We start from the raw sequence: 55,860 nt of genomic DNA, 5'->3' as shown, positions 1-55,860 counted from the left end.
GAGGACACGCTGAACCTTCCGAAGTGGTTTGTCAGGAACTCTGTCCGGACCGGCTGGGTGCAGCCGATCCGGTCAGGCTACACCGAGCAAGGCTAGCAGTTCGGCCGCTACCTGCTCGACGGAGGTGTTGACAAGCGTCGTGTCGAACTCCGCCTCGGCCGCCAGCTCGACCTTCGCGACGGCCAGCCGCTCGTCGATCACGTCCTGCGGCTCGGTGCCGCGGCCGGTGAGCCGGCGCACCAGCTCCTCCCAGCTCGGCGGGGCCAGGAAGACCAGCTGGGCCTCGGGCATCGACTCCTTGACCTGCCGGGCGCCCTGGAGGTCGATCTCCAGCAGCACCGGCTCGCCCTTGTCGAGCTTGTCGAGCACCGCCTGCCGCGGCGTCCCGTACCGGTTCCCGGCGAAGACGGCCCACTCCAGCAGCTCGCCGTTGGCCACCAGCTTGTCGAACTGCTCGTTGTCGACGAAGTGGTACTGCACGCCGTCGCGCTCGCCGGGGCGCGGGTGCCGGGTCGTCGCCGACACCGACAGCCAGACCTCGGGGAACTGCTTCCTCATATGAGCGACGACCGTGCTCTTGCCGACCCCGGAGGGGCCGGAGAGCACGGTCAGCCGCGGACGCTCACTCATGCACCGATTATCCCGGATCGCGGACGTTCCGCCGACACCGGCCTCCGTTCAGGAGGCGGCGCCGCCGAACTCGCGCTCCAGGGAAGCGATCTGGTTCGTACCGAGGCCGCGCACGCGACGGCTCTCGGAGATGCCCAGGCGCTCCATGATCTGCTTGGCGCGCACCTTGCCGACGCCCGGCAGGGACTCCAGCAGGGCGGAGACCTTCATCTTGCCGATGACCTCGTCGTCGGACTTGCCGGCCTTGATGACGTCGTGCAGCGAGGCGCCCGAGTGCTTCAGCCGGTTCTTGACGTCAGCGCGCTTCCGGCGAGCCTCGGCGGCCTTGGCGAGCGCGGCGGTGCGCTGTTCGGGAGTAAGGGGCGGAAGAGCCACGCCGTTCACCTCAGGTGTGGATGGAAGGGATGAGCCATGACTTGGTGGTGCCCGGACGCCACAGGCTCTGACCTGCGGAGGTGGCCGTGACCACCGCCAACTGGCGTCCTACCGCCGGACACTACCCAACTTGGGCCGCCGCGTCAGGAAAAGAACACGAAAAGTCCAGGTCAGCAGGGGCCGACCTGGGAGTTTTCCGGTCAAATCAACCGAGTTGACGGCCCTCCGGTCATGCGTTTGTGACGGCCCTCACATCGTCGACGAACGCCTGCGCGGCCTGCCGGAGCGCCTGCACCGACGGTCCGTGCTTGAGCACGTCCCGGCTCACCGAGGGCACCACGTTGCGCACCTGGTCGCCGAAGACCCGCGGCAGGTCGGCCGCGGTGGCGCCCTGCGCGCCCACTCCGGGGGCCAGCAGCGGGCCGTTGATCGCCAGGTCCGCGCCCGCGTCGGCGAGCGTCGCGCCGACCACCGCGCCGAACGAACCCAGCGGCTCGGCGCCCGCGTTCTCCGCCGCCAGCCGCCGCAGCACCTCCTGCGCCACGCTCCGCCCGTCCGCCCCGACCGCCCGCTGCACCTCGTGCCCCTCCGGGTTCGAGGTCAGCGCCAGCGCGAACAGCCCGCAGCCGTTGGCGTTCGCCAGGTCGACGGCCGGCTGCAGCGAACCGAAGCCCAGGTACGGGCTGACGGTCAGCGCGTCGGAGAACAGCGGGCTGTCCGGCGACAGGAACGCCTCCGCGTACGCGGCCATGGTCGAGCCGATGTCGCCGCGCTTGGCGTCCATCACCACCAGCGCCCCGGCCGCCCGGGCCTCGGCCACCGAGCGCTCCAGGACGGCGACGCCGCGGCTGCCGAAGCGCTCGAAGAACGCGGCCTGCGGCTTGAGCACCGCGACCCGGTCCGCCAGCGCCTCCACCACCGTGCGGGAGAACGTCTCCAGGCCCGCCAGGTCGTCGCCCAGGCCCCAGGCGGTGAGCAGCGAGGCGTGCGGGTCGATGCCGACGCAGAGCTGGCCCCGGGTGTCGAGGGCGGTCCGCAGGCGGGTGCCGAAGGGCGTGGTGTCAGTCATCTACGGTCTTCCGTCTTCCGTCGTGGTGGCGCGGTGGGCCAGTCCCACCGCGTCGGTGTAGGCGGCGAAGCCCCTGGTGGTGAGCTCCGCGCGCAGTTCGTCGAGGATCCGCAGCGGGGCGGTCGGGTCGCGCAGCAGCTCCGAGCCGACCGCGACGCCGGACGCCCCGGCCAGGGTGAACTCCAGGGCATCCCGCCCGGTGCGCACCCCGCCCATCGCGAGGATCGGCACCGCGGGCATCCGCCCGGCCCGCATCGCGGCGTGCACCTGGAACACGCAGTGCACCGCGATCGGGCGCAGCGCGGGCCCGGACAGGCCGCCCGCCCCGGCCGCCAGGGCGGGGCGGCAGGCGTCCAGGTCGATGGCCATCGCGCGGGCGGTGTTGACCATCGACAGGCCGTCGGCCCCGGCCGCCGCGCAGGCGGCCGCGACCTCGGTGACCGTGCCGGTGTCGGGGGCGAGCTTGGCGTAGACCGGCAGGTCGGGGGCGACGGCCTTGACTGCGGCGACCACGTCGTAGCTGACCGCCGGGTTGGCCGCGAACGGCACGCCCCGGTCGGCGGCCCCCGGCACGGACAGGTTCAGCTCCAGGCCGCGCACCCCGTCCCGCCCGGCCAGCCGGGCCGCCAGCTCGGCGAAGTCCTCCAGCCGGTGCCCGCCGATCGACACCACGGTGCGCACCCCGCGCTCCGCCAGCCAGGGCAGCTCCCGCCGCAGGAAGCCCTCCAGCCCGGGGTTCTGCCCGCCGACCGCGTTCAGCACCCCGGCCGGCACCGGCACCACCCGCGGCCCCGGTGCCCCCGCCCCGGCCCGCGGCAGCACCGTCCGGGTGGTCAGCGTCCCCAGCTCGTCCAGGGGCACGAACCGCGCCAGCTCCCGCCCGAACCCGGCGCACCCGGCCGCCGTCGACAGCGGGTTCGGCACCGTCCCGGTCCCCAACGGCGCGGTGAGGTCCACCTCCTGACGCTCCGTCACGCCCCCGTCCCTCCCGCGTCCGCCCCTTCCACGTCCGCCGGTACGGTCTCCAGTCCGCTCCAGCGCACCCGCACGCCGTCGAACACCGGCCCCTCGGCGCAGGCGCGAACCAGGCGGCTGACGCCGTCGGCGTCGCGCACCGGCAGCACGCAGCCCAGGCACAGGCCGGTGCCGCAGGGCGTCTCGGTGGCGACCGCCGTCCAGCTGCGCGCCCCGCGGGCCGTCGCGGCGGCGACCGCGGCGGCGGTGAGTTCGGGGCTCGCGGCGGTGTAGAGCAGGTCGGCGTCGAGCGCGGCGAGGGCCTGGTCGAGGAGGGCGGCGGGGTCGTCGCCGATCGGGAGCCCGGCGCTGCCGTCGGCGGTGAGCAGCAGGACGTCGGCGGTCAGTTCGCGGGCGGCGTCGACCCCGTACAGCCGTCCGGCGCTCCCGGCGGCGAGCACGAAGGCGACCCGGCCGCCCGCCGCGAGCAGCTGTTCGGCGAGGGCGAGCAGCGGTCCGGCCTGGGTGTCCTCGCCCAGCAGCAGGGCGCAGCCGGGGGCGTCGGGCTGCGGGTAGGGGGTGCCGAGGGGGGCGATCAGGTCGAGCAGCGGCGGGGGGTCGGCGGGCAGCAGCAGGTCGAGCGTGTCGCCGTCGGCCCGCAGCAGGGGCACGGCGTGGCGCAGCACGTCGACGCTGCCCGCGGGGGCGGCCAGGGCCGCGAAGTGCCCGGGCCGGAACCGGGCCGCCGCCGTGGCGCACCGCACGGTGACCCGCCGGGCGGGCCCGTCGGCCCGGGTGCCGACCACCTCGGCCCGGGCCACCACCGGATTGGCCATCCCCGCCGTCCCTTCCTCTCCCTCGTCCCGGGGCCCTAGGGCCCGTCTTCAAACCCCCGCCTGCCCCACGACGCCTGGCACGCCCTCTCGCCGCACCGGGCGAAAGACCAAGTACACCCAGTACGAGGCCTTCCACCCGGCACGCCGAGAGCACGCACCAGACGCCGCAGGGCTGCGACGGGGGTTTGAAGACGGACCCTAGCGGTTGCCCTTGCCCACCGCTTCGCCGATCGTCGCGTACCCGGCCGCCCGCAGCCGGGCCGACAGGCCCCGGTGCACCTTGCGCATCCAGAACGGGCCCTCGTAGACGAACGCGGAGTAGCCCTGGACGAGGTCGGCGCCGGCCAGGATCCGCTGCCAGGCGTCCTCCGCGGTCTCGACGCCGCCGACGGAGACGATGGCGAGCCGGCCGTCGGTGCGCTTGCGCAGGCGTTCCAGCACCTGCAGCGAGCGCTCCTTGAGCGGGGCGCCGGAGAGGCCGCCCATGCCGATCTCCTCGATCCGGTCGGCGGGGGTGCGCAGCCCCTCCCGTCCGATGGTGGTGTTGGTGGCGATGATGCCGTCCAGGCCGAGGTGCAGGGCCATGTCGGCGATCTCGTCGATGTCCTCGTCGGCGAGGTCGGGGGCGATCTTCACCAGCAGCGGCACGTGGTGGTTGGTGACCTCGTCGGCGGCCTTGCGGACGTCCCACAGCAGCGGCCCGAGCACCTGCACGGCCTGCAGGTTGCGCAGCCCGGGGGTGTTCGGCGAGGAGACGTTGACGACCAGGTAGTCCGCGTACGGGGCCAGCGCCCTGGCGCTCTTCAGGTAGTCGGCCGTCGCCTCGTCCTCCGGCACGACCTTGGTCTTGCCGATGTTGACGCCGATGACGGGCGTGCTGCTGGTGTGCGGGCGGGCGGCGAGGCGGGCGGCGACCCGGGCGGAGCCCTGGTTGTTGAAGCCCATCCGGTTGATCAGCGCCCGGTCCTCGACCAGGCGGAACAGCCGCGGGGCGGGGTTGCCGGGCTGCGGCTCGCCGGTCACGGTGCCGATCTCGACGAAGTCGAAGCCGAGCATCGACAGGCCGTCGATGCCGATGCCGTCCTTGTCGAAGCCCGCGCCGAGGCCGAACGGCCCGGGCAGGTCGAGGCCGAGCGCGGTGGTGCGCAGCCGGGGGTCGCGCGGGGCGAGCACGGCGCGCACCAGCGAGCGCAGGCCGGGCACCGAGGCGGCCAGTCGGATCCAGAAGAACGCCAGGTGGTGGGCCTTCTCCGGGTCCATCTTCTTGAACACCAGGTTGAACAGGAGCTTGTACATCGCGGGGGTGACCTCCGTCAGCCGGACCGAGCCTGGACATGGACGTGGGGGGCACCCGGCAACCGGACCGGCGTGCCCCCCACGGTTTCGACCTAGTTGCGGCCGGAGTTGATCAGCGCCGCGTGCTCCTGCAGCGACATCACGCCGACCTCGCCGCGCCGCAGCTCGGCGATGCCCTGCACGGCCGCGCCCATCGCCTGCACGGTGGTCAGGCAGGGCACGCCCCGGGAGACCGCGGCGGTGCGGATCTCGTAGCCGTCGAGGCGGCCGCCGGTGCCGTACGGGGTGTTGATGATCAGGTCGACCTCACCCTCGTGGATCAGCTGGACGATGGTCTTCTCGCCGCCCGGGCCCTCGCCGTCGGAGTGCTTGCGCACCACGGTGGCGGGGATGCCGCCGCGCTGCAGCACCTCGGCGGTGCCGGTGGTGGCGAGCAGCTCGAAGCCGAGCTCGACCAGCGCGCGGGCCGGGAAGACCAGGTTGCGCTTGTCGCGGTTGGCGACCGAGACGAACACCTTGCCCTTGGTCGGCAGGGCGCCGTACGCGCCGGTCTGGGACTTGGCGTACGCGGTGCCGAAGACCCGGTCGATGCCCATGACCTCGCCGGTGGAGCGCATCTCGGGGCCGAGCACGGTGTCCACGCCGCGGCCGTGCACGTCGCGGAAGCGCGACCACGGCATCACGGCCTCCTTGACGGAGATCGGCGCGTCGGCGGGCAGGGTGCCGCCGTCGCCCTCGCGCGGCAGCAGGCCCTCGGCGCGCAGCTCGGCGACGGTGGCGCCGAGCGAGATCCGGGCGGCGGCCTTGGCCAGCGGGACGGCGGTGGCCTTGGAGGTGAACGGCACGGTGCGGGAGGCGCGCGGGTTGGCCTCCAGCACGTACAGGATGTCGCCGGAGAGCGCGAACTGGATGTTGATCAGGCCGCGCACGCCGACGCCCTTGGCGATGCCCTCGGTGGCCGAGCGCAGCCGCTTGATGTCGTACCCGCCGAGGGTGATCGGGGGCAGCGCGCAGGCGGAGTCGCCGGAGTGGATGCCGGCCTCCTCGATGTGCTCCATGACGCCGCCGAGGTACAGCTCCTCGCCGTCGTAGAGCGCGTCGACGTCGATCTCGACGGCGTCGTCGAGGAAGCGGTCGATCAGCACGGGGTGCTCGGAGATCAGGCCGGCGTGCCGCTCCAGGTAGGAGGCGAGCGAGGGCTCGTCGTAGACGATCTCCATGCCGCGGCCGCCGAGCACGTAGGACGGGCGGGCCAGCACGGGGTAGCCGATCTCGTCGGCGATCGCCTTGGCCTCCTCGAAGGAGAACGCGGTGCCGTGCTTGGGGGCGGGCAGGCCCGCGTCGCGCAGCACCCGGCCGAACGCGCCGCGCTCCTCGGCGAGGTGGATCGCCTCCGGCGGGGTGCCGACGATCGGCACGCCGTTGTCCTTGAGCGCCTGCGCCAGGCCCAGCGGGGTCTGGCCGCCGAGCTGCACGATCACGCCGGCCAGCGGCCCGGCCTGCTGCTCGGCGTGGACGATCTCCAGCACGTCCTCCAGGGTGAGCGGCTCGAAGTAGAGCCGGTCGGAGGTGTCGTAGTCGGTGGAGACGGTCTCCGGGTTGCAGTTGACCATCACGGTCTCGTACCCGGCGTCGGCGAGCGCGAAGGAGGCGTGCACGCAGGAGTAGTCGAACTCGATGCCCTGGCCGATCCGGTTCGGGCCGGAGCCCAGGATGATCACGGCGGGCTTGGTGCGCGGGGCGACCTCGCTCTCCTCGTCGTAGGACGAGTAGAAGTACGGGGTCTTGGCGGCGAACTCGGCGGCGCAGGTGTCGACGGTCTTGAACACCGGGCGGATGCCCAGCGCGTGCCGCACCTCGCGGACCACGTCGGCCTTCAGGCCGCGGATCTCGCCGATCTGCTGGTCGGAGAAGCCGTGCCGCTTGGCGTGGCGCAGCAGCTCGGGGTCGAGCTCGTCGGCCGCGCCCAGCTCGACGGCGATCTCGTGGATCAGGAAGAGCTGGTCGACGAACCACGGGTCGATCTTCGTGGACTCGAACACCTCCTCGGGGGTGGCGCCGGCCCGGATCGCCTGCATGACGGTGTTGATCCGGCCGTCGGTCGGGACGACGGCCTTCGCCAGCAGCTCGGTCTTGTCGCCCGGGTCGCCGACCCAGCTGAACTGCGAGCCCTTCTTCTCCAGCGAGCGCAGCGCCTTGTTGAGCGCCTCGGGGAAGTTGCGGCCCATCGCCATGGCCTCGCCGACCGACTTCATGGTGGTGGTCAGCGTGGCGTCGGCGGACGGGAACTTCTCGAACGCGAAGCGCGGCACCTTGACGACGACGTAGTCGAGGGTCGGCTCGAAGGAGGCCGGGGTCTGCTCGGTGATGTCGTTGGGGATCTCGTCCAGCGTGTAGCCGACGGCGAGCTTCGCGGCGATCTTGGCGATCGGGAAGCCGGTGGCCTTGGAGGCCAGCGCGGAGGAGCGCGAGACGCGCGGGTTCATCTCGATGACGATGACCCGGCCGTCGGCGGGGTTGACCGCGAACTGGATGTTGCAGCCGCCGGTGTCGACGCCGACCTCGCGGATCACGGCGATGCCGATGTCGCGCAGGATCTGGTACTCGCGGTCGGTCAGCGTCATCGCCGGGGCGACGGTGATCGAGTCGCCGGTGTGCACGCCCATCGGGTCGAAGTTCTCGATGGAGCAGACCACCACGACGTTGTCGTGCTTGTCGCGCATCAGCTCCAGCTCGTACTCCTTCCAGCCGAGGATGGACTCCTCCAGGAGCACCTCGGTGGTCGGCGAGAGGGCCAGGCCCTGCCCGGCGATGCGGCGCAGGTCCTCCTCGTCGTGCGCGAAGCCGGAGCCGGCGCCGCCCATGGTGAAGGAGGGGCGGACCACGACCGGGTAGCCGCCGAGGGTCTCGACGCCCGCGAGGACGTCATCCATCGAGTGGCAGATCACCGAGCGGGCGGACTCGCCGTGGCCGATCTTGGCGTTGACGGCCTCGACGACGCCCTTGAAGAGCTCGCGGTCCTCGCCCTTGTTGATCGCCTCGACGTCGGCGCCGATCAGCTCGACGTCGTACTTCTCCAGCGTGCCGGCCTTGTGCAGGGAGATCGCGGTGTTGAGCGCGGTCTGGCCGCCCAGGGTCGGCAGCAGCGCGTCGGGGCGCTCCTTGGCGATGATCTTCTCGACGAACTCCGGGGTGATCGGCTCGACGTAGGTCGCGTCGGCGATCTCCGGGTCGGTCATGATGGTCGCCGGGTTGGAGTTGACCAGGATGACCCGCAGCCCCTCGGCCTTGAGCACCCGGCAGGCCTGCGTACCCGAGTAGTCGAACTCCGCCGCCTGGCCGATGACGATCGGGCCGGAGCCGATCACCAGGACGGACTTGATGTCGGTGCGCTTAGGCACGCTGGCCCTCCATAAGGCTAACGAAGCGGTCGAAGAGGTACGCGGCGTCGTGCGGGCCGGCGGCCGCTTCGGGGTGGTACTGCACGCTGAAGGCGGGGACGTCGAGCGCCTGCAGGCCCTCGACCACGTCGTCGTTGAGGCAGACGTGGGAGACCTCGACCCGCCCGAAGGGGGTGTCGCTCACCTTGTCCAGCGGCGCGTTCACGGCGAAGCCGTGGTTGTGGGCGGTCACCTCGACCTTGCCGGTGGTGCGGTCCTGCACCGGCTGGTTGATGCCGCGGTGGCCGTACTTGAGCTTGTAGGTGCCGAAGCCGAGGGCCCGGCCCAGGAGTTGGTTGCCGAAGCAGATGCCGAAGAACGGGGTCTTCTTCGCCAGCACGCCGCGCAGCACCTCGACCTGCCGGTCGGCGGTGGCCGGGTCGCCGGGGCCGTTGGAGAAGAACACGCCGTCGGGCTGCACGGCGTAGATGTCCTCGACGGTGGAGTTGGCGGGCAGCACGTGCACCTCGATGCCGCGCTCGGCCATCCGCTGCGGGGTCATGCCCTTGATGCCCAGGTCGAGGGCGGCGACGGTGAACTTCTTCTCACCGATCGCCGGGACGACGTAGGCCTCCTTGGTGGCGACCTCGGCGCACAGGTCGGCGCCCTTCATCTCGGGCGCCTGCTGCACCTTGGCCAGCAGTTCGGCCTGGTCGGCGACGGCCGGGCCGGAGAAGATGCCGACCCGCATCGCGCCGCGCTCGCGCAGGTGGCGGGTGAGCGCGCGGGTGTCGATGCCGCTGATGCCGACGACGCCCTGGCGCTCCAGCTCCTCGTCCAGCGAGCGCTGGGAGCGCCAGTTGGAGGCGACCCGGGAGGGGTCGCGGACCACGTAGCCGGACACCCAGATCTGCTGCGACTCGTCGTCCTCGTCGTTCCAGCCGGTGTTGCCGATCTGCGGGGCGGTCATCACGACCACCTGGCGGTGGTAGGACGGGTCGGTCAGGGTCTCCTGGTAGCCGGACATGCCGGTGTTGAAGACCGCCTCGCCGAAGGTCTCGCCGACCGCGCCGTACGCCTGGCCGCGGAAGGTCCGGCCGTCCTCCAGGACGAGCACGGCGGGCACGCGCTCCCGCCTGGTGCGCTGCGTGGTGGGGGCAGGTGCGGTCATGTGGCGGCCTCTTCCGTCTTCATCGTCTTCGTACGTGTCACTAGTGCCTCGACGGCCTCGACCCAGTCCTCGTGCGCGGCGGCGGCGTCCAGCCGGAAGCCGCTCTCCAGCGCGCGGTCGCCGTGCGTCCAGCCGACCACCAGCAGCCCGCTGGGCACGACCTTCCCGGCGATGCCGGAGTCGGTGCGGGCGCCGGTGAGCGCCGCGGCGGGGATCCACAGGTCGGTGTCGCCGGGGCGGCGGGCCAGCAGGCCCCGCTCGGTGAGGGTCAGTTCGGCGAGGCTGCGGGTGCCCAGGCCGTGCGCGACGACCCGGTCCAGCCAGTTCCCGGCGGTGGTGGAACCGTGGTAGCGGCCGGGCGCCGCGAGCAGCGCCGGGCCCGGGTCCCGCGGCACCGCGGGCAGCTCCGGCAGGTCGGACTGGAGGGTGCGCCGCCAGTTCCAGCCCTGCCGCATCAACCAGTACACCAGCGCGATCAGGACCAGCAGGCCGACCGTCGCGCCGATGTACCCGGGCCAGTCGGTGACCTGACCCTTCTCGGTGGCGAGCATCAGCGCTCGACCAGCTCGCCGGCGAGCACGGTGGCCTCGCCGCGCAGGAAGGTGGCGTGCACCCGTCCGGGCAGGTCCATGCCCTTGTACGGGCTGTTGCGGGAGCGGGTCGCGAAGGTGTCGGGGTTCACCACTCCACGGTACGCGGGATCGAACAGCACCAGGTTGGCAGGCTCGCCCACCGAGACGGGGCGTCCGTGCCCGGCGAGCCGGCCGATCCGGGCCGGGCGGTGCGACATCCGGTCCGCGACGCCCTCCCAGTTCAGCAGGCCGGTGTCGACCATGGTCTGCTGCACGACCGACAGCGCGGTCTCCAGCCCGACCATGCCCATGGCGGCGACCGCCCACTCGCAGTCCTTGTCCTCCGCGGGGTGCGGGGCGTGGTCGGTGGCGACGGCGTCGATGGTGCCGTCGGCCAGCGCCTCGCGCAGCGCCTCGACGTCCGCGGCGGTGCGCAGCGGCGGGTTGACCTTGTACACCGGGTCGTAGCTGCGGACCAGTTCGTCGGTGAGCAGCAGGTGGTGCGGGGTGACCTCGGCGGTGACGTCCCAGCCCTTGGCCTTGGCCCAGCGGACGATCTCGACCGACCCGGCGGTGGACAGGTGGCAGATGTGCACCCGGGAGCCGACGTGCGCGGCGAGCAGCACGTCCCGGGCGATGATCGACTCCTCGGCGACGGCAGGCCAGCCGCCCAGGCCGAGCTCGCCGGAGACCAGGCCCTCGTTCATCTGGGCGCCCGCGGTCAGCCGCGGCTCCTGGGCGTGCTGGGCGACGACGCCGTCGAAGGCCTTCACGTACTCCAGGGCGCGGCGCATGATCACCGCGTCGTCCACGCACTTGCCGTCGTCGGAGAAGACCCGGACCCCGGCGGCGGAGTCGTGCATCGCGCCGAGCTCGGCGAGCTGCTTGCCCTCCAGGCCGACGGTGACGGCGCCGACCGGCTGCACGTCGCAGTAGCCGGACTCGCGGCCCAGCCGCCAGACCTGCTCGACCACGCCCGCGCTGTCGGCGACCGGGAAGGTGTTGGCCATCGCGTGCACCGCGGTGTACCCGCCCATGGCGGCGGCCCGGGTGCCGGTCAGCACGGTCTCGGCGTCCTCGCGGCCGGGCTCGCGCAGGTGGGTGTGCAGGTCGACCAGGCCGGGCAGGGCGACCAGGCCGTGCGCGTCGATGTCGATGTCGGCCCGGACGTCCAGGTCCTCGCCGATCGCGGCGAAGACGCCGTCGACGATGTGGATGTCCCGGGGGGCGCCGCCGAGGATCTGGGCGTTGCGGATCAGGTAGGTGGTCACTGGGCGGCCTCCGGGAGTTCGGTGGTGCGGGGGGCGTCGGCGGGCGCGTCGGCGAAGACCGCGCCGCCGAGCAGCAGGTAGAGCACGGCCATCCGGACGGAGACGCCGTTGGCGACCTGCTCGACCACGGTGCAGCGCGGGGAGTCGGCGACCTCGGCGGTGATCTCCATGCCGCGGACCATCGGGCCGGGGTGCATGACGACGGCGTGCTCGGGCAGCTTGCCGAGCCGGACGCCGTCCAGCCCGTAGCGCCGGGAGTACTCGCGCTCGGTGGGGAAGAACGCCGCGTTCATCCGCTCGCGCTGGACGCGCAGCATCATCACGGCGTCGACCTTGGGCAGCACGCTGTCCAGGTCGTAGGAGACCTCGCAGGGCCAGGTCTCGATGCCGATCGGCAGCAGGGTCGGCGGGGCGACGAAGACGACCTGCGCACCGAGCGTGGTCAGCAGGTGCACGTTGGAGCGGGCGACCCGGCTGTGCAGGACGTCGCCGACGATGGCGACCTTGCGGCCCGCCAGGTCGCGGCCCGCGCCGGGGTTGAGGTGGCGGCGCAGGGTGAAGGCGTCCAGCAGGGCCTGGGTCGGGTGCTCGTGGGTGCCGTCGCCGGCGTTGATCACCGAGCCGTGCAGCCAGTCCGAGTCGGCGAGCCGGGCGGGCGCGCCGGAGGCGTGGTGCCGGATGACCACCGCGTCGGCGCCCATCGCCTGCAGGGTCAGCGCGGTGTCCTTGAGGCTCTCGCCCTTGGAGACCGAGGAGCCCTTGGCGGAGAAGTTGATGACGTCGGCGGAGAGCCGCTTCTCGGCGACCTCGAAGGAGGTCTTGGTGCGGGTGGAGTCCTCGAAGAACAGGTTGACCACGGTGCGGCCGCGCAGCGTGGGCAGCTTCTTGACGGCCCGTCCGGAGAACTGGGAGAGCTCCTCGGCGGTGTCCAGGATCAGCAGGGCGTCGTCGCGGCCGAGGTCGGCGGTGGAGACGAGGTGGCGCTTCACGCGGTTCTACTCCGGGAGTTCGGGGTCGGCGGCCAGGGCCTGGGAGGAGCGGGCGGCGTAGTCGCGGTCGCCCAGCAGGACGGCGTCCAGCCCGTCGGACTCGGCCAGCCGGACCTGCACGGCCTCGCGCAGCGAGGTGGGCAGGTTCTTGCCGACGTAGTCGGCGCGGATGGGGAGTTCGCGGTGGCCGCGGTCGACCAGCACGGCGAGGCGGACGGCGCGCGGGCGGCCGATGTCGCTGAGCGCGTCGAGCGCGGCGCGGATGGTACGGCCGGAGAACAGCACGTCGTCGACCAGGATCACCAGCTTGCCGTCGATGCCCTCGGCGGGGATCTCGGTGTGCTCCAGGGCCCGGGCGGGCTTCAGCCGCAGGTCGTCCCGGTACATGGTGATGTCCAGCGTCCCGAACGGGATGTCCCGGCCGGTGATCTGGGTGAGCCTGGCCTGCAGTCGCCGGGCCAGGTGGACACCGCGGGTGTGGATGCCGAGCAGCACCACGTCCTCCGCGCCCTTGGCGCGTTCCACGATCTCGTGGGCGATCCGGGTGATGACCCGGGCGATGTCGGTGGCGTCCAGCACCTGGTGCGGGGCGCGGGGGGCGGAACTGGGTGTGGTCATGCCGAAGCGGACCTCCTTCCCCGCCTCACGGGACGGGTCTTAAAGGATGTCTGGAATGGTTCCCGGCCGCAGCCGGAGCCTCGCCCATGGTAGCAGCGTGCTGATCGGAGCCCGTTCGCCGCCCGTTCGCACGAGTGCCCCATTCGGCTTGACGCGCAACCCTCACTCTACGTAACCTCACAGTGAGTTACGAAGGTGCTCCGCAGAGACCCTCGTCGCTCCCATTTCAGCGCACGCGAAGCAATCTCGTCCGGGGAGATCCATGTCCAGCGACTACGCGAAGCAGCTCGGGGCCAAGCTCCGGGCGATCCGCACTCAGCAGGGGCTCTCCCTGCACGGCGTCGAGGAGAAGTCCCAGGGTCGCTGGAAGGCTGTGGTCGTCGGCTCCTACGAGCGCGGCGACCGCGCGGTCACCGTCCAGCGCCTCGCCGAGCTGGCCGAGTTCTACGGCGTGCCGGTCCAGGAGCTGCTGCCCGGCGGCACCCCGGGCGGGGCCGCCGAGCCGCCGCCGCGCCTGGTGCTCGACCTGGAGCGCCTGACCCAGGTCCCGTCCGAGAAGGCCGGGCCGCTGCAGCGCTACGCCGCGACCATCCAGTCGCAGCGCGGCGACTACAACGGCAAGGTGCTCTCGATCCGCCAGGACGACCTGCGCACGCTGGCCGTCATCTACGACCAGTCCCCCTCGATCCTCACCGAGCAGCTGATCAGCTGGGGCGTGCTGAACCCGGACGCGCGCCGCGCCGTCCGCGAGGAGGACGCGAGCTGACCTGCGGTCGGCCGCTGCGTTTGAAGAAACGTCACAGCGGGGGGGGGGGGGGGGGGGGGGGGGGGGGGGCCGCCCCGGCCGGCGGCCGCCCCCGGCCGCCGGCCCCCACGGGGGCGCCGCCGGCCCCCCCCGGCCCCCCCGCCCCCCCGCGCCGCCGCCCCGCGGCGCGGCGGCGGCGCGCCGCGGCCGGCGCCCGGGTCGTAATCAACACTCCCCCGGGGGGGGGGCCGGGGCCCCCCCCCCCCCCGCCCCGCTGTCGTCGGTTCACACCACGGTGCCCAGGCTGAACCCGGGGCCCGCCGCCACCCCGGCCACCGCCAGCTCGGCCGGCGACCACTCGTAACCGGTGCTCCGCCAGGCCCAGGCGACCTGCCGGTACTCCCCGCACAGCGCGCCCGAGCCCTGCGTCCCGTGCAGCACCGCGGCGCCCGGCAGCTCGCAGTACAGCCCGGCGCACAGCACCGCGGTGACCAGGTCCAGGTCCTCGTCGTTGATCCGCACCGCGCCGTCCTCCCAGTGCAGCGCCCGGGCCCGGGCCTCCAGCGGCCCGCCCGGCGCGTCCACCACGACCCGGAACTCGTAGGCCCCGCACCCGGCGCCGACCAGCACCCGGCGGAACACCTCGGACGCCTGCTGGTACGTCCACCGCACCCGCGGGTCGGCCGGGGCCGGCTGCTCGGTGCCGCACAGCGCGCCGTCCATCAGCAGGTCGGCGTGGCGCATCACCAGGCCGCCCTCCCGGGCCCGGACCAGTCGCGGCAGGAAGTCGGCGAGGTCCTCGCCGCGGTAGGTCACCAGCTGGGTGCGCAGCGGCGGGTTGACCAGGTACCCGTCGCGCGCGGCCTGCTCGCGCACGTCCAGCCCGTGGAGCAGGCAGTAGTCCGCGAAGTCCTCCGGGTGGAACATCCGCGCCCGGACCGTCCCGTACTCCTCCACCGCCTCGGCCAGCAACTGCCCGGCCTCCCGCAGGTAGGCGGCGTGGTCCGGGGCGTCCGTCACCTGCCAGGCCCGCACCCGCTCGAAGTCCGCCTCGCTGGTCAGGATGCCCGTCACGAACGCCTCCTCGCTCCGCCGCGAGGATTCGGCACTGCAACGGCGCGGCCGGCGGCTGTTCCTGGACATCGGTGGCTCCCGGGGGTCTCGCTCTGGCAACTGCTGACCGAGTCCTCCCCGTCCGCACCCGCCCCACACGCACGGCCTGTCACAACTCTGCAACTGACCGTGAACCGTCCGGAGTGTCAGCGGGGCGCCATGGCCAACTGCCGGGACTGGGCGACCAGTCGGCCGCTCTCGTCCCAGATCTCGCAGTCCTCCTCGAAGTACCCGCCGGCCAGGTTGCGGGTGGCGTGCGAGACGCGCAGCCAGCCGTCGGCGGGCAGGGCCCGGACGTGGACGGCGAGTTGGATGGTGGGGGCCCAGCCGGGGCGGCCGAGGTCGAAGGTGACCGGGGGGAGGGCGTCGGCGGTGAGGAGGAGGGAGAGCGCGTCGGCGGGGCGCTTGTCGGCGAGGCGGAACCAGCCCTGGATGCGGCCCTGCTTCGAGGGCTGGCCCAGCGCCCAGCCGATGGTGGCCGGGTCCAGGCGCAGGTCGAGGCGCTCCAGCAGGGCGGCCTGGTCGAGGAGTTCGCGCGGGGCGTGCTCGACGCCCACGCACTGCTCGGGCGCGGGCAGCTGCGGCGGGAGCGCGGTGGTGGCGACCTCCTCGTCGAGCGCGGCGAGGTCGGTGAGGGCGGCGGTGACCCGCAGCCGCTCCTCGCCGCCCTGGGAGAGGACGGCGCTGCCGGTGGCCAGGCTGCGGCCGCGCCGGACGATCTCGGTGCGGACGGTGGCGGGCCCGGGCCGGGAGGCGGATATGTAGGTGCCGCTGACGGTGAGCGGGTGCGGGTGGCCGGGCCCGGCCTCCAGGGCGAGCGCGTGCGCGGCGAAGGCGAGCAGCAGACCGCCGTTGACGCCTCCGCCGATCTGCCAGCCCTCGCCGAGCTCGCCGTCGTAGCGGCCCGGCTCGGTGGGGTGCGGGGTGAGTGCGACGGCCTGGTCGAACTCGAAGGCGGGGGTGGTCTCCGGCATGGCTTCGCGGCCCTTCTGCGCGGCGGACAGAGAGATTACTTGCCAGTAGCTTAGACCGGCTGGCAGACGGGGGGTAGGAGAAGGAGCGGGTCGAGGGCCGAGTCCTGGCGGTGCCGACGAGGGAGCCGTGGCGGAGCCACGGCGACCGAGGAGAAGCCGTCAAGGGGGCACCTCCCGGCCGAAGGCTGGGGGAGACAGCCATCGGCCCGCGACGCTGCCCCCGTCTGCCGGCCGGTCTTACGCGCGGAGGCCGCCGGACCGACGGGTCCGGCGGCCTCCTGGGGCGTGCGGGCTCAGCGCCGGATGCTCGGCTTGAGCTCCATGAACCGGGCGAGCAGGCCGTTCACGAAGGCCGGCGACTCGTCGGTGGAGAACTCCTTGGCGATCTCCACCGCCTCGTCCAGGACCACCGCGTCGGGCGTCCCGTCCTCCCAGATCAGCTCGTACGCGCCGAGCCGGAGCACGTTGCGGTCGGCGATCGGCATCCGGTCGAGCGTCCAGCCCACCGCGTAGGTGGAGATCAGGTCGTCGATGGTGCGCGCGTGCTGCGCGTACCCCTCGACCAGTTGCATCGTGTACTCCGCGACCTGCGGAATGCCCTCGTCCGGCCGGGGGTCGCGCGCCCGCGCGATCCAGTCGGCGAGCACCCGCTCGGGGGACACACCGCGGTGGTCCGCCTCGAACAGGATCTGGAAGGCCCGGGTGCGGGCCTTGCTACGAGCAGCGGCCACGGTTACTTGACCCGGCCGAGGTAGCTGCCGTCGCGGGTGTCGACCTTGACCTTCTCGCCGGTGGTGACGAACAGCGGCACCTGGATCTCGGCGCCGGTCTCCAGGGTGGCGGGCTTGGTGCCGCCGGTGGAGCGGTCGCCCTGGACACCCGGCTCGGTCTCGGCGATGGTCAGCTCGACCGCGGCCGGGAGCTCGACGTACAGCGGGACGCCCTCGTTCTGCGCGACCAGGGCCTCGAAGCCCTCCAGCAGGTACTTGGCGGCGTCGCCGACGGTGGCGGAGTCGACCGGGACCTGGTCGTAGGTGTCCATGTCCATGAAGATGAACGCGTCGCCGTCGCGGTACGAGTACTGCATGGTCCGCTTGTCGACGTTGGCGGTCTCGACCTTGATGCCCGCGTTGAAGGTCTTCTCGACGACCTTGCCGGTGAGGACCTCCTTCAGCTTGGTGCGCACGAAGGCCGGGCCCTTGCCGGGCTTGACGTGCTGGAACTCGACGACGGACCAGAGCTTGCCGCCGTCCAGCTTGAGGACCATGCCGTTCTTGAGATCGTTCGTGGTAGCCACGGGCGCACTTACTCCTGATATGTCCGCTGTCAAAGAACACCAAGCCGTGCGCCGCCGGGACCGGGCTCGGTCACAGCGCGAGGAGCTCCTTGGTGGTGATGGTGAGCAGCTCGGGCCCGCCCTCCTCGGGAGGCCGCACCACGAGCGTGTCCTCGATCCGGACCCCGCCCCGACCCGGGAGATGGACCCCGGGGCCGACAGTGACCGGCACGCGATTGTCCAGTTTACCCATGTCGGCGGGCCCCAGGCGCGGAGCCTCCCTGATCTCCAGGCCGATGCCGTGTCCCAGGGCGTGGACGGAGTGCTCGGCGTGGCCCGCGGCCTGGAGGATCGAGCGGGCCGCGTCGTCCGGCACGTGCTGCTCGACTCCGGGCCCGAGGGCCTCCCGGCCGGCCCGCTGGGCGCGGAAGACCAGCCGGTGCAGCTCGACCTGCCAGGCGGCGGGGGCGGCGCCGATCACGAAGGTGCGGGCGGTGGAGATGCCGTAGCCGCGGTAGCGGGCGCCGAGCGCGACGGTGAGGAAGTCGCCCTCCTCGACCCGGCGGTCGGTGGGCTGGTGGTGCTCCAGGCCGGAGTTGCCGCCGGTGCCGACGGAGACCGGGAAGGCGGCCCGGTCGGCGCCGTGGTCGATCATCCGGCGCTCCAGCTCCATCGCCAGGTGGCGTTCGGTGCGGCCGACCAGGATGGATTCGAGCAACTCGCCGAGGGCCTGGTCGGCGATCTCGGCGGCGATCCGCAGGTCGGCGATCTCGTGCTCGTCCTTGACCACCCGCAGCCGCTCCACGGCCCGGTCCAGGTCGAGCAGCCGGGTCGCCCCGGCCAGCCGGGCGACGGTGCGGTGCCGGGTGACGGTGAGGTCGTGCTCCTCGACCGCGAGGTCGTGCACCCGCAGCCGGGCGGCCGCCTCGGCGGCGGCGAACGCGGCGTCGGCCTCGGCGGGCACCGGCATCCGGGTGACCTCCGCCTCGGCCTGCCGCTCGCCGCCCTCGGCGTCCTCCGCCCCCTCGGGCACCGCGAGCACGGCGCGCTCGCGGGTGAGCAGCAGCGCGGCGCCCACCGGCGGGCAGCCGGTGAGGTAGCGGACGTTGGCGGGGCGCGTGACCAGCGCGGCGTCGGCACCGGAGGCGCTGCAGTACTCGCGGAGGCGTTCGCGTCGGGCGGAGTGCGCGTCGGACATGGTCCGAGCGTACGAACGGGGGCGGCGGGGCGCCTGTCGGGACCGGCGGACGGGGTCGGGAATGCGGGCGGGGGGCCTCGCGTTGTGGCTTGGTGAAAACGGCAATCGTTGCCGGGAGAGGGAGGCCGAGACGATGGCGCGCAGCGAACTGCGACCGGTGATCACGCTCCGGTCCACGGCGGGCACCGGCTTCACGTACGTGACCAGGAAGAACCGCCGCAACGACCCCGACCGGATGGCCCTGCGGAAGTTCGACCCGGTGGCCGGGCGGCACGTGGAGTTCCGCGAGGCCCGCTGACCATGCGGGCGGCGCACCCGTCCGATCGCACACGCACCCAGCGAGGAGGAGCAGTCATGCAGCAGGGAATCCACCCCGAGTACCGTCCGGTGGTGTTCCGGGACAAGGCCGGGGGCCTGTCGTTCCTGACCAGGTCCACCGCCTCCGGCGACCGCACGGTCGAGTGGGCGGACGGGCGGACGTACCCGGTGGTCGACGTCGAGACGTCCTCGGCGAGCCACCCGTTCTACACCGGCCGGGCCCGCCTGCTGGACACCGAGGGCCGGGTCGAGCTGTACCGGCGCCGGTACGGCGGCTGACGGCACGCACCGCAGGGCCCCGGGGCTTCCTCCCCGGGGCCCTTCGTCATGCGCCGGGCGGGGGGACGGAGACCACCATGGTGACCCGGCAGGGCACCTCGCCGTCGTTGCGGTAGCCGTGGGCGGCGCCGGCCTCGTAGGAGGCGGTGGACCCGGCGGGGACGCGGTGCTCGCGGCCGTCCAGGACGAGGGTGAGGACGCCCTCGTCGACCCGGGCGATCTCGACGCTGCCGGGCGGGTGCGGGTCGGAGGTGTGCGCCTCACCGGGGTGCAGGTGCCAGGACCACAGCTCCAGCGGGCCGGGGGCCTCGGTGCCGCCGAGCAGGGTGCCGCTGCCGCCCCCGGGGCCGCTCCACAGCCGGACGGCGTCCTCGGCGGGGACGATCCTGACCTCCGAGGCGGCGTCGTAGTCGAGCAGCCGGGCGATCGAGACGCCGAGCGCGTCGGCGAGCCGGACCACGGTGCCGATGCTGGGGTTGGTGCGGGCCTGTTCGATCTGGACGACCATGCCGCGGCTGACCCCGGAGCGGGCGGCCAGCGCGTCCAGGGTGTGGCCGCGGTCGAGGCGCAGGCGCTTGAGGTTGCGGGCGAGGGCCTGGGTGACGAGGTCGGCGTCCGGCACGGGCAGTCCAATATTCTGGTTGGGTCGGTGCACTGAGTTGAACTATGCTGCGGCGGCATCGCCAGATCCACCGACTGTACTGCGGAGTCCACCATGCTGTCCGCCCACCTCCCCGCCTCATGAGCGCCGCCCTCGCCCTGCTCGCCAGCCTGCTGTGGGGCGTCGCCGACTACGGGGGCGGGGCGATCACCCGGCGGGTGCCCGCGCTGACGGTGGTGGTGCTCTCCCAGACGGCCGCCGCCGCTGTGCTCGCGGTCGCGGTGACCGCCACCGGCGGCTGGCCCGGCGCCTCCCCGGCCCTCTGGTACGCGGTGGCGGCGGGCGTGATCGGGCCGTTCGCGCTGCTGGCCTTCTACCGGGCGCTGGCGCTGGGCCCGATGGGCGTGGTGTCGCCGCTGGCCACCGTCGGCGTGCTGGTGCCGATCGGGGTCGGCCTGTTCCTCGGCGAACGGCCGGGCGCCGTCCAGGGGTTGGGCATCGCGGTGGCCGTCGCCGGGGTCGCCCTGGCCGGCGGTCCGCAGCGCGGCGGGACGGCGGTGAGCCGGCAGGTGCTGCTGCTCACCCTCGGCGCGGCCTTCGCCTTCGGCGCGGTGCTGGCCCTGGTCGCGCACGCCAGCGCGGGCGGCGCCCTGCTGCTGACGCTGTGCGTGCAGCGGCTGACCAACGCGGCGATCGGCGCCGGAATGCTGGCCTTCGCGGCCCGCCGGCAGCCCCTCGGACTGTCGGCGGGCGCGCGGTCGCTGCCCGCGCTGACCGCCGTCGGGGTCGCCGACGTGGCCGCGAACGGCCTGTACGCGGCCGCCTCGCACCTGGGTTCGGTGGCGGTGGCGGCCGTGCTGGCCTCGCTCTACCCGGTGGTCACCGCGCTGATGGCGCGCGGCCTGCTGAAGGAGCGGCTGCTGCGGGTGCAGGTGCTGGGCGCGGGCCTCGCGGTGGCCGGGACGCTGATCCTGGCCGCCGGTTGACGCCCGGTCAGGACACCTCCGCCCCCGCTCCCGCGAACGCCCGGGAGCGCTTGGCGATCCGCCAGTAGCCGATCGCGGCGGCCCAGACCACCACGAACAGGCCGACGATCACGAAGCCGACGTTGTCCAGGCTGAGGCCCGCGATCCAGCCGGTGACGGGGTCGGCCAGGTCGAACTTGTCGTGCAGCACGGCGACCAGCTCGATGGTGCCGATCACGAAGGCCACCGCGATCGACAGCCCGGTGATGGTCAGGTTGTAGTACACCTTGCGGACCGGGTTGGCGAACGCCCACTGGTAGGCGAAGTTCATGAACGTGCCGTCCAGGGTGTCGAACAGGCTCATCCCGGCGGCGAACAGCAGCGGCAGGCAGACCACCGCGTACCAGGGCAGCCCGGAGGCCGCGCCGGAGCCCGCCATCACCATCAGGGTCACCTCGGTGGCGGTGTCGAAGCCCAGGCCGAGCACCATCCCGACCGGGAACATCTGGCCGGGCCGGCTGATCGAGCGGGTGGCCCGGCCCAGCAGCCGGGCCAGGAAGCCGCGGGCGTTCAGGTGCTTCTCCAGCTCGGCCTCGTCGTACTGCCCGGCCCGCATCGCCCGGAACACCCGCCAGATGCCCAGCAGGGCCACCAGGTTGAGCGCCGCGATCAGGTAGAGGAAGGCGCCGGACGCGGTGGTGCCGATGGTGCCGAGCACCCGGTGGGTGGTGGAGTCCTCGTCCATCAGGGTGCCCGCCAGCGCCGCGCCGCCGGCCACCAGGGCGGCCATGATCACCACCATCGAGGAGTGGCCGAGGGCGAACCAGAAGCCCACCGAGACCGGGCGGCGGCCGTCCGCCATCAGCTTGCGGGTGGTGTTGTCGATCACCGCGATGTGGTCGGCGTCGAAGGCGTGCCGCATGCCCAGGGTGTACGCGGTGACGCCCAGGCCGACGCCGAACACCTGGGTGCCGACCTTGTACTCGTGCGGCGCCACCAGGAACAGCAGCGTCCCGAAGGCGGCCAGGTGCATGGCCAGGATCACCGCCATCAGGCCGGCCGTGCGCAGGGTGTCCTCGCGCCGCCAGCGGAAGACGGGCAGGGGGGAGCCGGGTTCGTTCCCGGGCAGGGTGATTTCATGCGCGGTCATCCGCGTTCACGCTCCAGCACCTCGTGGATCACTTCGTGAGATGCCGTGGCCGGTCTCCTGGCTGACGGGGTGTTGCGCGCCGGCTCCCGGCCTTCCCGGCCGCGAGCGGCCAGTGGCACGGGGTGGGAGCCGACGACTCCCCGATCACAGTGGCGAGGGCCGCTCCGGACTCCTGCGCCCCTCACTCCCGTGACGGACGCAGTGCACCGGCTTCCCGAGCACCACGGCCCGCCCACCGTAGGCCCGCCGCGGGCGTGGCGGCAAGAGCGCACCCCGGCCCGGGTGGCGGAGATCACGCCTGTTCAGGGCCGTGGTGACGGCGCGTCAGGCCGCCCGGGCGCGTCAGGCCATCCAGAAGAAGACGCAGGTCATCCGCTTCTCCTCCAGCGTCGCGCCGTGGTACTCGGTCGCGGTGTGGATCAGGTTGGCGGTGTAGAGCAGCAGCCGGTTGTAGCGGTGCGGGACGGCCAGGTCCTCGGTGAAGGAGTCCGGCGGGACGAAGCGGGTGCCCAGGGCGTCCACCAGGTTGTTGTGCGGGGCCACCACGCTGTTGCCGCCCAGCCGCCCGCCGGGCAGGCTCTGCCGATAGAAGCTGGTGCCGCAGCGCTTGGGGACGGCCGGGTTCAGGTACAGCACGGCCGCGTAGCGGCACAGCGCGCGCGAGTCGGTGTGCGGCCGCGGCTCGCACTCCCCCGCGCCGACCACCTGCACGCAGTTGTGGTTGAACGTGCCGCCCTCGGCCTCGTCCAGCGCCCAGATCCGCCCGGCCCCGGTCGCCGCCCGGACCAGCCCCTCCACGTGCGCCAGCTCGTCCGGCTCCAGCCCGGGCATCGCCCGCAGCCCCGGCCAGGGCTCCGGCCGGTGCGGGTATCCCTCCTCCCAGTCCGTGCGCGCCAGGTGCCGGGCCCGCACCGCGTCCGGGTCGGGGAGGACGTCGTCCAGCACCCAGTAGTCGCGTCCCCTGGTGGGCTTGCGGTACGGCAGGACCGGGAGCGCCGGGGTGGGGCGCGGGCCCCGGAAGGGTTGTACGGGCATGGCCCCGACAATAGGAGCGCCCTTCCGGGGCCTCGCCCAAGCGCTGGTCAACCTTGCGTCAAGGCTTGCCGTGGTGACGGAGCGTCAGGCCTGCTGGCAGCGCGGGCACCAGAAGAGGTTCCGGGCGGCCAACTCCTCGGTGCGGACCGGTGTTTCGCACACCAGGCAGGGCTGGTCGTGCCGCCGGTAGACGTACACCTCGCCGCCGTGGTCGTCCACCCGCGGCGGGCGGCCCATCGCCTCCGGGGTGTGCTCGGGGCGGACGGTGTCGATCCGGCCCGCGGCCACGCCGTCGTGCATCAGGGCGACCAGGTCGGCCCAGATCGCGTCCCACTCGGCGCGGGAGAGGTCGCGGCCGGGGCGGTGCGGGCTGATGCCCAGGCGGAACAGCACCTCGGCGCGGTAGACGTTGCCGACGCCCGCCAGCACCTTCTGGTCCATCAGCAGGGCGGCGACCGTGCTGCCGCTGCGGGAGATCCGCCGCCACGCCTCGTCGCCCGCCTCGCCCGCACGCAGCGGGTCCGGACCCAGGCGGCGGTGGACGGCGGCCTTCTCGGCGGGGGTGAGCAGCTCGCAGGCGGTCGGGCCGCGCAGGTCGGCGTAGCCGCGGTCGTTCACCATCCGCAGCCGGACCTGGCCGACCGGCTCAGGGGGCTCGCCCGCGCCGAAGTCGTACTTCCCGTACAGCCCCAGGTGCACGTGCAGCCAGTGCTCGCCGAAGCCCAGGAACAGGTGCTTGCCGTGCGCCTCCGCCTCGTCCAGCACCCGCCCGTCGATCAGCGCGGCCCCCTCCGCGAAGCGCCCCTGCGGGCTGGACACCCGCACCGGGCGGCCGCCGAACAGCGCGGCGTTCTCCCTGGCCAGGCGGTGGATCACATGCCCCTCGGGCACCGGCGTCAACTCCTCGGTCGGCGTGTCGTGAGAACCCCATTCTCCCAGGCCGCTCGGACACCCGGGACGGCCGGCCCGGGGGCTCAGAGCGCGGCCGCGGCCTCGCACAGGGCGGCCAGCTCGGCCAGCGCCAGGGCGGTGAAGTCCTGGCCGGGGCGGGCGGTCCAGCGGGCGAGGGCGGCGCGCAGGGCGAGCAGGCCCAGCACGGCGGCGAGACGGGCGGCGGGGTCGGGGGTGCCGCGTTCGCGCAGCGCGTCGGCGAAGGCGGTGGCCAGCGCCTCGTGCTTGAGCAGTTCGCGCTCGGTCAGCTCCGGGTTGGCGGCGACCACCTGCTGGCGCTCCCGGACGGTCCCGTGGCGCTCGGGGGTGAAGGCCTGCGCGCCGACGGCGGCCAGCGCGGCCTCGACGGCCTGCCGCGGGCCCGCCCCGGGCGGGGCGGCGGCGACCGCCCCGGTGAGCAGGCGGGTCAGCGCGTCGCCGCCGGAGAGCACCTCGCGCTTGTCCGCGAAGTGCCGGAAGAAGGTGCTCTTGGCCAGGCCCGCGCGCTCGGCGATCTCGGCGACGGTGGTGCGGTCGTAGCCCTGCCGGACGAAGAGCTCCAGCGCGGCGCGCTCCAGCCGCCCGCGGGCGTTCGGGTCCCATCTGGCCATGATCCGGATTCTACGTGACGGGACATGGTCGCATCACCGGGCCCGGCAGGCTATGGTGATGGGACAAGGTCTCATCACTCGGAGGTCCACCGTGCACGTCCTCGTCACCGGAGCCACCGGCCACCTCGGCTCGGCGCTCGTCCCCGATCTGCTCGCCGCCGGTCACCGCGTCACCGGCCTCGCCCGCTCCGACGCCTCCGCCGCCGCGCTCACCGCCCTCGGCGCCGACGTCCGCCGCGGCGACCTCGACGACCTCGACGGCCTGCGGGCCGCCGCCGCGGCCGCCGACGGCGTCGTCCACCTCGCCTTCAAGCACGAGGCGATGCTCGGCGGCGACTACGCCGGGGCGATGGCCGACGACCTCAAGGCCGTCCGCGCCCTGGTCGAAGCGCTCGCGGGCACCGGGAAGCCCCTGGTCGGCACCGGCGGGACGGGCGGCGGCAGCGCCCCCGGCCGGCTCTCCCTGGAGAGCCGGGTCGCCCCCGGCGCCCCGCGCACCGAAGCCGAACAGGCCCTGGTCGACGCCGCCGCCGACGGCGTGCGCACCAGCGTCGTCCGCCTCCCCCCGGTCGTCCACAGCCCGCTCGACCGGCACGGCTTCGTCCCCCTGCTGATCCGCACCGCCCGCGCCACCGGCACCTCCGGCTACCTCGGCGACGGCACCAACCGCTGGCCCGCCGTCCACACCCTCGACGCCGCCCGCCTCTACCGCCTCGCCCTCGAACACGCCCCGGCCGGCACCCGCCTGCACGCCGTCGACGACGAGGGCGTCCCCTTCCGCGAGATCGCCGAACGCATCGGCATCCGCCTCGGCCTCCCCACCGCCCCCGTCGAGGACGCCCGGGCCGACGAGCACTTCGGCTTCCTCGCCCGCGTCGTCCCCCTCGACCTCCCCGCCTCCGCCGAAGCCACCCGCGCCCTCCTCGACTGGCACCCGACCCACCCGGGCCTGCTCGACGACCTCGACCAGGACCACTACTTCACCGAGGCCTGACCCCGACCACCAGGCAGCCCGAACACCCCACCGCCCCACCCCGCAACAGCCCCGCCGCCCCTCTCCGCGCAGCGGCCCCCACCCCCGCCAAGATCCCCCGCAACGGCCCCGCGCAGCGCGGCACCTCAGCGCGCGTGCAGCCGGCTCAGGATCGCGTGGTCGAGCGCCGCCGCCGTCCCTCTCCGCGAAGCGGAACCCCCTCACCGCGCAGCGGCACCTCAGCGCGCGTGCAGCCGGCTCAGGATCGCGTGGTCGAGCGCCGCCGCCGTCTCCGGCACGCTCAGGTTGGAGTTGTCGATGATCGGCAGCCCCGAGGTGCGCCAGCCCGCCATGCGGCCGTGGATGCGGGCGACCTCGTCGTCGGAGAGGCGGCGGTTGCCGGAGCGCTCGGCGTTGCGGGCGAGGACGCGGTCGAGGCCGGGGAGGAGGACGACGGGGATCATGCCGGGACCGATGTGGCGCTTCCAGCCGCCGAGGCCGATCGCGGGGCGGTCGGGGAAGACCGCGTCGTCGATGATGCAGGAGATGCCGTTGGCGAGGTAGTTGCGGCAGGCGAAGCCGCAGGTGCGGCGGGCCAGCCGGTACTGGGCCTCGGAGGCGGTGTTCCAGCCGGACTGCGGGTTGGCGAAGCCGGACTGGACCCATTCGCGGACGTCGTCGAGGCTGATGTGCGCGGTGGGGGTGGGGCGGCGTTCGGCCCAGTAGCGGGCGACGGTGGTCTTGCCCGCGCCGGCCGCGCCGATCAGCAGGACGGCGATCGGCCCCATCGGCAGCGGGGCCGGGGGCGCGGGCGACTGGGGCGGCGGGGCGGGCAGTTGGACGGTCCCTCCGGTCGGGAGCAGGAAGTGACCGGTGCCGCCGGGGACGACCGGGGCGACGGCCTTGAGCGGGACGGTCGGCCGGTCGGGCCGGGGCGCGGTGGGCCCGAGGACGGGGATCGGCTGGGTGGACCCGGGCGGCAGTGCCGGTGCGTGGTACGGCGGTTGCGGCGCCACCGGCTGCGGGGACGCCGCCGGTCGGGGTGGCACCTGGCCCCCCGCGTGTTGGTTCTGCGCGTACTGGCTCACCGTCACCTCCCTGCGCCGAATGTACACGTGGGCCCGGTGGCGGGCACAAGTCCGCCACCGGGCCGGGGTGCGCTCAGCGGCTGGTCAGCTGCTCGGCGAGGGCGCGCAGGGCGAGTTCGTACGAGCCGAGGCCGAACCCGGCGACGGTGCCGGAGGCGACGGCCGCGATGACCGAATTGTGCCGGAAGGCCTCGCGCGCGTACGGGTTGGAGATGTGCACCTCGATCAGCGGCGCGGTGCGCTGGGCGGCGGCGTCGCGCATCGCGTACGAGTAGTGCGTGAACGCGCCGGGGTTGATCACCACGGGGGTCCTGGCGTCCGCCGCCTCGTGCAGCCAACCGACCATCTCCGCCTCGGAGTTGGTCTCCCGCACCTCGACGTCGAGACCGAGCCGGGCACCCAGCTCGGCACACCGCGCCACCAGCCCCGCGTACGAGGTGGAGCCGTACACGTCGGGTTCGCGGGAGCCGAGCCGCCCCAGGTTGGGGCCGTTCAGGACGAGGACGCGGGTGCTCATCCGGAGACCTCCCCGTAGGCGGCGACCAGCACGGACGGGTCGGGGCCCTCCAGGATGGAGGTCTTGGCGAGGCCGTCCAGGACGACGAAGCGCAGCAGGTCGCCGCGCGACTTCTTGTCGATCTTCATGGCGTCCAGCAGCTTCGGCCAGGCGTCCGCGCGGTAGGTCAGCGGCAGGCCGACGGAGGCCAGCACCGTCCGGTGCCGGTCGGCCGTGGCGTCGTCCAACCGCCCGGCCAGGCGGCCGAGTTCGGCGGCGAAGACCATGCCGATGGAGATCGCCGCGCCGTGCCGCCACTTGTAGCGCTCGTTGCGCTCGATGGCGTGGCCGAGGGTGTGGCCGTAGTTGAGGATCTCGCGGCGGCCGGACTCCTTGAGGTCGCCGGAGACCACGTCGGCCTTGACCTGGATGGCCCGCCGGATCAGCTCCAGGGTGTGCGGCCCGGCCGGGGTGGTGGCGGCCTCGGGGTCGGCCTCGATCAGGTCGAGGATGACCGGGTCGGCGATGAAGCCGGCCTTGATCACCTCGGCCAGGCCGGAGACGTAGTCGTGCTTGCCGAGGGTCTCCAGGGTGCCCAGGTCGGCCAGCACGCCCGCGGGCGGGTGGAAGGCGCCGACCATGTTCTTGCCCTCGGCGATGTTGATGCCGGTCTTGCCGCCGACGGCCGCGTCGACCATGCCGAGCAGCGTGGTGGGCACCGAGATCCAGCGCACCCCGCGCAGCCAGGTGGCCGCGACGAAGCCCGCCAGGTCGGTGGTGGAGCCGCCGCCGAGGCCGACGACCACGTCGCTGCGGGTGAAGCCGGTCTGCCCCAGCACCGACCAGCAGTACGCGGCGACCTCGGCGCTCTTGGCGTCCTCGGCGTTCGGCACCTGCAGGGCGATCGCCTCGTAGCCCTGCGCGGCGAGGTCCTCGCGGATCGCCTCGCCGGTGGCCTCCAGGGCCTCCGGGTGGATGACGGCGACCCGCTTGGCCTTCGGGCCGATCAGCGGGGCGAGTTCGCCGAGCAGCTGGTGGCCGATCAGCACCTCGTAGGGCGCGTGGCCGTCGCTGCCCGCGACCTGGATCCTGACAACGTCGGCGTCAGACATGGGGGTCCTTCAACTCCAGTGCTTCGAGTACGGCGTCGGCGACCTGCTCGGGCGTGCGGCCCTCGGTGTCGACCACGGCGGTGGCGACCTCCAGGTAGAGCGGGCGGCGGGCCTCCATCAGTTCGCGCCAGCGGGCCCGGGGGTTGACCGCGAGCAGCGGGCGGGGGGCGTCCAGGCCGACCCGCTTGACCGCGTCGCCGAGCGCCACCTCCAGGAACACCACGGGCAGCGGGGCCAGCAGCGCCCGGGTCTCCTCGGCCGTCACGGCGCCGCCGCCGAGCGCCAGCACACCGGTGTGGCCGGTGGTGGCGGCCCGGACGGCGTCCCGCTCCAGCTGCCGGAAGTGCGGCTCGCCCTCGTCGATGAAGATCTCCGGGATGGGCTTGCCCGCGGCCTGCTCGACGTCGGCGTCGGTGTCGCGGAACGGCAGGCCGAGGCGGTCGGCGAGGACCCGCCCGACGGTGGACTTGCCACTGCCGGGCGGGCCGACCAGCACCACGGCGGGTGTGGCCGACGCGCTCATCGGACGATCAGGTTGTCGAGGTAGGACTGCACGTTGCGGCGGGTCTCGGAGACGTTGTCGCCGCCGAACTTCTCCGCCACCGCGTCCGCCAGGACGAGCGCCACCATCGCCTCGGCGACGATGCCGGCCGCCGGGACGGCACACACGTCGGAGCGCTGGTGGTGCGCCTTGGCGGGCTCGCCGGTGCGCACGTCCAGGGTCTGCAGGGCCCGCGGGACGGTCGCGATCGGCTTCATCGCGGCCCGGACGCGCAGCAGCTCGCCGGTGGACAGGCCGCCCTCGGTGCCGCCGGAGCGGCCGGAGGTGCGCCTGACGCCCTCGGCGGTCGGCACGATCTCGTCGTGCGCCTGCGAGCCGGGGACCCGGGCCAGCTCGAAGCCGTCGCCGACCTCGACGCCCTTGATCGCCTGGATGCCCATCAGCGCGGCGGCCAGCCGGGCGTCCAGCCGGCGGTCCCAGTGCACGTGCGAGCCGAGGCCGACCGGCACGCCGTACGCCAGCACCTCGACGACGCCGCCGAGGGTGTCGCCGTCCTTGTGGGCCTGGTCGATCTCGGCGACCATCGCCTTGGACGCGTCGGCGTCCAGGCAGCGCACCGGGTCCTCGTCCAGCCGGGCCTCGTCGGCGGGCAGCGGCAGCACCCCGGCCGGGGCCTTGGCGGCGGCCAGCTCCACGACGTGGCTGACGATCTCGATGCCGCAGGTCTCCTTGAGGTAGGAGCGGGCGACCGCGCCGAGCGCGACCCGGGCCGCGGTCTCCCGGGCGCTGGCGCGCTCCAGGATCGGGCGGGCCTCGTCGATCGAGTACTTCTGCATGCCCGCCAGGTCGGCGTGGCCGGGGCGGGGGCGGGTCAGCGCCTCGTTGCGGGCCAGGCCCGCGAGCACCTCGGGGTCGACCGGGTCGGCCGACATGACCTGCTCCCACTTCGGCCACTCGGTGTTGCCGACCATGATCGCGACCGGGGAACCCATGGTCTCGCCGTGCCGGACGCCGCCGAGGAAGGTCACCTCGTCCTGCTCGAACTTCATCCGCGCGCCGCGCCCGTACCCGAGCCGCCGGCGGGCCAGCGCGTCGGCCACCATGGCGGTGGTGACCGGCACCCCGGCCGGCAGGCCCTCCAGCGTCGCGACCAGAGCGGGGCCGTGCGACTCCCCCGCCGTGAGCCAGCGCAAGCTACCCACCGAAAGCTCCTTCGTCAGCGGCCCGCGCCGTGAACGGCGGCCGGCCCGGCGTCTCGTCCTGCCCGGCCGCGGAACGCGACGGGGCGGCTCCGATCCTTTCACGTCCCGCAGGTCACCGGGGCCACGGTCCGCGTGGCGGACAGCCGACGTCAGGAACTGGACAGCGGCGTCACCGCGCGAGCGCCGCCTCCCCCGCCGCCCGCATCGCGGCCAGCGGCCCGCGCTCCACGCCGGTGAACCGCTCGAACTGCAGCACGGCCTGGTGCACCAGCAGGTCGAGCCCGCCCAGCACGGTGCCGCCGCGCTCCAGGCAGGCCGCGGCCAGCGCGGTCGGCCACGGGTGGTAGAGCACGTCGAACAGCACGCCCGGCGCCGCCGTCAACCGCGCCGCGAAGTCGTCGGTCGCCCCGACCGGCGTGGTGGAGACGGTCAGCGGCCCCTCCAGCGCCCGCGCACCCTCCGCCCAGTCGGCGGTGCGGACCGGCACGCCCAGCCGCTCCCCGAGCGCCCGCATCTCGGCGGCCCGCTCGGCGCTGCGCACGTACGCGGTCACCTCGCCGTCGCAGACCTGGGCCAGCGCGGCCAGCGCGGAGGAGGCGGTGGCCCCGGCGCCCAGCACCGCGGCCGAGGGGACCCGCTCGACGCCGCGCTCGCGCAGCGCGTTGACCAGGCCGGGGACGTCGGTGTTGTCGCCGTGCCGCCGCCCGTCGCGGTCGAACACCACGGTGTTGACGGCGTCCACCGCGCGGGCGGTGTCGCTGACGGTGTCCAGCAGCGGGCGGATCGCCCGCTTGAGCGGCATGGTCAGCGACAGGCCGGCCCACTCGGCGGGGTCGAGCCCGGTGACGAAGTCCGCCAGTGTCGATTCGTCGACCTCGTGGCGGCCGTACCGCCAGTCGGTGAGCCCGAGCGCGGCGTACCCGGCGTTGTGCAGGGCCGGGGAGAGCGAGTGGGCGATCGGCGAGCCGAGCACGGCGGCCCGGTGCGGGATGGTCACGTGGTGGGCCTTTCCAGGGGGGCGGGGCGGTGCAGGAAGACGTCGACCGGGTCCTCGGACTCCAGCACGAAGCCGTGCCGTTCGTACAGCCGCCGGGCGGGGCTGCCCCGCAGCACGTTCAGCCGGACGGCCAGACCCGCGGCGTCGGCCCGCCGCAGCGCCGCGCGCAGCACGGCGGTGCCCAGGCCGCGGCCGTGCAGCGCCGGGCGGAGGTAGAAGTGCTCCAGCAGCAGGGTGCCGGGGCGCTCGTCGGGGGCGAGCGCCAGGCAGCCGACCAGGCCGGGGGCGTCGATGACCGAGGTGTGCTCGGGCCGGTACGCGTCGCGCAGCCGCTGCCGGACCCGGTGCTCGTCGTAGCGGCCGAGCCGTTCCAGGTCGGGGCGCATCGCCTCGGCCCGCAGCTCGGCCAGCGGCTCCAGGTCGGCGGCGGTGGCGGGGCGCAGCGTCCAGGTCACGCCCGCTCCCGGCGGGTGCGGGCGTGCCAGCGGCCCTCGCTGTGGCTGATCCGGATCGGGTGGCGGAAGCAGTCGGAGACCAACTCGCTGGTGAGCACCTCGACGGCGGGGCCGGCCGCGGTGACCAGGCCGTCGCGCAGCAGCAGGGCGTGGCTGGTGGTCTCGGGGAGCTCCTCCAGGTGGTGGGTGACCAGCACGGAGGCCACCTCCGGGTAGCGGGCGCGCAGTTCGTCCAGGCTCTCCAGGAGCTGTTCGCGGGCGGTCAGGTCGAGTCCGGTGGCGGGCTCGTCGAGCAGCAGCAGCCGGGGCTCGGGCATCAGCGCGCGGGCGATCAGGACCCGGCCGCGCTCGCCCTGGGAGAGGGTGGTCCAGGGGCTCTCGGCGCGGTGCGCGATGCCCAGGGCGCGGATCAACTCCTCGGCGTGGTCGAGCTGTTCGGCCGTCGGCTTGTTCCACAGGTCGGGCTCGATGGTCTGCGTGGCGCCGGTCAGCACGACCTGCCGCACGGTCAGCGGGGAGCGCAGCGGGTGCCGCGGGTTGACGTGCCCGAGGTGCGCGCGCAGCTCCCGGACGTCGACCTTGCCGAGCTGCCGCCCGAGCACCTTCACCGTGCCCGCGGTGGGGTGCTCGACCGCGCCCAGCAGCGACAGCAGGGTGCTCTTGCCCGCCCCGTTGGCGCCGAGCACCGCCCAGTGCTCCCCGGCCCGGACGGTCAGCGACACGTCCCGCAGCAGGTACTGCCCGCCCCGCACCACGTCGACGCGGGCGGCCTCCAGCAGCTCGGGCTCGGACGGGCGCGGGGTGCTCTGCGGTGTCTCCATCCGCCTCACGCTACCCGCCCCACCCACCCGCCCCGCAAAGCCGTACCGCCCACCGGACGCCCGTCGCCCGCGCCCCGGTCAGGACGTGCAGGCGACGTGCTTGGCGTCGTACTTCATGCCCTTGCCCAGGCACCACGCCTCGGTGTTCTTGGCGTGCTCCTCGCCGGTCGCCGCGAACTTGGTCTCCTGCGGCGAGACGGCCAGCCAGTAGGCCCAGTTGCCCGGCGTCGGGTTGAGGACGGCGTCGATCGCCTCCTTGCCGGGGTTGCCGATCGGGGTCGGCGGCAGGCCCGGGTTGACGTACGAGTTGTACTTGTTGGAGCCGTCGTTGATCTCGGCCTCGGTCAGCTTGGTGCGGCCGAGACCGTACTGCAGGGTGGTGTCCAGGCCCAGCTTGTGCTGGGTGATGTTGGTGGTCAGGCGGTTGGAGATGGCGCGGGCCATCTTGCCGAAGTCCTCGGAGTTGTTGCCCTCGGCCTGCAGGATGCTGGCCTCGGTGACCACCTCGTACGCGTTCTTCAGGCCGAGCTTCTGCGCCGCCTCGTCCAGCTTGAGGTCGCCGTACTGCTGGACGGCGTTGGCCACCATCTGCTTGAGCAGTTCCTCGGGCTTCATGCCGTCGGCGATCGAGTACCGGGCGGGCCACAGGAAGCCCTCCGGGTTGTTGTTGGCGTAGGCGGGCAGGCCCAGGCCGCCGGCCTGGTCCTTGGCGACCTTGGCGGTGGTGCCCGGGGAGAGCTTCAGCTTGGTGTCGATCTTGGTGTAGATGTCGACGGCCTTCAGGCCCTCGGGGATGATCAGCGCGTTGCCGCCGTTGGACTCCACCAGCTCCTTGAACGCCTCGGCGGCGGACATCTGGTGCTTCATGGTGTAGACGCCGGGCTGGATGGTGCGGCCCCGGGGGTCCTTCTCGTACTCGGCGCTGAACGCCTTGACGCTCTTGACCACGCCCGCGTCCAGCAGCGCCTTGCCGATCGCGTCGCCGCCCGCGCCGTCCTTGACGGTGATGTTCACCGAGCCGCTGCCCGCGCCCTTGTAGTCCGGCGGCGGACCGAAGTTGTCCTGGTAGAAGCCGTAGCCCCACCAGCCCGCGCCGCCCAGGCCGCCGAGCAGCACCAGGGCGACCAGCAGGCAGGCGCCGCCGTTGCGGCGGCCCGACTTCTTGCCCTTCTCCTTGCGCTTGCGCTCGGCCTCGCGGGAGTCGTCCTGCCCGGAGAAGAACGAGCCGTCCCCGTCCTTCTCCTCGTCGTCCGGGTACTCGTCCTCGGCCCACTCCTCGGGCTCCGCCACCCGCTGCTCGGCCGCGCCGTCGAGGGCCGCGGCCTCCGCCTCCCAGTCGATCCCGTCCGGCCCGGGCCCGCCCACCGCCTCCGGCTCCGGCTGCGGCGCCGGGCGCTGCTGCCCGACCTGCTGCGGCTGCGGCTGCGGCTGCTGCTGCATGCCGGGCTGCTGCTGGACGAACTGCTGCTGCCCGCCGAACGAAGCGCCCTGCTGCGGGGGGTAGCCCTGCTGCGGCTGCGCGAACTGCTGCTGACCGCCGAACGGGCCGCCCTGCTGCTGGGGGTAACCCTGCTGCTGCTGGACGAACTGCTGCTGGGGATAGCCCTGCTGCGGCTGCGCGAACTGCTGCTGACCACCGTACGAGCCGCCCTGCTGCGGCGGGTAACCCTGCTGCGGCTGCACGAACTGCTGCTGCCCGTACGGGTCCTGGGGCTGGTGCTGCTCCCCCGGGTACCACGGCTGGTCACCCTGGGAGCCGTAGCGCCCACTCTGATCAGTCATCGATCCCCTTTGCCGCATCCCGGGTGTCCGTCGAACCGGCGTGCTATCCGCAGCACGTGGTGGGAGACGTTACCGTACCGCAGCGTAGCCAAATGGCCCGACCGAGGGGCGTTCACCGTTCACGGGGACGGGTTCACGGGGACGGGGAGGGCCGGGCCGAGGAGTGCTGGGCCCGGTAGGCGTTGAACTCGTCGACGTTCTTGCGCTGCTGCTCCTCGCTGTCGGTGAAGCGGGTGTCGCCGGGCTGGACGGTGACGAAGTACAGCCAGTCACCGTCCGCGGGGTTGATCGCGGCGCGCAGCGCGTCCCGGCCGGGGTTGCCGATGGGGGTCGGCGGCAGGCCGGGGTGGGCGTAGGTGTTGAACGGGGAGTCGAGCCGGGTGTCGTCCTGGGTGGTGGTGAGGGTGGAGCGGCCGAGCGCGTAGTTGATGGTGGAGTCGAGCTGGAGCGGCATCTTCTTGGCGAGCCGGTTGTAGACGACCCGGGCGACCTTGGCCATGTCCTCGGGGTTGTCCGCCTCGGCCTGGGCGAGGCTGGCGACGGCCAGCAGCCCGTACGGGGAGACGCCGTTGGCGGCGGCGGCGTCGGCGACGGAGGGGCCGGCGAGGGTGCCCTGGGCCTCCTTGACCATGTCCTGGAGGAGGGTGAGGGCGGTGCTGTCGCCGGTGACGGGGTAGGTGGCGGGGTAGAGGTAGCCCTCCAGGTGGCCGCCGGCCTCGGCGGGCAGGCCCAGGTCGGCGAGGTGCTGCTCGGCGGTGGCCTTGGTGGTGCCGGGCTTGAGGCCGAGCCGGGCGTCGATCGCGGCGAAGACCTGGGTGGAGCGCCAGCCCTCGGGGACGGTCAGCGCGTTGGCGTTGGACGGGTCGAGCAGCACGTTCAGCGCCGAGGCCGCCGACATCCGCTCCTTGAGGGTGTACGTGCCGGGGTGGATGTTGCTGCCCGCCGGGCTCTTGGCCGCGGCCTCGGTGAACGCCCGGGTGGAGGCGATCACGTGCTTGTCGGTCAGGGTCCTGCCGATCTGGGTGAGGCTGGCGCCCTGGGCGACCGACACCTGCACCTGCCCGCTGCCGCCGCCCGCGAAGTCGGGCGCGGGCTGCTTGCCCTCGGGCCAGAGCACGAACACCGTGAGCGCCACCGCCATCACCACGCCCAGCAGCCCGGCCACGCTCAGGCAGCACGCGGCGCGGGTGCGCAGTTGCTCCGGATCCGGCGGCTCGATGCCGTACGGCAGACCGGGCGGGGCGCCCTCGGGCTCGACGACGGGGGCACCGAGGTGGCCGGGGGTGAGTCCGGGCGCGGTGTACGGGTCGGTCACGGGGGCCTCCGGCGGCGGGCAAGGAGAGAGGGTCCGGGGGGGCGCCCCGGCCCCCCGCCCCACCACCGCGGAGCCACCCCCACCCGCACCGTAGTCCCGCAAGGACCCCCCCCCCGGCGCCCCGCCGCGCCCCCCCCGCGGGCCCCCCCGGGCGCGGGCGCGGCCGCCCCCCCCCCCCCCCCCCCCCCCTCTACCGGGAAGCTAGCCCGTGCCGATCAGATGACCGGCTCGACACTCTCGCCGGGCGCCCGGCCGCTCACCCGTTCGGTCTCAAGGGCCGACTGCAGGATCACCACGGCGGCGGCCTGGTCGATCACCGAGCGGCCCTTCTTCGCCGACCGGCCGGAGGCCCGCAGCCCGGCGGCGGCGGTGACGGTGGTCATCCGCTCGTCCACCAGCCGCACGCCGACGGGGTACAGCAGTCCGGCCAGCCGGCCCGCGTACTCGCGGACCTTGGCGGCGGCCGGACCCTCCTTGCCGTTCAGCGAGCGCGGCAGGCCGACCACCACCTCGATCGCCTCGTACTCCTCGACGATCGCCTTCAGCCGGGCCTGCGAGCGGCCCCCGGCGGGGACGGTCTCCACCGGCGTGGCGATCAGCCCGTCGGGGTCGCAGACCGCGACCCCGATCCGGGCGTCACCCACGTCGACGGCGATCCGCCGGCCGCGCCGGAAGACCTTCTCCGGAACTTCGTCGTGCTCGTCACTCACGCGCGCTCGGCCACCAGCGCCCGCACGGCCTCGATGGCGTCCGCGACGGCGGCCGGGTTGGTGCCGCCGCCCTGCGCCACGTCGTCCTTGCCGCCACCGCCGCCGCCGAGGGTCCTGGCCGCGGCGCGGACCAGCTCGCCCGCCTTGATGCCGCGCCCGCGGGCGTCCTCGTTGGTGGCGATCACGGTCAGCGGGCGGTCGTTCGCGACGGTGAACGCGGCGACCACGGCCGGGCGCGAGCCGAGCCGGGCCCGGACGTCCAGCACCAGCTTGCGCAGCTCGTCCGCGCCGGTGCCGTCACCGACCCGGGCGGCGACCAGGGCCACGCCCCGGACGTCCTCGGCGCCCTCGGCCAGGCCCGCGGCGGCCTGCAGGACCTTCTCCGCGCGGAACCTCTCGATCTCCTTCTCGGCGTCCTTGAGCTTGGCGAGCATCCCGGAGATCTTCTCCGGCAGCTCCTCCGGGCGGCCCTTGACCAGCTCGGTCAGCTGGGAGACCACGGTGTGCTCGCGGGCCAGGAACTTGTACGCGTCGACGCCGACCAGCGCCTCGACGCGGCGCACGCCGGAGCCGATCGAGGACTCGCCCAGCAGCTTCACCAGGCCCAGCTGGGCGGTGTTGCCGACGTGCGTGCCGCCGCACAGCTCCTTGGAGAAGTCGCCGATGGTGACCACGCGCACCGAGTCGCCGTACTTCTCGCCGAACATCGCGATGGCGCCCTGCTTGCGGGCCTCGTCCATCGTCATCACCTCGGCGGTGACGTCGAGTTCGCGGACCAGCACCTCGTTGATCTTCTGCTCGACGTCGGTCAGCACCGAGCCGGGGACGGCCGCGGGCGAGCCGAAGTCGAAGCGGAAGCGGCCCGGCGCGTTCTCCGAACCGGCCTGGGCGGCGGTCGGGCCGAGCGCGTCGCGCAGCGCCTGGTGGGTCAGGTGGGTGGCCGAGTGGGCGCGCGAGACGGCCCGGCGGCGGTCGGTGTCGATGGTGGCGTACGCGGACGCGCCCAGCACCACCTCGCCGAACAGCACCCCGCCGGAGTGCACGATCACGCCGGGCACCGGCTGCTGGACGTCCCGGACCTCGACGACCGCGCCGGAGTCCAGCCGGATCCGGCCGTGGTCGGCGAGCTGGCCGCCGCCCTCGGCGTAGAACGGGGTGCGGTCGAGGATCAGCTCGACCTCGTCGCCCTCGGTGGCCGCGGGCGAGGGCACGCCGTCCACCAGCAGGCCGACCACGGTGGCCTCGCCCTCGGTGTTGGCGTAGCCGGTGAAGACGGACGCCCCGGCCCGGTCGGCGACCTCGCGGTACGCGGCGACGTCGGCGTGGCCCATCTTCTTCGCCTTGGCGTCGGCCTTGGCGCGGTCGCGCTGCTCCTGCATCAGGCGGCGGAACCCGGCCTCGTCGACCTGCAGGCCCTGCTCCTCGGCCATCTCCAGGGTCAGGTCGATCGGGAAGCCGTAGGTGTCGTGCAGCTTGAACGCCTGCTCGCCGGAGAGCACCGCGCCGCCGGACTGCCTGGTCTCGGTGACCGCGGCGTCCAGCAGGTTGGTGCCGGAGCGCAGGGTCTGCAGGAAGGCGTTCTCCTCGGCGACGACGACCGTCTCGATCCGCTTGCGGTCGGTCTCCAGCTCCGGGTACTGCGGGGCCATCGCCTTGATCGAGATGTCGATCAGGTCCTTGGCGACCGGCTCGGTGGCGCCCAGCAGCCGCATGTTGCGGATCGCCCGGCGCAGGATGCGGCGCAGCACGTAGCCGCGGCCCTCGTTGCCGGGGGTGACGCCGTCGCCGACCAGCATCAGCGCGGTGCGGAAGTGGTCGGTGACCACGCGCAGCGAGACGTCCGACTTGGTGTCGGCGCCGTAGGTGTGGCCGGTGAGCTCGGCGGCGCGGTCGAGGATCATCCGGCTGGTGTCGATCTCGAAGAGGTTGTCGACGCCCTGCAGGACGGCGGCCAGGCGCTCCAGGCCGAGGCCGGTGTCGATGTTCTTGCTCGGCAGGTCGCCGAGGATCTCGAACCCGTCCTTGCCGTCGCCGTGGCCGCGCTCGTACTGCATGAAGACCAGGTTCCAGATCTCCAGGTAGCGCTCGCCGTTGACCGCCGGGCCGCCCTCCTCGCCGTACGCGGGGCCGCGGTCGTAGTTGATCTCCGAGCACGGGCCGCACGGACCGGGGACGCCCATCGACCAGAAGTTGTCCTTCATGCCCAGGCGCTGGATCCGCTCGGACGGGACGCCGATCACGTCGCGCCAGATCTGCTCGGCCTCGTCGTCGTCCTTGTAGACGGTGATCCAGAGCTTCTCGGGCTCCAGGCCGTAGCCGCCGTCCGCCACCGGGCTGGTCAGCAGCTCCCAGGCGAACTTGATGGCGCCTTCCTTGAAGTAGTCGCCGAACGAGAAGTTGCCGCACATCTGGAAGAAGGAGCCGTGCCGGGTGGTCTTCCCGACCTCCTCGATGTCCAGGGTGCGCACGCACTTCTGCACGCTGGTGGCGCGCGAGAACTGCGGCTTGATCTCGCCGAGGAAGTACGGCTTGAAGGGCACCATGCCGGCGTTGACCAGCAGCAGGGTGGGGTCGTCGGCGACCAGCGAGGCCGACGGTACGACGGTGTGGCCGCGCTCCTCGAAGAAGCGCAGCCAGCGGCGGCGGATCTCTGCCGACTCCATCAGTGGGGGTCCTTCCGGTCGGTCGTGCGGCCCGGCAGCTCGCGCTGTCGGGGCTTGGCAACGATGGTCTGGGGGGTGGTGCGGCGCGGGGCGCGCGGGGACGGGGGCAGGGCGGCGGCCGGGGAGCCCGGGGCCGCCGAGATAGCTCGGGCCCCGTCGTCCGCGGGCGCCGACCCGCTCAGCGCCCGGCGGCGCGGCGGCTCGACGACCGCGGTGCCGTCCAGGCCGAGGTCGGCGCGCAGCTCGCGCTCGCGCTCGTCCATGCCGGAGCGGACGTCCCGGGCGAAGCGCCTGGCGGCGTCGCCGAGCTGCAGGGCGCCGCGGGCGGCGGTGCCGGACAGCGAGTCCGGGGTGAGGCGGTGCACCGCCTCGTTGGCCTTGTTCATGGCCCAGACCGTGGCACCCGCGCCGACGGCCATCCAGAAGATCCTGCGCACCATCGTCGTCAGCCCCTCACGGCCCGGCGCACCCGGGCCAGCAGCCCGCCGCGCGGAGCCGTCGCGGCCCGCACCTCGGCCCGGATCATCCGGGCCAACTCCTCGCGCTCGCCCGCCTGTTGGGGCACCGCGAGCGATCCGTCCCGCTGCCTGGCCACGGCCTTGCGCACCCCGTAGCTGAACGCGGCCACCTTCACCAGCGGCCCGCCCAGCGTCGCGGCGACGGTGGAGGACAGCGCCTTGGCGTCGGCCGCCGCGTCCTGCACGTTGGCGGTGATCTCGTCGACCCGCTCCAGCTGCTCCTGCGCGCTGCGGACGGCGGCGTTCGCGTCCTGCAGCAGCGGCACGGCCTGCTCGGTGACGGCGGCGACCAGCACGGTCGCCTCCCGCAGCACCTTGGACAGCCGCACCAGCACCACCGCGAGCAGGGTGACCAGGACCGCCCAGAAGACGGCGACCAGCAGCCCGGCCAGCTCTCCCACGGACACCTTCGCGCGCTCCCTCGCCTGTGCGGCCAATTCGTCGAACCCAGGGTTGAACCCTATCGCGACAGCGCCGCCTTCCCCGACCGGTATATCCGCCGGTGGACCCGTTCCCGGCCCGGCCGCAGGCGCGGACGCCGCGCGTAACCTACCGTCAGGTCACCTCGTTGGGGGTTTGGCTCGCGGAGCGCGGGCCGGCAGGTTCCGGTTCTCCCATTGCGACGGGGGCGTCCATGGTCAGCAGGTCGGCGACGCCCGGGGGCCCGGGGCGGCTCCCCGCCGAGGTCACCAGCTTCGTCGGCCGGGGCGCCGAACTCGCCGCGCTGACCGCCCTGGTGGGCCGGGCCCGGCTGGTCACGGTGACCGGCCCGGGCGGCGTCGGCAAGTCCCGGCTGGCCCTGCGCGCCGCCGCGCGGCTCGCCGACGGCTTCCCGGACGGCGCGCACCTGGCCGAGGTCTCCGCCGTGCAGGACCCGCTGCTGCTGGGCCACGCCGTGCTGGAAGCCCTGCGGCTGACCGACCACACCGCCCGCCCGCCGCTGGACGTGCTGGTCGAGCAACTCGCCGATCGCGAGACCCTGCTGGTGCTGGACGGCTGCGAGCACCTGGTCGACGCCTGCGCCGAGCTGGTGGACGCGCTGCTGCGCGCCGCCCCCGGCCTGCGGGTGCTCGCCACCTCCCGGCAGTCGCTGCGCGCCGCGGGCGAGCACCTGCTGCCGCTGGCCCCGCTGCCCTGCGGGCCGACCGGCGACCGGGACGGCGCGGAGTCCGAGGCGGTGCTGCTGTTCGCCGACCGGGCCGCCGCCGTCCGGCCCGACTTCCGGCTGGACCCCCGCAACCGGGACGGGGTGGCGCTGCTGTGCCGTCGGCTGGACGGCATCCCGCTGGCCCTGGAGCTGGCGGCCGGCCGGCTGCGCGCGCTCTCGGTCGAGCAGTTGGCCGCCCGCCTGGAGGACCGCTTCCGGCTGCTCACCGGCGGCGACCGGACGTCCCCGGACCGGCACCGGACGCTGCGCACCGCGATCGGCTGGAGCCACGAACTCTGCACCATGCAGGAACGTTTACTCTGGGCCCGCCTCTCGGTCTTCGCCGGGGGCTTCGATCTGGACGCCGCCGAGTACGTCTGCGCGGGCCGCGGCCTGGACGCCGACGACGTCCTGGAGCTGGTCGACTCGCTGGTCGACAAGTCCGTCCTGGACCGGCTCGACGACGACGGCCCCGCCCGCTTCCGGATGCTCGACACCCTGCGCGAGTACGGCGGCCACTGGCTCCGGGCCAGCGGCGACGAGCAGCGGCTGCTGCGCCGCCACCGCGACTGGTACCTCGGCGTCGCCGCCTGGGGCGAGGTCGAGTGGTTCGGCCCCCGGCAGGCCGAGACCGCCGAACGCACCCGGCTCGCCCACGCCAACCTGCGCGCCGCCCTGGAGTTCTCGCTCGCCGAGCCCGGTGAGGAGCAGTTCGCCCTCGTCCTGGCCGGGACGCTCTGGTACTTCTGGGTCGGCACCGGCCACCTCGGCGAGGGCCGGCACTGGCTCGACCGCGCCCTCGCGCTCGCCCCCGAACCCACCGACGCCCGGGCCAAGGCGCTCTGGGTCACCGGCTACCTCGCCACCCTGCAGGGCGACCTGGACCGGGCCCGCCCCGCCCTGGAGGAGTGCCGCCGCCAGGCCCTGGAGACCGGCGACGACCGGGCCCTGGCCTACGCCGTCCACCGGCAGGGCTGCGCCGCCCTGATCGGCGACGAACCGGCCCGCGCCGCCGAGCTGTTCGAGGAGGCGCTGTGGCACTACGACGCGCTCGGCGAGCTCAACTCCAACGTCCTGATGGCCATGTTCGAACTCGCCCTCGCCCACCTCTTCCAGGGCGACGAGGAGAGCGGCCGGGCCTGGGTCGAGCGGGTCCGCGAGACCTGCGAGGAGTACGGCGAGCAGTGGGTGTACGGGTACTGCCTGTACGCGATGGCCTTCGCCCGGCGGCAGGCGGGCGACCTGCGGCTGGCCCGGGCCTTCGCCCGCGAGGCGATGCGGCTGAACCACCTGTTCCGCGACCTGCTGGGCATCGTGCTGTCGATGGACCTGCTGGCGCTGCTGGCCACCGAGGGGCCGGACGCCGACCTGCACGAGGCCCGGGTGCTGCAGGGCGCCGCGCACCGGCTGTGGCGGGCCGTCGGCACCCCGTTCTTCGGCTCCCGCTCCTTCAACGGCCCGCACCGGGAGTGCGAGCGGCGCGCCCGCGCCGGACTGACCGAGCAGGAGCACGCGGCCGCCTTCCGGCTCGGCTCCCGGCTCGACCTGGACGCCGCCGTCCGCCGCGCCCTCGGCGGCGAGCCCCCCGGCCCGTCCGCGGGCGGCAGCGGCGGCAGCGGCCCCGACCGCCCCGGCCCGCCACCGGCCCCGGCCCGCCCGTGCTCCCCCGTCGGCGCCTGAGCCCCCGGGGCCCGGAGCCCCCGGAACTCCGGGAACTCCCGGCGGGAACGGGAAACGCCCCCGCGGTCCGAGGACCGAGGGGGCGTTCCGCTCGCGGGTCAGCGCGAGTAGTACTCGACGACGAGCTGCTCGTCGCAGACGACCGGAACCTCGCGGCGCTGCGGCGCGCGGTCCAGGCGGAAGGCCAGGGCCTTCAGGTTGACCTCGAGGTACTTCGGGGTCTGGCCCTCGCCGGCGTTGCCGCCCTCGCGAGCCACCTGGAAGGGGACCTTCTCCTTGGACTTGTCCTTCACCGTGACGACGTAGCCCGGCTTCATCTGGAACGACGGCTTGTTGACCTTCGCGCCGTTGACCTCGATGTGACCGTGCACGACCATCTGGCGGGCCTGGTAGATGGTGCGGGCGATGCCCGAACGCAGGACCAGGGCGTCGAGGCGGGTCTCCAGCAGGCCGACGAGCGCCTCACCGGTCTTGCCCTCGACCTTCTTGGCGGCCTCGAAGGCACGCGCCATCTGCTTCTCGCTGAGGTCGTACTGCGCGCGCAGACGCTGCTTCTCGGTCAGACGGACCTTGTAGTCAGAGTTCTGCTTGCGGCCACGGCCGTGCTGGCCGGGCGGGTACGGGCGGGCCTCGAAGTACTTGACGGACTTCGGGGTCAGCGGAACGCCGAGAGCACGGGCGATCTTGACCTTGGGGCGCTTCTGGTTCGCCATGTTTCCTTTTCCTGTTCAGATACGGCTGTCACCAGGTGTTGACGGAGGACGCTTCTCGCGGTCCGGAGAAAAACCGTCCGTTGCCGGACGGTCAGCCGCTCTCCGCGACCGGGCACTATGTGCTTGCACACGAGAGGCCCACCGACCGGGAAGGGTGGTGGGCTGCCCGCGACACCGAAGACCGGTGCGCGCCGCTCCTGGGGGAACTCCCTTGCGGGAGGCCCCGGTTCGATGCCCCGCTGGTGCGGCCGGTCGCTCCTCGCGGAACCCCGGACCCGGGACACACCCCCCTACTATACGGGACTCCCCGCTCCCCCTCGGCTACTCCCCCTTGAGCCGGGCCCTGGTCCACTCCGCGATGTCCGCGTACCGGGCCTCGCCGCCCCGCCTGGTCGGCTTGTAGTACTCCTTGCCGTGCACCTCGTCCGGCGCGTACTGCTGGGCGGCGATGCCCTCCGGCAGGTCGTGCGGGTACTGGTACCCCTTGCCGTGCCCGAGCTTCTTCGCCCCGCCGTAGTGCGCGTCCCGCAGGTGCGGCGGCACCGCCCCGGCCAGGCCCTGCCGGACGTCCGCCAGGGCGGCGTCGATGGCCAGGTACGCGGCGTTCGACTTGGGCGCCAGGGCCAGCGCGATGGCCGCCTGGGACAGGATGATCCGCGCCTCCGGGAAGCCGATCAGCGCGACCGCCTGGGCGGCGGCGACGGCGGTGGGCAGCGCGGTCGGGTCGGCCAGGCCGACGTCCTCGCTGGCGGAGATCATCAGGCGGCGGGCGATGAAGCGCGGGTCCTCCCCGGCCTCGATCATCCGGGCCAGGTAGTGCAGGGTGGCGTCCACGTCGCTGCCCCGGATCGACTTGATCAGCGCGCTCGCCACGTCGTAGTGCTGGTCGCCGTCCCGGTCGTAGCGCACCGCGGCCTGGTTCACCGCCGTCTCGGTCGCCGCCAGGGTCAGCACCTTCTCGCCCTGCTCCAGCGCCGCCCCCGCCGCCGCCTCCAGCGTGGTCAGCGCCCGCCGGGCGTCGCCCCCGGCCAGCCGCACCAGGTGGTCCTCCGCCTCCGGGCTGAGCTCCACGCTGCCGCCCAGGCCCCGCTCGTCGACGGTGGCGCGGCGCAGCAGGGTGCGGACGTCCTCGTCGGTGAGGGACTCCAGGGTCAGCAGCAGGCTGCGCGAGAGCAGCGGCGAGATGATCGAGAAGTACGGGTTCTCGGTGGTCGCGGCGATCAGGGTGACCCAGCGGTTCTCCACCGCGGGCAGCAGCGAGTCCTGCTGGGCCTTGGAGAAGCGGTGGATCTCGTCCAGGAACAGCACCGTCTCCCGGCCGCTCATCCCGACCGCCCGCCGGGCCCCGTCGATCACGGCCCGGACCTCCTTGACGCCGTGCGTGATCGCGGACAGCTCGACGAACCGGCCCTCCACCGCCTGGCTGATCACGTGCGCCAGCGTGGTCTTGCCCGTCCCCGGCGGCCCCCACAGGATCACCGAGCTCGTCGCCGCGGGGCCCTTCGCCCCCGCGACCAGCCGCCGCAGCGGGGAGCCGTCCCGCAGCAGCTTCTGCTGCCCGGCCACCTCCTCCAGCGTCCGCGGCCGCATCCGCACCGCGAGCGGGGCGCGCCCGGGCTCGGCGCTCTGGCGTTCCTCGGCAGCGTGCGTGAAAAGGTCGGGCTCGTCCACGCCACGAGCCTATGCGACGCCTCCGACAGCTCCCCGCCCCCGGCCCCGCTACTCGAAGCGCTCCGGGTCCCCCGCCCCGTACCGGACGATCTCCGCCACCCCGTCCGAGAAGTCGACGACCGTCGTCGGCACCGTCCCGCACTCGCCGGAGTCGACGACCGCGTCGAGCACGTGGTCGAGGCTCTCCTTGATCTCCCACCCCTGGGTCATCGGCTCCTCCTCGCCGGGCAGCAGCAGGGTGCTGGAGACCAGCGGTTCGCCGAGTTCGGCCAGCAGGGCCCGGGTGACGGCGTGGTCGGGGATGCGGACGCCGACGGTCTTCTTCTTGGGGTGGAGGAGCCGGCGCGGCACCTCCTTGGTGGCGGGGAGGATGAAGGTGTAGCTGCCGGGGGTGGCGGCCTTGACCGCGCGGAAGACGTTGTTGTCGAGCTGGGCGAACTTCCCGAGCTGGGCGAAGTCCTCGCACATCAGGGTGAAGTGGTGGCGCTCGTCGAGCCGTCGGATGGTGCGGATCCGCTCCAGGCCCTCGCGGTTGTCCAGGCGGCAGCCGAGGGCGAAACAGGAGTCGGTGGGGTACGCGATGAGGGCGCCGTCCCGGATGCCGGCGACCACCGTGGAGATGGTGCGCGGCTGGGGCGTCTCGGGGTGCACGTCGAAGTACTTCGCCATTGCTCGACCTTACTGCCCGGCCTGCGCCAGCACCGTCGCGGCGTGGTCGAAGACGTACTTCTGGAGGTCGCGCGGGGGCCGCTGGTAGCCGCGGGGTCCGGGGCGGGGCGGCAGGGTGACGGCGGGCTTGACGACCTCGTGGTAGGGGACGGTGGAGAGCAGGTGGGCGATCATGTTGAGGCGGGCGCGGCGCTTGTCGTCGCTCTCGACGACGTTCCAGGGTGATTCGGGGATGTCGGTGTAGACGAACATCTCGTCCTTGGCCCGCGAGTAGTCCTCCCAACGGGTGATGGACTCGACGTCCATCGGGGAGAGCTTCCACTGCCGCATGGGGTCGTCGAGCCGGGCGCGGAAGCGGCGCTCCTGCTCGACGTCGCTGACCGAGAACCAGTACTTGCGCAGCAGGATGCCCGCCTCGACCAGCATCCGCTCGAAGGTGGGGCACTGGTGCAGGAACTGCCAGTACTCCTCGTCGGTGCAGAAGCCCATGACCTTCTCGACGCCGGCCCGGTTGTACCAGGAGCGGTCGAACAGGACCATCTCGCCGGCCGCCGGGAGCTGCTCGACGTAGCGCTGGAAGTACCACTGGCCGCGCTGGCGCTCGGTGGGGGCGGGGAGGGCGGCGATCCGGGCGATGCGGGGGTTGAGGTACTCGGTGACGCGCTTGATGGCGCCGCCCTTGCCCGCCGCGTCGCGCCCCTCGAAGACGACGACCATCCGGACGCCCTCGGTGCGGACCCACTCCTGCAGCTTGACCAGTTCGCCCTGGAGGCGGAGCAGTTCGTCCTCGTAGACCTTCTTGGGCATCCCCTTGACCCGGCCGGGCTTCTTCCCCGCCCGGTCGCCCTTGCCCGCCTCGCCCCTGCTCGACTTGCCCTTGCTCGACTTGCCCTTGCCTGCCGCCACTGCGTGCCTCCGCTCACCGCGCCGTCGACGATCACTCAGGCTAGGCCGCGGCGGGTCTCCGCGCAGGTCGAACGCCTTCCCCGGACGGGCACCGGCGGTCCCCCGTACCACCGGTGCCCGTCGCGCCGGGGAAGGCCGGACAACTGTGCGACACCCCCGGGGGTCGGGTCCAATGCATTGGTCCATAACCTGGTGGCATGGATGTGGACACCCGGATGTTGCGTTACCTGGCGGTGGTCGGCGAGGAGGGGCAGCTGACCGCGGCCGCGGCCCGGCTGGGAGTGAGCCAGCCGACGCTGACCAAGCAGGTGCGGGCGCTGGAGCGGGAGTTGGGGGTGGAGCTGTTCCGCCGCTCGCACGCCGGGGTGGCGCCGACGGCGGCGGGCGCCGAGCTGCTGGCGCACGCCGCGCCGCTGCTGGCGGGCTGGGAGGAGGCGCTGCGGGCGACCCGGAGGGCGGCGGCCGAGGCGGGCGGGGAGCTGCGGGTGGGCTTCGAGGGATCGACGATCAACCTGCTGGGCCGCGCCGCGGTGGAGGACTTCGCCCGCCGGATGCCGGGCTGGCGGGTGCGGATGCGGCAGAACAACTGGTTCGACGAGTCCTCCGGCCTGGCCTCGGGCGAGCTGGACCTGGCGCTGTGGCACGCCCCGGCCTCGATGACCGAGCGGTACGCGCACGTGCTGCTGGGCACCGAGGAGCGCTGGGTGGTGCTGGCGGCCGACCACCGGCTGGCGGCCCGGTCCGTGGTGGACGCGGAGGAGCTGTGGGACGAGCCGTTCGTGGCCGTCCCGGAGCAGGCCGGGGTGTGGCGGGACTACTGGCTGGGCGCGCCGGAGCGCGGCGGGCGGCCGGCCCGGATCGGGGCGGTGGCGCACAACTCGGACGAGTGGATGGCCGCGGTGGCCTGCGGGCAGGGGGTGGGGTTCGCGCCGCGCTCGGTGGGGCGCTGGGCGGGCCGTCCGGACGTCCGCTGCCTGCCGGTGCGCGGGCTGAGCCCGAGCCTGGTGGGGCTGTTCCGGCTGCCCGGCCGGGCGGCGACACCGGCCGTGGAGGCGTTCACGGAGTCCTGTCGGCTGCACTTCGAGGTGCAGTTCCGGGCGACCGGTGGCGGCCGGTCACCTGCGGGAACGGGGCCTCAGACCTCGGCGAACGGCGCGGGGTAGCGGCACACGCCGTGCGGGGCGCCGTCGGCGCCGGGCAGCCGCAGGGCCTGGAAGTACCCGTCGGGGACGTCGAACGGCCCGGTGATCCGGTGCCCGGAGGCGGGGGTGAAGCCGAACCGGCCGTAGTAGCCCGGATCGCCGAGCACCACCACGACGCGCTCCCCGGCCTCGGCCGCGGCCTCCAGGGCGGCCCGCACCACGGCGGTGCCGACGCCCTTGCGCTGCCACTCGGGGGCGACCGCGACGGGCGCCAGCGCGAGGCCCTTGCCGTTGCCGATCCGCAGCCGGGTGAGCAGCGCGTGGCCGATGACCACCTCGCGCTCGTCCACCGCGACCAGCGACAGGGCGGGCAGCCAGGCGGTGTCGCGGCGCAGCGCGTCCACCAGGTCCGCCTCCTCGGGGCCGGGGAAGGCCGCCATGTGCACCCGCCGGGTCTCGGCGGTGTCGGAGGGGAGTTCCACTCTGGTTCGTACGGTCATCCTCGACCCTTCTTGCGCTCTGCACCCCGTTGTGCAGCGTTCCGGGCGGTGCAGCGTTCCGGCCCCGGGCGGTGGCAGCCTACTCCTGGTGGGCGCGCACCGGCCGGGGCCGGAACAAATCGTGATCTCTGTGATGCCCCGTCAGAATTCGACGGGTCTTGTGACGGTCCGTCAGGCGGTCGGCTCGGCCTCGGCCTTGGCGGTCTCCTTGGCCTTGGGCTGGGCGTCCACGCCCGCCTCGCGGCGCTGGGCCGAGGTGATGGCGGTGGGGGCGCCGGTCAGCGGGTCGCCGCCGGTGGAGGTCTTCGGGAAGGCGATGACGTCCCGGATGGTGTCGTAGCCGCCCAGCAGGGTGACCACGCGGTCCAGGCCGAGCGCGATGCCGCCGTGCGGCGGCGGGCCGTAGTTGAAGGCGTCCAGCAGGAAGCCGAACTGCGAAGCGGCCTCCTCCTCGGACAGGCCGATCGCGTCGAACGCCCGCTTCTGCACCTCGCGCTGGTGGATGCGGATCGAACCGCCGCCCAGCTCCGAGCCGTTGAGCACCAGGTCGTACGCGTTGGAGAGCGCGCTGCCCGGGTCGGTGTCGAAGGTGGCGAGCGACTCGGCGGTCGGCGCGGTGAAGGGGTGGTGCACCGCGTGCCAGCCCTGGAACTCGCCCTTGTCGTCCTCGATCGGCTCGAACATCGGGAAGTCCACGACCCAGAGGAAGGCCCACTGGGACTCGTCGATCAGGTTGCAGCGGCGGCCGATCTCCAGGCGGGCGGCGCCCAGCAGCTCCTGCGAGGCGGTCTTCTTGCCCGCGGCGAAGAACACCGCGTCGCCGGGCTTGGCGCCCGCGGCGGCGGCCAGGCCGGACAGGTGCTCCTCGGACAGGTTCTTGGCGACCGGACCGCGCAGCTCGCCGGTCTCGGCGTCCACCAGGACGTACGCGAGGCCGCGGGCGCCGCGGGCCTTCGCCCAGTCCTGCCAGGCGTCGAGCTGCTTGCGGGGCTGCGAGGCGCCGCCGGGCATCACGACCGCGCCGACGTACGGAGCCTGGAAGACCCGGAACTCGGTGCCCTTGAAGTACTCGGTGAGGTCGGTGAGCTCCTGGCCGAAGCGGACGTCCGGCTTGTCGGAGCCGTAGCGCGCCATGGCGTCGGCGTAGGAGAGGCGGGGCAGCGGGTTGGGGATCTCGTACCCGTGCACCTCCTTCCAGATCCGGCCGACGATCTTCTCGCCCAGGGCCAGCACGTCCTCCTGGTCGACGAAGGAGGCCTCGATGTCGAGCTGGGTGAACTCCGGCTGCCGGTCGGCGCGGAAGTCCTCGTCGCGGAAGCAGCGGGCGATCTGGTAGTACCGCTCCATGCCGGCCACCATCAGCAGCTGCTTGAACAGCTGCGGGGACTGCGGCAGCGCGTACCAGTGGCCCGGCTGGAGGCGGACCGGGACGAGGAAGTCGCGGGCGCCCTCGGGGGTGGAGCGGGTCAGGTACGGGGTCTCGATGTCGAGGTAGTCGTTCTCCTCCATCACCGTGCGGATGATGTGGTTGACCTTCGAGCGCAGCCGCAGCGCGCGGGCCGGGCCCTCGCGGCGCAGGTCGAGGTAGCGGTAGCGCAGCCGCACCTCCTCGTTGACCGAACCGGGCTCGTACTCGGCGACCTGGAACGGCAGCGGCGCGGCCTCGGACAGCACCTCGATCGACTCGACGACGACCTCGACCGCGCCGGTCGGGATCTCCGGGTTCTCGTTGCCCTCGGGGCGGACCCGGACCTCGCCGACCACCTTCACGCAGTACTCGGAGCGCAGCCCGTGCACCGACTCCAGGTCGCGGACCACGACCTGCACGGTGCCCGAGGCGTCCCGCAGGTCGATGAAGGCCACGCCGCCGTGGTCGCGGCGGCGGGCCACCCAGCCGGCCAGGGTGACGGTGGTGCCGGCGTGCTCCGCGCGGAGCGTGCCCGCGTCGTGCGTGCGGATCACAGCTGCTTCTCCTTCAGGGTGGTGACGAGCGCCTCAAGGGCGACGGGGGTCTGCTCGCCGGACTCCATGTCCTTGAGCTGGACCACGCCCTCGGCGAGGTCCCGGTCGCCGGCGATCACGGCGAACCGGGCGCCGGATCGGTCCGCCGACTTCATGGCGTTCTTGATGCCCTTGACGCCGAACGCGAGGTCGGTGGCCACGCCGAGGCGGCGCAGCTCGACGGTCTTCGCGAACAGGACGGTCTTCGCCTCCTCGCTGAGCGCCACCGCGTACACCGCGGTGCTGGCGGGCAGGTCGAGGACGACGCCCTCGGCCTCCAGCGCGAGGTAGGTGCGGTCCACGCCGAGCGCCCAGCCGACCGAGGGCAGCGCCGGGCCGCCGATCATCTCGGACAGGCCGTCGTAGCGGCCGCCGCCGCCGATCGCGGACTGCGCGCCGAGGCGGTTGTGCACGAACTCGAAGGTGGTGCGGGTGTAGTAGTCCAGGCCGCGGACCAGCTTCGGGTCGTCGGTGAACGGGACGCCCGCGAGGGTGAGCAGTTCGCGGACCTTCTCGTCGTACCCCTTGCAGTCCTCGCACAGGTAGTCGCGCAGCCTCGGCGCGTCCACCAACTGGGCCTGGACGGCCTCTCGCTTGTCGTCCAGCACGCGCAGCGGGTTGATCTCGGCGCGGCGGCGGGTCTCCTCGTCCAGGTCCAGGCCGGAGAGGAACTCGACCAGCGCGGCGCGGTAGACCGGACGGCACTGCTTGTCGCCGAGGCTGTTGAGCAGCAGCGAGTAGTCGGACAGGCCGAGCGCGCGGAAGGCGTCGTCGGCCAGAATGATCAACTCGGCGTCCAGCGCCGGGTCCTCCGCGCCGATGGCCTCCGCGCCGACCTGCGAGAACTGCCGGTAGCGGCCCTTCTGCATCCGCTCGTAGCGGTAGTAGTTGCCGGAGTACCAGAGCTTGACCGGCAGGTTGCCCTGCTTGTGCAGGTTGGCCTGGAGGGCGGCGCGCAGCACCGATGCGGTGCCCTCGGGGCGCAGCGCGAGCTCGTCGCCGCCCCGGGTGGTCAGGTTGTACATCTCCTTGGTGACGATGTCGGTGGACTCGCCGACACCGCGGGAGAAGAGCTTCACGTCCTCGAAGACCGGGGTCTCGATGTAGCCGTAACCGGCCCGGCGCGCAGGGGCGGAGATCGCCTCGCGGACCGCCAGGAAGATCGCCGAGGTGGGCGGCAGCAGGTCGTAGGTGCCCTTGGGGGCGGTGAAGGTGCTCAACTTCTCTTCCGTCACATTCCTCGTCGCGGGAAGGCCGGCGCGCCCTGCGCACCGGCCGCCTGCTGGAGGTAGGGGTTGGTGGCGCGCTCTCGGCCGATGGTGGTCTGGGAGCCGTGGCCGGAGAGCACCACGGTCGCGTCGTCGAGGGGCAGGCACACCCGGGCCAGCGAGCGCATGATCGCCGCGCTGTCTCCGCCCGGGAGGTCGGTACGCCCGATGGAGCCGGCGAACAGCAGGTCGCCCGAGAACAGGACCGGGGGGATGTCCTGGGAGGCGGGCGTCCTGAACGTCACCGACCCCCCGGTATGGCCGGGGGCGTGGTCGACGGTGAGCCGCAGCCCGGCGAGTTCCAGCACGCCGCCGTCGGTCAACTCGCGGACGTCGTCCGGCTCCCCGACGGTGATCGAGCCCATCAGCTGCTGCCCGAGCGAGCGGCCGAGCGCCTTCTCCGGGTCGGCCAGCATGTAGCGGTCCTCGGGGTGGATCCAGGCGGGGACGCCCCGCGCGCCGCAGACCGGGACGACCGAGGCGACGTGGTCGATGTGCCCGTGGGTGAGCAGCACCGCGACCGGCTTGAGCCGGTGCTCGCGGACCAACTCCTCGACGCCGCGCGCCGCTTCGTGGCCCGGATCGACGATCACGCACTCCTCGCCGGCGGCGGGTGCGACCAGGTAGCAGTTGGTGCCCCAGGCCCCGGCGGGGAATCCGGCGACGAACACGCGAGTCCTTACGTTTCATGGCGGCGGTCTGCTTTTCCCCCGCAGCCTACCGGCGCCACCGGGCCGCGGGCGAACCGGTTACCTGGCGCGTTCAGCCGTTTCTCATGTCGAGCTGATCCCGTACTGACGCGCGGGGTCCTTACACTGGGCCGCCAGCGGGTGCGATGATCCGCACACAACAAACCAAGTCCCCGTTCCCACAGTCCGGCAGGAGAGACGTCCGGTGGTCAGCAGCGAACAGCGGCGGCGGCAGCTCGCCCGTGAGAAGTACGAGCGCCAGATGCAGGCCCGCGCGGAGGCCGCCGCCAAGCGCAGGAAGCGCAACGCGGTGGTCGCCTCGGTGCTGGCGGTGCTGGTGGTCGCCGGCGTCGCGTCCGTCGCGGGCGGCGTGTTCGACTCGGACAAGAAGAAGGACAAGAGCGCGTCCGCGGCGCCCTCCCCGTCCAGCAGCGGCAAGCAGTGGGCCGCCGAGCCCGCGATGTCGATCGACACCGCGGCCCAGTACACCGCGACGATGGACACCTCGGCGGGCAAGGTCACCTTCACCCTGGACGCGGCGAAGGCCCCGCACACCGTCAACTCCTTCGTGTTCCTGGCCGGTCAGCAGTTCTGGGACAACACCAAGTGCCACCGCCTGACCACGGAGGGCATCTACGTCCTGCAGTGCGGCGACCCGACCGGCACCGGATCGGGCGGCCCCGGCTACTCGTTCGCCGACGAGAACCTGACCGGCGCGACCTACCCCGCGGGCACCGTGGCGATGGCCAACTCCGGGGCGAACACCAACGGCAGCCAGTTCTTCCTGGTCTACAAGGACACCCAACTGCCGCCCAGCTACACCCCGTTCGGCAAGATCACCGGCGGCCTGGACGTGCTGCAGAAGATCGCCGCCGCCGGTGTCCAGGGCGGTGGCGGCGACGGCGCGCCCGCGACCCCGGTCAACGTCGCCAGCATCACCACCGCCAAGGGCTGACCCGCCGCGAAAATCGACCGGCGCCGGATGCGGACAGCACCGGCGCTGGTCGCCTATGTTGCTGTTGTATAGGGTGCCCTGACCGTCGGCCGTCACCCTCGGCACAACCCAACGACGGCTCGGGACGGCGGACTCCATCGGTCCGCCGCACATCAACTGTGGACGACGCTCCCGCCCGTGGGCGTGGCGTCATGTGGAGGAGGCGCTGTGAGCAGCGACCCGTGGGGCCGTGTCGACGAGCAGGGGAACGTCTACGTGAGGACGGCCGACGGCGAACGCCAGGTCGGCTCCTGGCAGGCCGGCTCCCCCGAGGAGGCCCTCGCCTACTTCGAGCGCAAGTTCCAGGGCCTGGAGGCGGAGACCGCCCTCCTGGAGCACCGGGTCCGCAAGACCGACCTGGCCGCCAAGGAGGCGCAGGCCGCGCTGGAGCACCTGCGCGCGCAGGTCACCGAGGCCCACGCGGTCGGCGACCTGGCCTCGCTGGCCGCCCGCCTGGACGCCCTGGCCGGTGAGATCGAGACCCGGCAGAGCGAGCGCAGGGCCGCCCGGGCCAAGGCCCAGGAGGAGACCCGCGCCGCCAAGGAGGCGCTGGTCGCCGAGGCCGAGCAGCTCGCCGAGTCCAACCAGTGGCGGGAGGCCGGCGACCGGCTGCGCGCCCTGGTCGACAGCTGGAAGGCGCTGCCGCGGCTGGACCGCAAGAGCGACGACGAGCTGTGGCACCGCTTCTCGCACGCCCGCTCGGTGTTCTCCAAGCACCGCAAGGCGCACTTCGCGGCCCTGGACTCCGAGCGCGAGGCCGCCCGCGCGATCAAGGAGAAGCTGGTCGCCGAGGCCGAGGCGCTGTCCGGCTCCACCGAGTGGGGGCCGACCGCCGCCGCCTACCGCGACCTGATGACCCAGTGGAAGGCCGCCGGCCGCGCCCAGCGGGACGCGGAGGAGGAGCTGTGGGCCCGCTTCCGCGGCGCCCAGGACGTCTTCTTCCAGGCCCGCTCCGGCGCGTTCTCCGAGCGCGACGCCGAGCAGGGCGAGAACCAGAAGGCCAAGGAGGCCCTGCTGGTCGAGGCCGAGGCGATCCTGCCGATCACCGACCTGAAGGCCGCCAAGGCCGCGCTGCGCTCCGTCGCCGAGCGCTGGGAGGCCATCGGCCACGTCCCGCGCGACGCCCGTCCGAAGCTGGACGGCCGGCTGGCCGCGGTGGAACGCGCCGTCCGCGAGGCCGAGGAGGCCGAGTGGCAGCGCTCCAACCCGGAGGCCCGGGCCCGCGCCACCGGCATGACCGCCCTGCTGCAGGCCGCCGTGGACAAGCTCCGCGCCGACCTGGACAAGGCGCGCGCCGCGGGCAACACGTCCCGGGCCGCGAAGCTGGAGGCCGAGCTGGAGGGCCGCCAGGCGCTGCTCGACCAGGCGCAGAAGTCGCTGCAGGAGTTCACCTCCTGAACCCCGCCTGAACCCCGCCCGCACCGAGGGCCCCCGTCCGCCGGACGGGGGCCCTTCGCGTGGTCTCAGACCACGCTGCTGGAGGGGGCGGGCGACTGCAGCTGGTCCAGGTCCAGGCTCTGCTCGGGGCCGGGGGTGGCGCTGGGCACCGGGGTGCCGAAGTCGCTGAACTCGACCGTCCCGGTGCTCTTCTCCAGCTTCAGCGGGACCGGCGAGCCGGTGGTGGCCACGTACAGGGTGCCGGTGCCGGTGCCGGAGTCGGCGGTCAGGGTGAGCGCGGGGCGGCCCTCCACGGTGGTCGGGGCGCCCTTGGCCAGGCCGGTCCTGCCGGTGCCGAGCTGGTCGGCCAGCCCGGTGAGGTCGCACAGCTCGCCGATCTCGGCGAAGTCCGGGTTGTCGCTGCCGGTCTTCAGGTAGCGGTCGCCGACCAGCCGGGAGAGCGCCTCGCCGCCGTGGGTCCGCCAGAACTCCTGGTCCGGCTTGACCCACAGGTCGGGCCCGGCCTTGACCACCTGGAAGCTGCCGACGCCGCTCTGGCCGAGCGTGCCGGTGCAGTTGCCCGCGGTGTCCAGCCGCAGGTCCAGGTCGATCCGGGCGCCCTGGCTGCTGACCGCGCCGACCGTCCGCACCGCGCCCGCGCCCTTGAGGGCCTGCACCGACTGCTGCAGCACCTGGTCGGCGGGCAGCTGCCCGATCCCGTTGTCGCCGTCGCTGGTGGCGGCCGCCGCGGAGGCCGAGACCGCGCTGCCGGTGCCGCTCGCCGCCGGGCTGCCGCCGCCCCCGGCGCCGCCCGGGCCGCCGGAGCCGCCGCACCCGACCGCCAGCGCCGCGGCGAGCGCCGCGCCGGTCACTGCCGTCATCACCCGTATCCCGTGCACCGCGCCTCCAGGAAAGCCGACCGCCCCCACCCGGCCAGTGTCGGCGGGGAGGGGGCGGGCGGCGACCGGAGCGGCGGCGGGCGGCCGGGCGGCGGCTACTTGTTGCGGGCCGAGGTGACCCGGTAGACGTCGTACACGCCCTCGACGCCGCGCACCGCCTTGAGCACGTGGCCCAGGTGCTTGGGGTCGCCCATCTCGAAGGTGAACCGGCTCATCGCTACCCGGTCCCGGGAGGTCTGGACGGCCGCCGACAGGATGTTGACGTGCTGGTCGGAGAGCACCCGGGTGACGTCGGAGAGCAGCCGGGAGCGGTCCAGCGCCTCGACCTGGATGGCGACCAGGAAGACCGAGGACTGGGTGGCCGCCCACTCGACCTCGATCATCCGCTCGGGCTGCTGCTGCAGGGACTCCACGTTGACGCAGTCCGCGCGGTGCACCGAGACGCCGTTGCCGCGGGTGATGAAGCCGACGATCGGGTCGCCGGGCACCGGCGTGCAGCAGCGCGCCAGCTTCACCCACACGTCGTCCACGCCCTTGACGATGACGCCCGGGTCGCCCTTGGCGCGGCGCCGCATCGCGCGCGGCTGGTGCGAGGGGGTGGCGGTCTCGGCGAGGTCCTCGACCGCGCCCTCCTCGCCGCCCATCGCCTGGACCAGCTTCTGCACGATCGCCTGCGCGGCGACGTGGCCCTCGCCGATCGCCGCGTACAGCGAGGAGATGTCCGGGTAGCGCATCTCGTGGGCCAGGGTGACCAGCGAGTCCCCGGTGAGGATCCGCTGGATCGGCAGGCCCTGCTTGCGCATCGCCCGGGCGATCGCCTCCTTGCCCTGCTCGATCGCCTCCTCGCGGCGCTCCTTGGAGAACCAGGCGCGGATCTTGTTGCGGGCCCGGGGCGACTTGACGAAGCTCAGCCAGTCCCGGGACGGGCCGGCGTTCTCCGCCTTGGAGGTGAAGACCTCGACCGTGTCGCCGTTCTCCAGCGTCGACTCCAGCGGCACCAGGCGGCCGTTGACCCGGGCGCCGATGCACCGGTAGCCGACCTCGGTGTGCACCGCGAACGCGAAGTCCACCGGGGTGGCCTGCGCGGGCAGCGCTATCACGTCGCCCTTCGGGGTGAAGACGAACACCTCGTTGCTGGAGAGGTCGAAGCGCAGCGACTCCAGGAACTCGCTCGGGTCCTCGGTCTCCTTCTGCCAGTCCAGCAACTGCCGCAG

At 73.5% G+C, this 55,860-nt stretch carries 55 protein-coding genes, 1 pseudogene and 1 riboswitch (2 of these 57 running past the window's edge); of the genes and pseudogenes, 9 read left to right on the top strand and 47 right to left on the bottom strand.

The features are described from left to right. The 13 genes from rpoZ to pyrR form a co-directional block, all read right to left on the bottom strand. Positions 1-8 carry the 5' end (the start) of a DNA-directed RNA polymerase subunit omega gene (rpoZ, locus tag ACFY00_RS19800; RefSeq protein ID WP_030459184.1) on the bottom strand. It extends 259 nt beyond the left edge of the window, so the window shows 8 of its 267 coding nt (coding positions 1-8); it begins with the start codon at positions 6-8; the stop codon falls past the left edge of the window. Between the two features lie 64 nt (positions 9-72). Next, a complete protein-coding gene (gene gmk / locus ACFY00_RS19795) occupies positions 73-630 on the bottom strand; it encodes a guanylate kinase (RefSeq protein WP_081951827.1) in 558 nt (185 codons plus the stop codon). A 48-nt stretch (positions 631-678) separates the two neighbouring features. Further along, positions 679-1,005, bottom strand: coding sequence for an integration host factor, actinobacterial type (gene mihF, locus ACFY00_RS19790; RefSeq protein WP_030459182.1), 327 nt, complete (start codon positions 1,003-1,005; stop codon positions 679-681). Positions 1,006-1,234: 229 nt separating this feature from the next. After that, positions 1,235-2,074 (bottom strand): orotidine-5'-phosphate decarboxylase, encoded by an 840-nt coding sequence (gene pyrF, locus ACFY00_RS19785; protein ID WP_388032780.1) that lies wholly within the window; start codon positions 2,072-2,074, stop codon positions 1,235-1,237. Then, a complete protein-coding gene (locus ACFY00_RS19780) occupies positions 2,075-3,049 on the bottom strand; it encodes a dihydroorotate dehydrogenase (protein WP_388032779.1) in 975 nt (324 codons plus the stop codon). It lies immediately after the preceding gene. Then, complete coding sequence (locus ACFY00_RS19775; protein WP_388032778.1) at positions 3,046-3,864, bottom strand: dihydroorotate dehydrogenase electron transfer subunit; 819 nt, start codon at positions 3,862-3,864, stop codon at positions 3,046-3,048. The genes ACFY00_RS19780 and ACFY00_RS19775 overlap by 4 nt, the downstream gene beginning before the upstream one ends. A 198-nt stretch (positions 3,865-4,062) precedes the next feature. After that, complete coding sequence (locus tag ACFY00_RS19770; protein WP_388032777.1) at positions 4,063-5,160, bottom strand: quinone-dependent dihydroorotate dehydrogenase; 1,098 nt, start codon at positions 5,158-5,160, stop codon at positions 4,063-4,065. Between the two features lie 92 nt (positions 5,161-5,252). Further along, positions 5,253-8,561 (bottom strand): carbamoyl-phosphate synthase large subunit, encoded by a 3,309-nt coding sequence (gene carB, locus ACFY00_RS19765; protein WP_388032776.1) that lies wholly within the window; start codon positions 8,559-8,561, stop codon positions 5,253-5,255. Continuing rightward, entirely contained in the window at positions 8,554-9,711 is a 1,158-nt protein-coding gene (carA, locus tag ACFY00_RS19760) for a glutamine-hydrolyzing carbamoyl-phosphate synthase small subunit (protein ID WP_388032775.1), read from the bottom strand. Before carA ends, carB begins: the two co-directional genes overlap by 8 nt. Further along, on the bottom strand, positions 9,708-10,262 hold the full coding sequence (locus tag ACFY00_RS19755; protein ID WP_285738304.1) for a hypothetical protein: 555 nt from the start codon (positions 10,260-10,262) through the stop codon (positions 9,708-9,710). The genes carA and ACFY00_RS19755 overlap by 4 nt, the downstream gene beginning before the upstream one ends. Next, the gene (locus ACFY00_RS19750; protein ID WP_388032774.1) at positions 10,262-11,554 is read right to left on the bottom strand and encodes a dihydroorotase; all 1,293 of its coding nucleotides are present in this window, start codon (positions 11,552-11,554) and stop codon (positions 10,262-10,264) included. Before ACFY00_RS19750 ends, ACFY00_RS19755 begins: the two co-directional genes overlap by 1 nt. Beyond that, positions 11,551-12,543, bottom strand: coding sequence for an aspartate carbamoyltransferase catalytic subunit (locus tag ACFY00_RS19745; protein WP_388032773.1), 993 nt, complete (start codon positions 12,541-12,543; stop codon positions 11,551-11,553). The genes ACFY00_RS19750 and ACFY00_RS19745 overlap by 4 nt, the downstream gene beginning before the upstream one ends. Positions 12,544-12,549: 6 nt before the next feature. Next, entirely contained in the window at positions 12,550-13,161 is a 612-nt protein-coding gene (gene pyrR / locus ACFY00_RS19740; protein WP_033252037.1) for a bifunctional pyr operon transcriptional regulator/uracil phosphoribosyltransferase PyrR, read from the bottom strand. Positions 13,162-13,423: 262 nt separating this feature from the next. On the opposite strand from pyrR, the gene ACFY00_RS19735 reads away from it, so the two are divergent. Further along, on the top strand, positions 13,424-13,927 hold the full coding sequence (locus ACFY00_RS19735; RefSeq protein WP_030459171.1) for a transcriptional regulator: 504 nt from the start codon (positions 13,424-13,426) through the stop codon (positions 13,925-13,927). Positions 13,928-14,191: 264 nt separating this feature from the next. Here ACFY00_RS19735 and ACFY00_RS19730 read toward each other — a convergent pair whose 3' ends face one another. From ACFY00_RS19730 to ACFY00_RS19710, 5 genes are all read right to left on the bottom strand, one after another. Further along, entirely contained in the window at positions 14,192-14,980 is a 789-nt protein-coding gene (locus ACFY00_RS19730; RefSeq protein WP_388032772.1) for a hypothetical protein, read from the bottom strand. A 185-nt stretch (positions 14,981-15,165) separates the two neighbouring features. After that, positions 15,166-15,993: a thioesterase family protein gene (locus ACFY00_RS19725; protein ID WP_388032771.1), complete on the bottom strand. Its 828-nt coding sequence runs from the start codon at positions 15,991-15,993 to the stop codon at positions 15,166-15,168. Positions 15,994-16,286: 293 nt separating this feature from the next. Continuing rightward, a complete protein-coding gene (gene nusB, locus ACFY00_RS19720; RefSeq protein WP_285738299.1) occupies positions 16,287-16,724 on the bottom strand; it encodes a transcription antitermination factor NusB in 438 nt (145 codons plus the stop codon). 2 nt (positions 16,725-16,726) lie between these two features. Further along, positions 16,727-17,290, bottom strand: coding sequence for an elongation factor P (efp, locus tag ACFY00_RS19715; RefSeq protein ID WP_388032770.1), 564 nt, complete (start codon positions 17,288-17,290; stop codon positions 16,727-16,729). Positions 17,291-17,360: 70 nt separating this feature from the next. Further along, the gene (locus ACFY00_RS19710) at positions 17,361-18,467 is read right to left on the bottom strand and encodes an aminopeptidase P family protein (protein WP_388032769.1); all 1,107 of its coding nucleotides are present in this window, start codon (positions 18,465-18,467) and stop codon (positions 17,361-17,363) included. A gap of 133 nt (positions 18,468-18,600) precedes the next feature. On the opposite strand from ACFY00_RS19710, the gene rpmG reads away from it, so the two are divergent. Further along, a complete protein-coding gene (rpmG, locus tag ACFY00_RS19705) occupies positions 18,601-18,765 on the top strand; it encodes a 50S ribosomal protein L33 (RefSeq protein ID WP_285738296.1) in 165 nt (54 codons plus the stop codon). Positions 18,766-18,821: 56 nt separating this feature from the next. Further along, positions 18,822-19,064 carry a type B 50S ribosomal protein L31 gene (locus tag ACFY00_RS19700; RefSeq protein ID WP_388032768.1) on the top strand — a complete coding sequence of 81 codons (243 nt, stop codon included), beginning with the start codon at positions 18,822-18,824 and terminating at the stop codon, positions 19,062-19,064. A gap of 46 nt (positions 19,065-19,110) precedes the next feature. On the opposite strand, the gene ACFY00_RS19695 is transcribed toward ACFY00_RS19700, so the two are convergent. Then, positions 19,111-19,686 carry an XRE family transcriptional regulator gene (locus tag ACFY00_RS19695; RefSeq protein ID WP_388032790.1) on the bottom strand — a complete coding sequence of 192 codons (576 nt, stop codon included), beginning with the start codon at positions 19,684-19,686 and terminating at the stop codon, positions 19,111-19,113. 119 nt (positions 19,687-19,805) lie between these two features. On the opposite strand from ACFY00_RS19695, the gene ACFY00_RS19690 reads away from it, so the two are divergent. Further along, positions 19,806-20,651 carry an EamA family transporter gene (locus tag ACFY00_RS19690; RefSeq protein WP_388032767.1) on the top strand — a complete coding sequence of 282 codons (846 nt, stop codon included), beginning with the start codon at positions 19,806-19,808 and terminating at the stop codon, positions 20,649-20,651. A 7-nt stretch (positions 20,652-20,658) separates the two neighbouring features. Here ACFY00_RS19690 and ACFY00_RS19685 read toward each other — a convergent pair whose 3' ends face one another. From ACFY00_RS19685 to ACFY00_RS19670, 4 genes are all read right to left on the bottom strand, one after another. Continuing rightward, positions 20,659-21,780: a HoxN/HupN/NixA family nickel/cobalt transporter gene (locus tag ACFY00_RS19685; RefSeq protein WP_388032766.1), complete on the bottom strand. Its 1,122-nt coding sequence runs from the start codon at positions 21,778-21,780 to the stop codon at positions 20,659-20,661. Positions 21,781-21,809: 29 nt separating this feature from the next. Next, positions 21,810-22,021: riboswitch (cobalamin riboswitch) on the bottom strand. Positions 22,022-22,122: 101 nt separating this feature from the next. Further along, positions 22,123-22,815, bottom strand: coding sequence for a DUF6445 family protein (locus ACFY00_RS19680; protein WP_388032765.1), 693 nt, complete (start codon positions 22,813-22,815; stop codon positions 22,123-22,125). An 84-nt stretch (positions 22,816-22,899) separates the two neighbouring features. Continuing rightward, positions 22,900-23,706, bottom strand: coding sequence for an Fpg/Nei family DNA glycosylase (locus ACFY00_RS19675; protein ID WP_388032764.1), 807 nt, complete (start codon positions 23,704-23,706; stop codon positions 22,900-22,902). An 83-nt stretch (positions 23,707-23,789) separates the two neighbouring features. After that, complete coding sequence (locus tag ACFY00_RS19670; RefSeq protein WP_388032763.1) at positions 23,790-24,356, bottom strand: helix-turn-helix domain-containing protein; 567 nt, start codon at positions 24,354-24,356, stop codon at positions 23,790-23,792. Positions 24,357-24,447: 91 nt separating this feature from the next. On the opposite strand from ACFY00_RS19670, the gene ACFY00_RS19665 reads away from it, so the two are divergent. Further along, positions 24,448-25,350, top strand: a complete 903-nt coding sequence (locus ACFY00_RS19665) for an SDR family oxidoreductase (protein WP_388032789.1) — start codon at positions 24,448-24,450, stop codon at positions 25,348-25,350. 218 nt (positions 25,351-25,568) lie between these two features. On the opposite strand, the gene ACFY00_RS19660 is transcribed toward ACFY00_RS19665, so the two are convergent. From ACFY00_RS19660 to ACFY00_RS19595, 14 genes are all read right to left on the bottom strand, one after another. Continuing rightward, on the bottom strand, positions 25,569-26,417 hold the full coding sequence (locus tag ACFY00_RS19660; protein WP_388032762.1) for an AAA family ATPase: 849 nt from the start codon (positions 26,415-26,417) through the stop codon (positions 25,569-25,571). 73 nt (positions 26,418-26,490) lie between these two features. Further along, positions 26,491-26,934 (bottom strand): type II 3-dehydroquinate dehydratase, encoded by a 444-nt coding sequence (gene aroQ / locus ACFY00_RS19655; protein ID WP_388032761.1) that lies wholly within the window; start codon positions 26,932-26,934, stop codon positions 26,491-26,493. Beyond that, positions 26,931-28,025 (bottom strand): 3-dehydroquinate synthase, encoded by a 1,095-nt coding sequence (aroB, locus tag ACFY00_RS19650; protein WP_388032760.1) that lies wholly within the window; start codon positions 28,023-28,025, stop codon positions 26,931-26,933. The genes aroQ and aroB overlap by 4 nt, the downstream gene beginning before the upstream one ends. Next, complete coding sequence (locus tag ACFY00_RS19645; RefSeq protein ID WP_388032759.1) at positions 28,018-28,548, bottom strand: shikimate kinase; 531 nt, start codon at positions 28,546-28,548, stop codon at positions 28,018-28,020. Before ACFY00_RS19645 ends, aroB begins: the two co-directional genes overlap by 8 nt. After that, a complete protein-coding gene (gene aroC, locus ACFY00_RS19640) occupies positions 28,545-29,729 on the bottom strand; it encodes a chorismate synthase (RefSeq protein WP_388032758.1) in 1,185 nt (394 codons plus the stop codon). Before aroC ends, ACFY00_RS19645 begins: the two co-directional genes overlap by 4 nt. A gap of 169 nt (positions 29,730-29,898) precedes the next feature. Continuing rightward, positions 29,899-30,726, bottom strand: coding sequence for a shikimate dehydrogenase (locus tag ACFY00_RS19635; protein ID WP_388032757.1), 828 nt, complete (start codon positions 30,724-30,726; stop codon positions 29,899-29,901). After that, a complete protein-coding gene (locus ACFY00_RS19630) occupies positions 30,723-31,181 on the bottom strand; it encodes a GNAT family N-acetyltransferase (protein WP_388032756.1) in 459 nt (152 codons plus the stop codon). Before ACFY00_RS19630 ends, ACFY00_RS19635 begins: the two co-directional genes overlap by 4 nt. Continuing rightward, positions 31,178-32,002, bottom strand: coding sequence for an ABC transporter ATP-binding protein (locus tag ACFY00_RS19625; protein WP_388032755.1), 825 nt, complete (start codon positions 32,000-32,002; stop codon positions 31,178-31,180). The genes ACFY00_RS19630 and ACFY00_RS19625 overlap by 4 nt, the downstream gene beginning before the upstream one ends. 78 nt (positions 32,003-32,080) lie before the next feature. Then, the gene (mltG, locus tag ACFY00_RS19620; RefSeq protein WP_388032754.1) at positions 32,081-33,784 is read right to left on the bottom strand and encodes an endolytic transglycosylase MltG; all 1,704 of its coding nucleotides are present in this window, start codon (positions 33,782-33,784) and stop codon (positions 32,081-32,083) included. 133 nt (positions 33,785-33,917) lie between these two features. Further along, positions 33,918-35,099, bottom strand: coding sequence for an endolytic transglycosylase MltG (mltG, locus tag ACFY00_RS19615; protein ID WP_388032753.1), 1,182 nt, complete (start codon positions 35,097-35,099; stop codon positions 33,918-33,920). A gap of 215 nt (positions 35,100-35,314) precedes the next feature. After that, on the bottom strand, positions 35,315-35,809 hold the full coding sequence (ruvX, locus tag ACFY00_RS19610) for a Holliday junction resolvase RuvX (RefSeq protein WP_388032752.1): 495 nt from the start codon (positions 35,807-35,809) through the stop codon (positions 35,315-35,317). After that, on the bottom strand, positions 35,806-38,472 hold the full coding sequence (gene alaS, locus ACFY00_RS19605) for an alanine--tRNA ligase (RefSeq protein WP_388032751.1): 2,667 nt from the start codon (positions 38,470-38,472) through the stop codon (positions 35,806-35,808). Before alaS ends, ruvX begins: the two co-directional genes overlap by 4 nt. After that, positions 38,472-38,912, bottom strand: coding sequence for a DUF6167 family protein (locus tag ACFY00_RS19600; protein WP_285738275.1), 441 nt, complete (start codon positions 38,910-38,912; stop codon positions 38,472-38,474). Before ACFY00_RS19600 ends, alaS begins: the two co-directional genes overlap by 1 nt. A gap of 5 nt (positions 38,913-38,917) precedes the next feature. Continuing rightward, on the bottom strand, positions 38,918-39,397 hold the full coding sequence (locus ACFY00_RS19595) for a DUF948 domain-containing protein (RefSeq protein ID WP_388032750.1): 480 nt from the start codon (positions 39,395-39,397) through the stop codon (positions 38,918-38,920). A 227-nt stretch (positions 39,398-39,624) separates the two neighbouring features. Between ACFY00_RS19595 and ACFY00_RS19590 the strand changes: the two genes are divergently transcribed. Next, the gene (locus tag ACFY00_RS19590) at positions 39,625-41,817 is read left to right on the top strand and encodes an ATP-binding protein (protein WP_388032749.1); all 2,193 of its coding nucleotides are present in this window, start codon (positions 39,625-39,627) and stop codon (positions 41,815-41,817) included. Between the two features lie 98 nt (positions 41,818-41,915). Here ACFY00_RS19590 and rpsD read toward each other — a convergent pair whose 3' ends face one another. From rpsD to ppk2, 4 genes are all read right to left on the bottom strand, one after another. Then, positions 41,916-42,530, bottom strand: a complete 615-nt coding sequence (rpsD, locus tag ACFY00_RS19585; RefSeq protein WP_388032748.1) for a 30S ribosomal protein S4 — start codon at positions 42,528-42,530, stop codon at positions 41,916-41,918. A gap of 321 nt (positions 42,531-42,851) precedes the next feature. Then, entirely contained in the window at positions 42,852-44,201 is a 1,350-nt protein-coding gene (locus tag ACFY00_RS19580) for a replication-associated recombination protein A (protein ID WP_388032747.1), read from the bottom strand. 48 nt (positions 44,202-44,249) lie between these two features. After that, positions 44,250-44,870 carry an L-threonylcarbamoyladenylate synthase gene (locus tag ACFY00_RS19575; RefSeq protein ID WP_388032746.1) on the bottom strand — a complete coding sequence of 207 codons (621 nt, stop codon included), beginning with the start codon at positions 44,868-44,870 and terminating at the stop codon, positions 44,250-44,252. 9 nt (positions 44,871-44,879) lie between these two features. Next, the gene (gene ppk2 / locus ACFY00_RS19570) at positions 44,880-45,677 is read right to left on the bottom strand and encodes a polyphosphate kinase 2 (protein WP_388032788.1); all 798 of its coding nucleotides are present in this window, start codon (positions 45,675-45,677) and stop codon (positions 44,880-44,882) included. A gap of 296 nt (positions 45,678-45,973) precedes the next feature. Between ppk2 and ACFY00_RS19565 the strand changes: the two genes are divergently transcribed. After that, complete coding sequence (locus tag ACFY00_RS19565) at positions 45,974-46,939, top strand: LysR family transcriptional regulator (protein WP_388032745.1); 966 nt, start codon at positions 45,974-45,976, stop codon at positions 46,937-46,939. On the opposite strand, the gene ACFY00_RS19560 is transcribed toward ACFY00_RS19565, so the two are convergent. The 4 genes from ACFY00_RS19560 to ACFY00_RS19545 form a co-directional block, all read right to left on the bottom strand. Next, entirely contained in the window at positions 46,912-47,418 is a 507-nt protein-coding gene (locus ACFY00_RS19560; RefSeq protein WP_388032744.1) for a GNAT family N-acetyltransferase, read from the bottom strand. The two genes, ACFY00_RS19565 and ACFY00_RS19560, sit on opposite strands and share 28 nt — an antisense overlap. A gap of 171 nt (positions 47,419-47,589) precedes the next feature. Beyond that, positions 47,590-49,380 (bottom strand): aspartate--tRNA ligase, encoded by a 1,791-nt coding sequence (gene aspS, locus ACFY00_RS19555; RefSeq protein WP_388032743.1) that lies wholly within the window; start codon positions 49,378-49,380, stop codon positions 47,590-47,592. After that, positions 49,377-50,639: a histidine--tRNA ligase gene (gene hisS, locus ACFY00_RS19550; RefSeq protein WP_388032742.1), complete on the bottom strand. Its 1,263-nt coding sequence runs from the start codon at positions 50,637-50,639 to the stop codon at positions 49,377-49,379. Before hisS ends, aspS begins: the two co-directional genes overlap by 4 nt. A gap of 11 nt (positions 50,640-50,650) precedes the next feature. After that, positions 50,651-51,358: an MBL fold metallo-hydrolase gene (locus ACFY00_RS19545; RefSeq protein WP_388032741.1), complete on the bottom strand. Its 708-nt coding sequence runs from the start codon at positions 51,356-51,358 to the stop codon at positions 50,651-50,653. A gap of 223 nt (positions 51,359-51,581) precedes the next feature. Between ACFY00_RS19545 and ACFY00_RS19540 the strand changes: the two genes are divergently transcribed. Both ACFY00_RS19540 and ACFY00_RS19535 read left to right on the top strand, forming a co-directional pair. Then, positions 51,582-52,331, top strand: coding sequence for a peptidylprolyl isomerase (locus ACFY00_RS19540; protein WP_388032740.1), 750 nt, complete (start codon positions 51,582-51,584; stop codon positions 52,329-52,331). Between the two features lie 207 nt (positions 52,332-52,538). Continuing rightward, positions 52,539-53,768 (top strand): DUF349 domain-containing protein, encoded by a 1,230-nt coding sequence (locus ACFY00_RS19535; protein WP_388032739.1) that lies wholly within the window; start codon positions 52,539-52,541, stop codon positions 53,766-53,768. A 65-nt stretch (positions 53,769-53,833) separates the two neighbouring features. On the opposite strand, the gene ACFY00_RS19530 is transcribed toward ACFY00_RS19535, so the two are convergent. Both ACFY00_RS19530 and ACFY00_RS19525 read right to left on the bottom strand, forming a co-directional pair. Next, positions 53,834-54,628 carry a hypothetical protein gene (locus ACFY00_RS19530; protein WP_388032738.1) on the bottom strand — a complete coding sequence of 265 codons (795 nt, stop codon included), beginning with the start codon at positions 54,626-54,628 and terminating at the stop codon, positions 53,834-53,836. A gap of 113 nt (positions 54,629-54,741) precedes the next feature. Continuing rightward, a pseudogene (locus ACFY00_RS19525) lies at positions 54,742-55,860 on the bottom strand (RelA/SpoT family protein) (its annotated part continues 1,173 nt past the right edge of the window); the annotation flags it as partial.

Source organism: Kitasatospora sp. NPDC001540 (genome assembly GCF_042894345.1).
GTDB lineage: Bacteria > Actinomycetota > Actinomycetes > Streptomycetales > Streptomycetaceae > Kitasatospora > Kitasatospora phosalacinea_C.
Note: the sequence above shows the minus strand (reverse complement) of the source record. Positions and strands in the feature narration are given on the sequence as shown.

Coding starts and splice junctions, on each gene's coding strand:
- gmk (WP_081951827.1), bottom strand. CDS start 630: ATGAGTGAGCGTCCGCGGCTGACCGTGCTCTCCGGCCCCTCCGGGGTC.
- pyrF (WP_388032780.1), bottom strand. CDS start 2,074: ATGACTGACACCACGCCCTTCGGCACCCGCCTGCGGACCGCCCTCGAC.
- ACFY00_RS19775 (WP_388032778.1), bottom strand. CDS start 3,864: ATGGCCAATCCGGTGGTGGCCCGGGCCGAGGTGGTCGGCACCCGGGCC.
- ACFY00_RS19770 (WP_388032777.1), bottom strand. CDS start 5,160: ATGTACAAGCTCCTGTTCAACCTGGTGTTCAAGAAGATGGACCCGGAG.
- carA (WP_388032775.1), bottom strand. CDS start 9,711: ATGACCGCACCTGCCCCCACCACGCAGCGCACCAGGCGGGAGCGCGTG.
- ACFY00_RS19755 (WP_285738304.1), bottom strand. CDS start 10,262: ATGCTCGCCACCGAGAAGGGTCAGGTCACCGACTGGCCCGGGTACATC.
- pyrR (WP_033252037.1), bottom strand. CDS start 13,161: ATGACCACACCCAGTTCCGCCCCCCGCGCCCCGCACCAGGTGCTGGAC.
- ACFY00_RS19735 (WP_030459171.1), top strand. CDS start 13,424: ATGTCCAGCGACTACGCGAAGCAGCTCGGGGCCAAGCTCCGGGCGATC.
- ACFY00_RS19725 (WP_388032771.1), bottom strand. CDS start 15,993: ATGCCGGAGACCACCCCCGCCTTCGAGTTCGACCAGGCCGTCGCACTC.
- ACFY00_RS19710 (WP_388032769.1), bottom strand. CDS start 18,467: ATGTCCGACGCGCACTCCGCCCGACGCGAACGCCTCCGCGAGTACTGC.
- rpmG (WP_285738296.1), top strand. CDS start 18,601: ATGGCGCGCAGCGAACTGCGACCGGTGATCACGCTCCGGTCCACGGCG.
- ACFY00_RS19700 (WP_388032768.1), top strand. CDS start 18,822: ATGCAGCAGGGAATCCACCCCGAGTACCGTCCGGTGGTGTTCCGGGAC.
- ACFY00_RS19690 (WP_388032767.1), top strand. CDS start 19,806: ATGAGCGCCGCCCTCGCCCTGCTCGCCAGCCTGCTGTGGGGCGTCGCC.
- ACFY00_RS19685 (WP_388032766.1), bottom strand. CDS start 21,780: ATGACCGCGCATGAAATCACCCTGCCCGGGAACGAACCCGGCTCCCCC.
- ACFY00_RS19680 (WP_388032765.1), bottom strand. CDS start 22,815: ATGCCCGTACAACCCTTCCGGGGCCCGCGCCCCACCCCGGCGCTCCCG.
- ACFY00_RS19670 (WP_388032763.1), bottom strand. CDS start 24,356: ATGGCCAGATGGGACCCGAACGCCCGCGGGCGGCTGGAGCGCGCCGCG.
- aroQ (WP_388032761.1), bottom strand. CDS start 26,934: ATGAGCACCCGCGTCCTCGTCCTGAACGGCCCCAACCTGGGGCGGCTC.
- aroB (WP_388032760.1), bottom strand. CDS start 28,025: ATGTCTGACGCCGACGTTGTCAGGATCCAGGTCGCGGGCAGCGACGGC.
- ACFY00_RS19645 (WP_388032759.1), bottom strand. CDS start 28,548: ATGAGCGCGTCGGCCACACCCGCCGTGGTGCTGGTCGGCCCGCCCGGC.
- ACFY00_RS19625 (WP_388032755.1), bottom strand. CDS start 32,002: ATGGAGACACCGCAGAGCACCCCGCGCCCGTCCGAGCCCGAGCTGCTG.
- mltG (WP_388032754.1), bottom strand. CDS start 33,784: ATGACTGATCAGAGTGGGCGCTACGGCTCCCAGGGTGACCAGCCGTGG.
- alaS (WP_388032751.1), bottom strand. CDS start 38,472: ATGGAGTCGGCAGAGATCCGCCGCCGCTGGCTGCGCTTCTTCGAGGAG.
- ACFY00_RS19600 (WP_285738275.1), bottom strand. CDS start 38,912: ATGGTGCGCAGGATCTTCTGGATGGCCGTCGGCGCGGGTGCCACGGTC.
- ACFY00_RS19590 (WP_388032749.1), top strand. CDS start 39,625: ATGGTCAGCAGGTCGGCGACGCCCGGGGGCCCGGGGCGGCTCCCCGCC.
- rpsD (WP_388032748.1), bottom strand. CDS start 42,530: ATGGCGAACCAGAAGCGCCCCAAGGTCAAGATCGCCCGTGCTCTCGGC.
- ACFY00_RS19575 (WP_388032746.1), bottom strand. CDS start 44,870: ATGGCGAAGTACTTCGACGTGCACCCCGAGACGCCCCAGCCGCGCACC.
- ppk2 (WP_388032788.1), bottom strand. CDS start 45,677: ATGCCCAAGAAGGTCTACGAGGACGAACTGCTCCGCCTCCAGGGCGAA.
- ACFY00_RS19565 (WP_388032745.1), top strand. CDS start 45,974: ATGGATGTGGACACCCGGATGTTGCGTTACCTGGCGGTGGTCGGCGAG.
- ACFY00_RS19560 (WP_388032744.1), bottom strand. CDS start 47,418: ATGACCGTACGAACCAGAGTGGAACTCCCCTCCGACACCGCCGAGACC.
- ACFY00_RS19530 (WP_388032738.1), bottom strand. CDS start 54,628: ATGACGGCAGTGACCGGCGCGGCGCTCGCCGCGGCGCTGGCGGTCGGG.